Raw genomic sequence first — 57671 nt, 5'->3', positions numbered from 1 at the left:
CGTCGCGTAAGACCGTGATCCGGTCACACAGTTCAAAGATTTCTTCCATCCGGTGTGAGATATAGACGATCGAGACGCCTTGCGCCCGCAGTGCCGTCGCGACACTGAACAAGGCGCGGATTTCACGCTCCGTCAAGGCCGCTGTCGGTTCATCCATGATGATAACCTTCGCGTCCGTCATCAACGCTTTCGCGATCTCGATCATCTGTTGTTGTCCGACCGATAACGTCCGGGCGAGCTGATTGACATCCATGAAGACGTTCAGCTCCGCCAGCTCGCGTTCCGCAAGCCGTTTCATCTCTGCCTGCTTCAAGACACCGAACCGTGATTTCAGTTCCCGTCCGAGAAACAGGTTTTCCGTGACCGTTAAGTCGGGCAGAATGTTCAGTTCCTGGTGAATGAAGGCAATCCCCGCTTCTTCCGCGAGTTTCGGATTTTTATAATGTTGCCCGACTCCATCGACTTGAATCGTTCCTTCATCGGCTTTATGAACACCGGTCAGGATTTTCATCAGCGTCGATTTCCCCGCTCCGTTTTCACCCATCAAGGCATGAATCTCACCTGTCATAAGCGTAAAGTCGACACCCTTCAAGACGGGCACGGGACCAAACGCTTTTGTGATACCTGTCATCTCAATTTGCATCGTGCTTCCCCCTTAAAAAATGACGCCGGCGTGTAGGATGACGTTGGCATACGGTGTCGCTTCCCCCGTCCGGATGATGACTTTTGCCTGTTTCGTCAGTTCCTTGAATGCTTCATGCGAGACGTAGTCTTGCGGGACGTCGAGTTGAGTGATGACATCTAACGCAGCAACGTTCGTGTCTTTGATTTCCGTTGCCAAGGTCACCTGTTCGATTGCCATGTCACTCGCGACGATCCGGACGACATCGGCAAATGATGGTGTTCCGAGTTCGAGCGCTAAATCAATCCGCTTGACGCCGTCCGGAATCGGTAGACCGCAGTCGGCAATGACGACGGTATCCGTATGACCGAGATCCGTTAAGACCTTACTGATATGACTGTTTAAAATACCGTGTCGTTTCATACTTCAACCTCCATCTGTTCCCGTGTCGGCATGCCGCCTTGTGCGCCGAGTGCCCGGACAGACATGCCGGCTGCCTTGTTCGCAAAGCGAATCGCTTCTGTCAAGGGTCTTCCTTCCGTCAAAGCTACAGCGAGAGCCCCGTTGAACGTATCCCCGGCTCCCGTCGTATCGACGACCGTGGTTGCGATGGCAGGCACCGTCACGATGTCTTGACCGTCATAAAAACGTGCTCCGCGGCTACCTTCTGTGACAATCAATTTATTCGGATACTGGCTTAACCAATGTTCGAGTGACTGCTGTTGTCCGAAAATCAAGCCACATTCATGTTCGTTTGGTGTCAGGTAGGTCACGTCTTCGAGCAACTCGTCGTCAAGGACGATGGCTGGCGCCGGATTCAAAACGACGGGAATGCCGTGTGTCTTGCCGTAACGCGCCACCTGCTTGACGGTTGCCAGTGGAATTTCGAGCTGCAGTAAAATCATGTCCGCCTGACCAAGTAAGCTGTCGAGCTGGCTCTCGTCATAGACGACCGCCAAGTTCGCCGATTGGACGACGACGATTGAATTGTCGCCTTCCGCAAGCGTGATGTGTGCCGTTCCGGTCCGTTCATTCGCAATCGTCTGCAGATGCGTCGTCCCGACCTGTTCCGTCTCGAAGTTCTGACGGATCGCGACGCCGTTCGCATCATCGCCGATACACCCGACCATCTCGACGTTTCCGCCAAGCCGCGCGATCGCGACGGCCTGGTTCGCTCCCTTGCCTCCAGGTACGGTATGGAAGGCGGATCCGATGACCGTTTCTCCTGCTGACGGACGACGATCGCTTTCGACGACCAGGTCCATCGAGATACTGCCGACTACACTAATTTGTTTCATGACTGTTCACCCTTCCGCTTCGTCGTTTCTCGTTCGATGACTTCGACCATCAATTCATGATGGACGGCCGCAATCTCTTTTCCTTCAATCCGTTGAATCAATAACTTCGCCGCGAGTTCCCCCATCTGATAGATCGGTTGGGCAATCGTCGTCAACGGCGGGGAAATCATCTGCCCCAGTTCAATGCCGTCGTACCCGATGACCTGTAACTGCTCGGGAATCGCGATGCCTCGTTCTGCCGCGACTTGGATCGTCGCTGCGGCGATGACATCGTTTGCCGCAAAGATCCCATTACAGTCGTAATGATCAAATAAGTAATTGGCGGCTCCGAGTGCACCCTGAAAATGAAACGGTGACTCGATACTTGCGACAAGATGTTTCCCGGCGACTTCTTCAAATCCATCCCGGCGTTTTCGGATCGTCGGTAACTTTGACGGACCACTGATAACGACGAGCTCTGTTGCGCCATGCTCCAGTAGGAACTGGGCTGCCTTTTTCCCGCCGTCATAGCCGTTTGACGTGACGGTCGGGATCGCGCCTTGTAACACACGGTCAAGAGCGACGATCGGTACTTCGATCTCTTCATAGTTCGGATTGTTCGAATAGTTCGTCGTAATGATCAAGCCGTCGATATGCATCGCTTCGAGCGATTGAATATATTCCTGTTCTTTCTGAAACTGTTCATCCGTGTTACATAAAATCACCTGAAAACCATGTTGATGTGCCATATCTTCCACAGCTCGAGCGAGTTGTGGGAAAAACGGGTTCGTGATGTCCGGCACGATCAATCCGATCAATCCTGACCGTTTTTGAAACAACGACCGGGCAACCCGGTTCGGTCGGTAATCGAGCTGTTTAATCGCTTGCAGGACCGCCGTCCTTGCTTTTTCACTGACATATCCTTTTTCATTCATGACGCGTGATACCGTCGCCACGGAGACATTGGCCACTTTCGCTACTTCCCGGATGGTCGACATATTCGCCACCTCTTTCTTTTGATAACGCTTACAATATGTATCATATTGTGTAACCGGTTACACATCAATCCTTTTTGTTAAAATATATTTTATTTTTTTGTGAAATCGACAAAAAAGTCCGATCAAACGTCGTATGACAACGTTTTCCCGGACTTCTTCAGCTCTTCGGATGGCTTTTTTGGTACACCCGTCGACATAACGCAACAAGAAAAGCTATGATGGCGAGCGGTTCCAGTAAGTAAATCAATAGGAACGTAATATCGATGACGGCATCTTCCGGGTTATAACGCAGAATATAGATCGCTCCAGGCAGCAGCGCCGTCAGACCTGCGACTCCGAGAACCGTTCCAAGAATCATGCTTTGATACGAAAAGCGACTCGTAATCTGATAGAGACCGATAAAAAAGATCAGTTCCGTAAAGTAAATGATCCGTAATTGAATCTCATCGATTGTGGGGTCCATACCCAGAAATAAATAACGAAACAGCATGTCACTCCCCCCTTACTTCATTCTCTACCCGGATATCCGCTCTCTTAATGCAGAGATTCCAGTTTGTCTGCATATCCCATCTGACTTTAGGGAATAGCTTACCGTACTAGTACTTATAGAAAGTTGGGGTTTGGATGAAAGAAGATCACTCGATGAAAGTCGTCAGTTGTCTCAACGACTTTTTTCAACGAAACGAAGAACCACTCCAGGTCGATATCTTGCGTGGCCTTCCTCCCGTCGTCCTATTGTTGAAGGACGAAGCCAAACGTTCCTTCGCAGCGGAAGCGAACCTGCACGATGAATTACTCAGCGATATCAAACGTCTCGTTCAGGAATGTCTCGATCCGCAGACATTACGTGAACTCGATATCGATGTCGACTTACCCGAGTTCTTCGTCACGCGTGCTCCGCTCTATTCTGCCCATCATTACCTCGTTACGTTTATCGAGGATTGATCTCAAGGAGTGTAATTCCATTTTGATACTACGGGATTCGACGTTTAGTCGGGTCTCGTTTTTTTACGTTTGTCAAAAATCATTCATTCGCTCGCTTTTCTAGGGCGGAACGCGAGCCGCGGATTTCTTTCAGATCTCCGGATCTCGCCTGTCCCTAACGGAAGCGTTGCTTCCTTCTCCCTTAGAAGTCGAGCTATGAATGATTTTTTTGCTTTTCTATACAACTGTTATCACGCGTTTCACGCGACTCCTACAGGAAAAAGCGCAAGCCTGCTTGCGCTGTCAGAGACAAACAAGACCCGATTCCCTGCCTGACTGAGGTAGGGAAACTGGCTTGTGTCTCGCCTGAGGAAAGCGCGTGAAAAAAAGCGTGATTCCTAAAAAACCTATACGATTTACTATGCCGCCTCAGAAAAGCGGGCGAACGGCTAGTTTTGTCAATCAACACGCAACGCAAAAAAACAGCCCTCCGCCAAGCGGAAGACTGTCGACTCAATCCATAGATCGGGTAATTAATTTTCAACCTCAAGAATAGCCTCGATTTCTGCTTCGACCTCTTTATTCACCATCTGCGAACGTTTTTTTCTCAATTCAAGATCCATTTCTTGATCAATGAAAGTGTTCGTATGGTTGTCAAAACAACTGTAACAAATCGAATAAAAGTCTTTTTCCTCTGTCTTCAACGAATTAAATTCCCACGTATTCAGTTCCAAATAACTGACTTGGTTATTCGTTTCTTTTCCGCATATTTCACACGTCATTTTCATTATTCTCCCCTCGTCATGCATCGATCTTCGTTTTTGCTAATTGGCGATCCTTGATGCGTTTCAAACGTCCGTGATATTTCATGATGTTCGCTTGTGATTGTTTGGCCTCTTCGCTCGTAGGTTCCAAGTTGGCAATGTCCCAGTATTTCACGACGACATCTAATACCTGGTCAAAGTATTGGAGTGGTCCATAATTCGTATCGATCGCAATGGTTTTCATGCGCTCGGTAAAGTCCGGCATGATGGCACCCGGCATCGAGAAATTGATGATGACATCTTCAAAGAACACGATGAAGTTCGGATCGAGTTCAAGGTGGGCCTTCACTGTATCGCGGTAGAACGCATAATGAAGGGCTTCGTCTTTCGCTAAACGGCGAAGCAGTGTCGCTAAATCTTTATCGTGAGCCCCTGCTACCTTCGCTACGTTATTATAGAAAACAAGTGTCGCCAGTTCTTGCAGTGACGTGTAGGCCATGGTCGCTAAAGGATTCGTGAAGTCCGGGAACCAACCACTTTCAACGACGCGTCTTCTTAATTGATGCAATCGTGTCGGATTGACGTTTCGTGTCACGAGTAAATACGTTTCCAGTAAGCTCGAGTGCTGGTCTTCTTCCGCCGTCCACGTGCGGACGAAATCATTGATGACTTCCATCGAATTTTTAAAGGTGTAATCCAAATGTGACGTATACCAAGGTAAGTTCACTTCTGTCAGTAATGCGGTTTCTACTGCAACGATGACACCTTCCGGAAGCGTGACTTGACTCTCCTCCCAAGGAACCCGTTTAAACGACATCGCCTTGTCCCAGGGAATGAATTCGTGATAGCTCCAGTCAATATTGGCAGAGCGCTCCTTATGTAAGCGATACAGTTCTTTAATACGTGGTTCTAAGCGTATATCTAAATCTGAATTTAGCATGATCATTTCTCCTTTAGATGTTTTTTGAACCTTAACCCGTTCAAATGTATTTAAGCCTTATAATGATTGTACTTCAACTTATTTATAACTATAACATTTTAATGACCAGGTAGTAAAAAATAAGTATTCGTAAATTTGGTTTTTTAACGGTTGGAACTGAATGACGTTGGTATGATCGATCGAGACCGTCTGTTTCGAGTCATTTCTGATTTTAGATCGAACTCAAATTCCTTTAAAAAATCAATCATGAACATAAAAAAACCTCCTATTCGTGTGTATACATCACACATAAATAGGAGGTTTTAGCTGCAGTCCTTGTACGATTTAGTTCATGTTTCTGTCTTAAATAGCTCAGAATCACCAAACATATAGTGTACAACAAACTTTAGACCATCATTCTGTCGACTCAATCCATCAATTATTTGTTGAGGTTTTTGAGGTTGTAGAATGATTTGATTCCGTCGTAGACAGCAACATCTGAAAGCATGTCTTCGATGCGGAGAAGTTGGTTGTATTTCGCGATACGGTCTGTACGTGAAAGTGAACCTGTTTTGATTTGACCAGCGTTTGTCGCAACAGCGATGTCCGCGATCGTTGAATCTTCTGTTTCACCAGAACGGTGAGAAACGACTGCTGTGTAACCAGCTTTTTTCGCCATTTCGATTGCGTCGAATGTTTCAGTCAACGTACCGATTTGGTTCACTTTGATGAGGATCGAGTTCGCGATGCCTTTTTCGATACCTTCAGCAAGTTTCTCTGTGTTCGTTACGAACAAGTCATCCCCAACGAGTTGGACTTTGTGTCCGATACGATCTGTAAGAAGTTTGTGGCCATCCCAGTCGTTTTCGTCACAGCCATCTTCGATTGAGATGATTGGGTATTTGTCAACGAGTTGTGCGTAGAATTCAACAAGCTCTTCTGTTGAAAGGATTTTGCCTTCGCCAGCGAGGTTGTATTTTCCAGCTGCTTTGTCGTAGAACTCAGAAGAAGCAACGTCCATTGCAAGGTAAACATCTTCGCCTGCTTTGTAGCCAGCTTTTTCGATTGCTTCAAGGATAACTGTGATTGCTTCTTCGTTTGATTTCAAGTTTGGAGCGAATCCACCCTCGTCACCAACTGATGTGTTAAGACCCATTCCGCTAAGAACTGATTTCAACGCGTGGAAGATTTCAGCACCCATACGAAGTGCTTCTTTGAATGTTGGAGCTCCAACAGGCATGATCATGAACTCTTGGAAATCAACGTTGTTGTCTGCGTGTGATCCACCGTTGATGATGTTCATCATTGGAGTTGGCAATGTTTTCGCGTTGAATCCACCGAGGTATGTGTAAAGTGGAAGACCAAGCTCATCTGCAGCAGCACGTGCAGCAGCCATTGAGATACCAAGGATCGCGTTAGCGCCGAAGTTTCCTTTGTTTTTTGTACCGTCGAGGTCGATCATCTTTTTGTCGATTCCTGCTTGGTCGAAGACATCGTAACCGATGATTTCAGGTGCTAATTTTTCGTTGACGTTGTCAACTGCTTTTAAGACACCTTTACCGAGGTAACGTGATTTGTCGCCATCGCGAAGTTCAACTGCTTCGTGCTCACCAGTAGATGCGCCTGATGGGACGAGTGCGCGACCAAAGCCGCCGTCTTCTGTATATACTTCTACTTCTACCGTTGGGTTACCGCGTGAGTCAAGAATCTCGCGTGCATAAATCTCTGTAATCATTGACATTTAAATTCGCTCCTTTGTGTGTGGAAAAATTAGTTTTTACGTGTGAGGCAGAGAACAGGACGTTCCATCGACGGGATTATTTCTTTAATACGATGGATTGACCTGTCATTTCTGCCGGTTGGTCCGCATCCAACAGATAAAGCATCGTTGGTGCCAGATCCGCCAATGCACCGGTCAATGGCTCAAGGAGTTCGACGTCCTCGACTGTGACGATACATGGAACAGGTTCTGTCGTGTGCGCCGTCATCTTACTACCATCGGCATTCAGCACTTTGTCTGCATTCCCATGGTCCGCTGTGATGATGGCTGCGCCACCTTTACTGATGATCAAGTCAACGACTTTACCAAGACACTCATCGACGGCTTCGATTGCCTTGATTGTCGGCTCGAGCATACCGGAGTGACCGACCATATCAGGGTTCGCAAAGTTCAGCATGATGGCATCGTGTTTGTCCGAGTTGATCGCATCAATCAGTGCGTCCGTTACTTCGTAGACACTCATTTCTGGTTTCAAATCGTACGTCGCGACCTTTGGAGATGGGATCAAGATGCGATCCTCCCCTTCGTACGGCTCTTCACGTTGTCCGTTAAAGAAGAACGTGACGTGCGGATACTTTTCGGTTTCCGCAATCCGTAACTGGTGTAACCCTTGTTTCGACAATGTTTCACCAAGCGTGTTTTTGATGTCTTCTGGTGGGAAGACGATATCCGTATCAATCGCATCCGAATATTTCGTCATCGAGACGAGCAACAGGTTCTTCGGTGCGTTGTCCGGTAATGCAAAACCAGTGAAACCTGTTTTTTCTTTGTACGCCTTGGCGAGCTGAATCGCACGGTCCGGACGATAGTTGAAGAACATGATCGCATCATTGTCGTGGATCGGTGCTACTGGAGTACCGTCTTCCTGCACGACTACCGTTGGTTCAATGAACTCATCTGTTACGTCTGTTTTGTACGAAGCTTCGACCATTCCGATTGGATCGGTTGTTGTTGGACCCTCTGCGAACGTAATGACGTCATAGACTTTCTTGACGCGTTCCCAACGGTTATCGCGGTCCATCGCATAATAACGACCGGAGATACTCGCGAATTGTCCAACATTCAATTCGTCCATCTTCGCTTGTACGTCACGGAGGAAACCAGCACCCGACTGTGGATCACAGTCACGGCCGTCCGTGAACGCATGCAAGTAGACTTTTTTGATTTCGTGAAGTTTCGCGAACTCAAGCACTGCATACAAGTGATTGATATGACTGTGGATTCCACCATCAGAGACCAAACCGAAGATATGCAAAGCTGAACCGTATTTCTTCACGTGACCTGCCGCATCGTTCATCGCTTGACGCGAGAAGAACGAGCGATCCTTAATGGCATTGTTGATTCGGGATAGCGATTGATAGACGACGCGACCTGCCCCGATGTTCAGGTGACCCACTTCTGAGTTACCCATCTGACCGTCTGGCAAACCAACGTATGCACCTTTCGCATTCAACAACGTATGCGGGTATTGATTCCAGAAACGATCGAAGTTCGGTTTATTTGCCGCCGTAACGGCGTTTCCGAACTCCTCGTCACGCATACCGAAACCATCAAGGATGATCAGTGCGACTGGACGTTTTTTCATTTAAATCGCCTCCAACAGTTTGAGGAACGATCCTGTCTCGAGACTTGCGCCACCAACTAGAGCCCCGTCGATGTCAGGTTGAGCCATATATTCTTTGATGTTTTCCGGTTTAACGCTACCACCGTATTGGATACGGACCGCTTCAGCTGCTTCTGTACCGAATTCAGCCGCGACGACGTCACGAACGAATTTACAAGAATCTTGTGCATCTTGTTCTGTCGCTGATTTGCCTGTTCCGATTGCCCAGACAGGTTCGTATGCGACAACAAGATTTTTCACTTGATCGACTGTTAATCCTTTAAGGCTGTTTGCCGTTTGTTCACGGATGACTGACTCGAATTGACCGCCTTCGCGTTGTTCGAGTGTTTCACCGACACAAACGATTGGCACGAGACCGTGTTCGAATGCTTTTTTCGCTTTGCTGTTGATGAACGCATCTGTTTCACCAAAGTATTCACGGCGTTCTGAGTGACCGAGGATGACGTATGTCACGCCAAGATCTTTCAGCATGACCGGGCTGATTTCGCCTGTGTATGCGCCGCTTTCTTGGTCATACATGTTTTGAGCGCCGATTTTCAAGTCTGTTCCAGCTGCTGCTTCTGTCAAATGTGCAAGGAATACAGACGGTGCACAGACAGCCGCGTCGACTTTCGAAGAAGCGGGTACAGTTCCTTTGACTTCCTCAGCGAATGCGACAGCATCCTTGAGGCTAAGATTCATCTTCCAGTTACCTGCGATAATTGGTTTACGCATTAAAAACACTCCCTTGTGAACTTTAGATTACTTGTCGTTAAGCGCTTCGACACCTGGAAGAGCTTTTCCTTCCATGAACTCGAGGCTTGCGCCACCACCTGTTGAAATATGGCTCATTTTTTCAGCAAGGCCAAACTTCTCAGCTGCTGCTGCAGAGTCTCCCCCACCGATGATCGAGTATGCATCGCTGTCTGCTAACGCTTGAGCGACACCTTTTGTTCCGTTTGCATATTTATCAAGTTCGAAGACACCCATCGGTCCGTTCCAGACGACGAGTTTCGAGTTCTTGATCGCTTCTGCATAAATTTCAACGGTTTTCGGACCGATATCCAGTGACATGTGATCCGCTGGGATACTGTCGATATCGCGTGGTCCGACATATGTTTCTTCGCCGAATTCCTTCGTGATGATGCAGTCGACAGGCATTAAGAACTTCACGCCTTTATCTTCTGCTTTCTTCATGAATTCCTTCGCCTGTTCGATTTTGTCGACTTCAAGAAGTGACGTACCGACTTCATAACCTTGAGCTTTGAGGAATGTATAAGATAATCCTCCACCGATGATCAACGTGTCGACGATATCAAGCAGGTGATCGATGACGCCGATTTTATCCGCGACTTTCGAACCACCGATGATCGCTGTAAACGGACGGTCCGGATTCGAGAGTGCTTTACCGAGAACTTGAAGTTCTTTTTCAATCAACAATCCAGCTACAGCAGTCTCGACGTGGTGCGCGATTCCTTCTGTAGAAGCATGCGCACGGTGCGCTGCACCAAATGCGTCGTTGACGAAAATATCTGCAAGTTTCGCAAAACCTTCTGCGAGTTCAGGATCGTTTTTCGTTTCGCCTGGGTAGAAACGAACATTTTCAAGAACGATGACTTCGCCTTCTTCAAGCTTGCTGACCGCTTCTTCAGCGACCGGTCCGTATGCTTCTTCAACGAGCTTGATTTCTTTACCAAGTAATTCGCCGAGGCGTGCTACGACTGGTGCAAGTGAGAATTCAGGGTTCTTCTCGCCTTTTGGACGTCCCATGTGGCTTGCGAGGATGACTTTCGCTCCACCGTCAACCAAGTGTTTGATTGTCGGAAGGGCAGCACGGATCCGTGTGTCATCTGTGATCTTGCCGTCTTCTAACGGTACGTTGAAGTCCACACGTGTAAACACGCGTTTTCCTTTTACATCGATATCGCGAATTGATTTCTTATTCATACATTCGTCCTCCGTCTCATACGTATAGTGAGGGGCTAGTACGCCCCTCCAGACTTTTTTCCGCAATAAGAGCGGAGACTGGTATCGTTTCCGCTCTTATTCAATTGCTATTTAATTGCTCGAATTACTTAGCGATTTCTGCGAAGTGTTTGAGTGTGCGAATGAGCTGGCTAGTGTAAGACATTTCGTTGTCGTACCAAGCAACTGTTTTAACGAGTTGTTTGTCGCCGATTGTAACGACTTTCGTTTGTGTTGCATCGAAGAGTGATCCGTAAGAGATACCAACGATGTCAGAAGAAACGATTTCGTCTTCCGTGTAACCGTAAGATTCGTTAGCTGCTGCTTTCATTGCTGCGTTAACTTCTTCAACTGTTACTTTCTTCTCAAGAACTGTTGTGAGCTCAGTGAGTGAACCTGTAGCAACTGGTACACGTTGTGCAGATCCGTCAAGTTTACCTTGAAGTTCTGGAAGAACAAGACCGATTGCTTTAGCAGCACCAGTTGAGTTAGGAACGATGTTAGCTGCCGCTGCACGTGCACGACGGAAGTCACCTTTAGGGTGTGGAGCGTCGAGTGTGTTTTGGTCGCCTGTGTAAGCGTGGATCGTTGTCATGAGACCTTGAACGATTCCGTAGTTATCTTGAAGAACTTTTGCCATTGGCGCGAGACAGTTCGTAGTACATGAAGCACCAGAGATAACTGTTTCAGTTCCGTCAAGAATTTCGTGGTTCGTGTTGAAGACAACTGTTTTCATGTCGCCAGTAGCAGGTGCTGAGATAACGACTTTTTTAGCTCCAGCTTTCAAGTGAAGCTCAGCTTTTTCTTTGTCTGTGAAGAAACCAGTACATTCGAGAACGATGTCAACACCGAGCTCGCCCCATGGGAGTTCTTCTGGGTTGCGGTTAGCAAGTGTTTTGATTTCTTTACCGTTGACGAGGAAGTAACCATCGTGTACTTCGACTTCGCCGTCGAAACGACCTTGAGTCGTATCATATTTTAAGAGGTGTGCAAGCATTTTAGTGTCTGTAAGGTCGTTGATTGCGACTACTTCGATTCCGTCAAACTGAAGAATTTGACGAAGTGCCAAACGTCCGATACGTCCAAATCCATTAATACCAACTTTTACTGCCATGATAATTTTCCTCCTTTTAATGTAAAGCGAGTTATCTATTATTCAAAAGGGGGCTACCCTTTCAAAATCGTTGTTGCGGCCCCTTCATCCGTAATCAGGATGATGTTCGGGGACTGTTTGACATACGCATTGATCGCTTCTGCCTTGGAATGTCCTCCGGCGACGACAATGACGTGTTCGACTTGTTTCAAGTCGTCGAGTTGCAGACCAACCGTCTTCACCCGGTGCACGATTTTCCCGTCCCGATCGAAATAATAACCAAATGCTTCTGCCACTGCGTGTTCGGTTTCAAGCTGTTCCAGTAACTCGGTTGAAGCGCGACGACGTTTTGCCATCGTTTTTGCCTCACCAATTCCATGTACCACGATTGAGGCATCTCTAATCATTTGTAACACATTTTTTATGCTTGGCTCTTCCACCATCTTGACAAACGTTTCCGTGCTGACCATGTCCGGGATGTGCAATAAGTGATAATCACTTTGTGCACGGGACGCCATTCGTGAGCAGACCGTATTCGCTTGTAATTCAAGGGTTTCGCCTAGTCCACCACGTGCTGGCACAAATGTCATCGGACGGTTTTCCTTGTCGGGCGACATCATCGCCGCGACGGAAGCCATCGTCGTTCCTCCTGTGACGGCAATCGTGTTGTGTACAGATGAAGAAAGTTCTCGTTTCAAACGTGCGACTGTCGCACGTCCCATATCGCGTTGTACCCAAAATGTCTGATCCGAGTCACCCGGTACGATGACGACATCCCGTACGCCCAGTTTTTCTTTTAAAGCTTTCGCCATATCGGAAATCCCGGCCAGTTCTGCCATCACACTGTGCATACTCCGTAAGACGGTCCGTCCTTCGTCCGTTAAAGACATTCCTTGTGTTGCCACTTCGAGCAATCCTTGCTCTTTCAGGAAGTCTACTTCGCGCCGTAATACCCGCTCCGTCAAGCCAAGGCTTGTCGCGAGTGTACGTCGACCAATCGGTTGCATCAGCCGGACATAATGAAGTATGTCGTAACGTGTCTGCATTTCTTCAATCAGATCAGGCACGATTCGCTTTTGGATCTGCACTAACTGCCGAATCATGTATTTCCCGCTCCTCTCAAACTGCTGGACACTTTACGTCCCGCGTGTCGTATCTTGTCCCACTTGGTACATCCTCATCATAACAGCCATCGCACGAGGATTCAAGCCTCACCCTTCAACTTTTTTCAAGTAAGCGGTTTCTTATGGGCTCCGTCTCAAATTTGCCATAACTCCAAATTTCAGACTGATACATCACAACCGGAATTTCATATAAAAACCGTAAGCTGAGCGTTGCATCTTCATCGATGTTGATTTCTTGGTACGTCCACCCAGGAAATTCGTCGAGTACGAAATCAAGTAAGACGGCGGCTTCCTCACATAGCGTACATCCCGGACGTGAATACAATATTAAGGTCATGTGTTCTTTTGTTTGCATCAGTCATTCGCCTCTCGTCGCTTCGTGATGTCGGACCGGGTCAATTCAAGACCCGACCGGTATTTGGCAATCGTCCGTCGCGCGACTTGGATGCCTTCCACTTGAAGACGATCAGCGATCTGTTGATCCGACAATGGCGTGGTTGTTTCCTGAATCAGCTTCGCCATCCGCACCTTGATCAAAAAGCTGGATGTCCCGTCCTGCGTCTTCGATACAAAAAAGTTTTCCAACGCCAATGTCCCGTGGGCAGTCCGCACCGTTTTGTTGGCAATCGCTCGACCGATCGTCGAAGGATGGTATCCCGTTTGTTCGGCAACTTCCTTTTTTGTCAGTGGTTCCAGGTGAAGCTCACCTTCAAACCAGCGGACTTGTCGTTTCGTGACGACATCTAAAATCGCCTCTAGCGTCTTCCGTCGCCGTTCGTACGCACTTAAAAAGGATTTCGCTTCTTCAAGATCCGTCCAGGACGCATCGACCGGTATGTCATACCAGACAATTTGGATTTGACCATCAATCAGCTGTACTTCAGCTTCCGGTATCGTCACGACCGTTGCTGTCGGCAAGACCGGTCTTTTCGGCAACCGATTGATTCGTTGCTTCATTTGCTGTCGCTCCGTTAGATCCCTGATTCCCTCCAAGGCTTGCTTCAGCGACATCCCTTCTTGTAACTCGGTGACCAGATCAATCAGTTGGTCTTCTTCAGACTCGATGGCGTGCAACAATCGGCACTCCGTCTCTGAACGTGCCGCGATACCGGTTGGTTCACATTGTTGGAGCAGTTGCCGCGCCTGTCTGATGATCGACTCCTCGCTCGCAAGAAGAACCGCCAATTGTGCGTCTGTCGTTCTGAGTAGTCCATCCGTATCTAAGTACATGATGAGTTGTTCCGCCATATATCCTATTTCCTGTCTGACCGATTCTAAACGTATTTGCTTCAGAAGTTCATTCTCAAACGAGTCGATCCGATCCGCAACTTGCTCTAAATCCGGATGGATTGTTTTTCTTCCATTATGTTTCGTGTGCCTGGCACGACGGATGATTCGGTAAAGATGTTGCTCTAGTTCCGCGCGCGTCTCTTCTAAAACCGATAATTGAAACAACTGTGCTGCTGACATCACAAGACGCTGCGCTTGTTCTTGTCTCTGTTCCATCTGTTCATCTTCCCTTTCTCCGACTGGATGTGGTTCTGTTTCTATTATAATGTATGGGGATTAAATCAATCGTCCTTCAGCCTTTTACAAAAAAACAAGAAACTTCAGTTTCTAGTATTGCTTTCCTGAAAAAATGTCGGTATACTATTAATTGTTCAGTAAAAACATGCACCCGTAGCTCAGGGGATAGAGCACTGGTTTCCGGTACCAGGTGTCGGGAGTTCAAATCTCTCCGGGTGTACCATACTTGAATCTACAGGCAATGCCGTTCTCGGTGTTGCCTTTTTTCTATATCGGTATGTTTACGCGAAACGGTTTCAGGAAAAATACCTAGAAGTCGCATCGTATCTTTTGACCAATCCTGACCAAAGGATTATGATAAGAACAAGTCGAATATGAGCTACATACCTACTATAAGGAGGCAAAGACTATGTTAATTCCAACAGTCATCGAACAAACCAACCGCGGGGAACGTGCGTACGACATCTACTCACGTTTGCTCAAAGACCGGATCATCCTTCTCGGGAGCGCGATTGACGACAACGTCGCCAACTCAGTCGTTGCCCAGTTACTGTTCTTAGCAGCAGAAGATCCAGATAAAGAAATCTCGCTTTACATCAACAGCCCAGGTGGTTCAATCACAGCCGGTATGGCGATTTACGATACAATGAACTTCATCAAACCACAAGTTTCAACAATCTGCATCGGAATGGCTGCATCAATGGGTGCTTTCTTGCTTCAAGCAGGCGCTAAAGGAAAACGTTTTGCGCTTCCAAATGCTGAAATCATGATTCACCAACCACTCGGTGGCACACAAGGTCAAGCATCGGATATCAAAATCCACGCGGAACGGATCATCAAGATGCGTGAACACTTAAACAAAATCATGGCTACAAATACAGGACAACCACTTGAAGTCATCGAACGTGATACAGAACGTGATAACTTCATGTCTGCTCAATCAGCAGCTGACTACGGTTTAATCGACCGTGTCATGGAACGTGCATAAGCTTTCACCGAACCGTCTTCACTTCATGTGGAGGCGTTTTTTTTTAGTCAGTGTTCACATACCGGACTGAACTGATTTTGCCATACACTAAACAAAAGGACCTCAATCCCTTTTTTCTCCCTCAAGAAGGAAGTACGGGGACAGAGGTCCTTATTCATTAATCGATCATGTCTGTGATATCAGATACGATATCGTGGTTTTCACGAATCAGTGTGTAGATTCCGTTCGCATGTGGTGAAAGTTCTTCTTCTGCCTGTAATTGCTTCAGGAACAGGGAAGTCGCAAACGTCACGAGTGTACTTTTCGGAACACCGATCGTTTTTGCTTTTTTCGTAAGCAGTTCATCAAACTTCGCATCTACCGTCAGCGAAATACGTTTTTTGTCATTAGCCATTTCAAAAACTCCTTAATTCGAACATTTAGTTGCACCGACTATATATTATAGTAGACTATGGTTCATCTCGCAAGTTACTCCCTAAAGAGCCCCGGTCATGGATTCGCCGTTTCGGAGTTTATCCGCAATTTGATCAATCTTGCGCAATCGATGATTGATCCCGGACTTCGAGATGGCACCACTTTCGACCATCTCGCCTAACTCCTGTAACGTCACGTCTTGATGGGTCACACGTAAGATCGCAATTTCTCTAAGTTTGTCCGGTAAGACATCAAGCCCGACCGTCCGTTCTAAGAACTTGATGTTCTCGACCTGGCGTAACGCCGCACCCACCGTCTTGTTTAAATTCGCTGTCTCACAGTTGACGAGTCGGTTGACCGAATTGCGCATATCCTTCAAGATCCGGACATCTTCAAAACGTAACATCGAATAGGTCGCACCAATCAGCTTCAGGAAATCAGAGATCTTTTCACTTTCCTTGATGTAGAGGATATGCCCTTTTTTCCGTTCGATCGCTTTTGCATTCAAGTCAAACTGATTCGTCAAGCTGCGTAAGGCGGCATTGTGTTCTTCATACAGACTAAAGATTTCCAAGTGGTACGAAGACGTCGCCGGATTGTTTAGTGACCCGCCCGCTAAAAAGGCGCCCCGGAGATAAGCCCGGGCACGACGTTCATCGTGGAGAATCGAATCACTGATCGAGCGGATCATCGTAAACCCTTCTCCGAGAATACCGAGGTCTTGTAGAATCTTGTCCGCTTGTTGTTTGACGCGCACGATGTAGACGTTATTTTTCTTTAGACGCATTTTTTTCCGGACCAATAAATCGAGATGGACCGCGTAAGCACGTTTGAGCAACGAATAGATCCGGCGGGCAATCGACGCATTTTCCGTCGAGATATCAAGCGTCAGTCCACGTCCGAGACCAAACGAAATTGCGCCGTTCATCCGGGCGAGTGCAGCAAGCTCCGCCTTCATCTCGTGATCGGTCATCGTGATTTGTGTTAATTCTTTTTTGACTTCTGAAGCAAAACTCACGTCAGTTCCTCCTTCCCTTCGAATTGACGGACCCGTCGGATCGATAAGACTTTCCGCATGACAAGGCTTGCGACGGCATCCGAATCATGGCGGATGAAGTGATGGTTGTAGTCCACGATATCGTCCGCGAGCACTTCAATGCCGGCTTCTTCAAAACTTGTTTCATCGTAGGTCACCATATCCGCGTGATCCTTCTGGTATTTTCGTAAATAACTGACATCAATCGATTCGTTGTTGACGATGATCGTATCAATCACCCCTTTGCCGAGGAACCGTTCCAAGACGTTCAGGTGATCGTTAGCCGTAAAGGCCGTCGTCTCCCCAGGTTGTGTCATGACGTTGCAGATATAGACGACCGGGGCAAGCGCCTGCTTGATCGCATCACGAATCTCTTCGATCAAGACGTTCGGAATGACACTCGTGTAGAGGCTGCCGGGACCAAGGACGATGACATCGGCGTCAAGAATCGCCTGAATCGCTTCCGGGACCGGACGGACGTCTTCTTCTTCGAGAAAAATCCGATCGATGACCTTCCCGACTTTTGGAATCAAGGACTCCCCTTTGACGATTGTTCCGTCTTCAAACTCGGCACATAATGTAATCGTCCGTTCCGTTGCCGGATAAACTTTCCCTTCCGCATTCAGCAGTTGTCCCATGACACCAATCGCCTCGACAAACGAACCGTTACAGAGCTGCGTCGCTGCTGTCAGCATCAAGTTCCCGAGCGAGTGTCCGTGCAGACCTTCTCCTGTCTCAAAGCGGTATTGCATGATCCGGTCCATCAATGTCTCGGACTTCGACAGTGAGACGATGACGTTTCGGATATCGCCCGGCGGCAACATGTTGAATTCCGTCCGCAAACGGCCCGAGCTTCCGCCGTCGTCCGCGACGGTGACGATGGCCGTGATATCAAGCGGGTAATGTTTTAGTCCGCGCAAAAGAGTTGATAGGCCCGTTCCTCCGCCGATGGCGACGACTTTTCGTTCCCATTTCATTATTTTTCCTCCTTTGCATGCACATAATCCCGGTGGTTCGTCACGATATGGTATTGATTCTTAAATTCTTTACTGATCGCTTCGGCAAACGTGATCGACCGGTGTTTTCCGCCGGTACAACCGAGCGCCACGACGAGCTGTGATTTCCCTTCCCGCTCATACTGGGGAATCAGGAATTCGAGCATGTCGACGAGCTTTTTATAAAACAGCTTCGCTTCCGGCCATTGCATGACGTAGGACGAGACCTCAAGATCAAGACCCGTCTTCGGTCGGAGTTCCGGAATGTAAAACGGGTTCGGCAAGAAACGTAAGTCAAACACAAGATCGGCATCGAGTGGTAAACCATGTTTAAAGCCAAATGACATCACGTTGACGGTAAACGGGATTCGTTCCCCTTCCGTAAACTCTTTTAAAATCCGTTCTTTTAAGGCAAGCGGTTTAATGTCACTTGTATCCATCAGCAATTGTGCTTTATCGCGGAACCCTTCGAGCAGGGTCCGCTCCCGTTCGATTCCGATCAGCGGTGACGCGGTCGGGGCCAGCGGATGCGACCGGCGGGATTCTTTATACCGACGAACCAATACCTCATTGCGGGCGTCCAAATAAAGCATTCGGATTTGCAGGTTCGTTTTCTTCAAATCTTCATAAACGACAAAGAAACTATCGATGAAATCACGAGCCCGTGTATCGATGGCGACAGCGATTTTCGGACGCACCTGTCCAATCACTTCGATCAATTGTGGTAGTAACGTCGGCGGTAAATTGTCGACACAAAAGTAGCCTAAGTCTTCAAAACTATTCATCGCGACCGTTTTCCCGGCGCCACTCATTCCTGTAATGATGACCAGTTGCGGTTGATTCTCTTCCATCTCTTCGCCCTCCAGACAACAGTTCCGTGTGTATTTTTTACTCTGATTTCAGTATAACACAAAAAAAGAGCCAGCTTGATTGAAGTGCCCTCCAACCAAGCTGGTTCTTGAATTAGACTTGTGATGATTCCTGTAATTCCTCAAGCAAGGCTTCGATATAATGTTGCGCGTTTTGAGCCGCAATCGAACCATCATTCGTCGCTGTCACGACTTGACGTAATGTTTTCTCACGGACATCACCAGCAGCAAAAATGCCTTTGATGTTCGTTTCCATCGCTTCGTTCGTCACGACATATCCCTGATCATTCAAGATTCCGAGATCTTGGACATATCCTGTGATCGGGTTCATCCCGATGTAGATGAATACGCCGTCAATCGGATACGTTGTCGTCGCTGCCGTTTTTGTATTGATTAATTCGATGCCACCGACTTTGCCGTTATCTTCGTTAATCTGTTTGACCGTATGGTTCCAGATGAAGTCGATTTTCGGGTTGTCGAATGCCCGTTTTTGAAGGATTTTTTGTGCACGTAATTCTTCACGACGGTGAACGATCGTCACTTTTTTCGCGAACCGTGTCAAGTAGACCCCTTCTTCGACCGCTGAGTCGCCGCCACCGATGACGAACAGTTCTTTTTCTTTAAAGAACGCGCCGTCACAGACCGCACAGTACGAGACACCACGTCCGCCGAGTTCTTCTTCACCCGGGACGCCGATTTTCTTATACTGCGCCCCTGAAGCGATGATGATGGCGCGTGCGTAATAATCCTTATTGTGGGCATGAATCGTTTTATACGCCGGACCGTCTTCGATACTGCGTACGTCACCATACGCGTACTCCGCTCCGAATGCTTTTGAGTGGTCGAACATCTTTTGTGAAAGATCCGGTCCAAGAATGCTGTCGTATCCTGGATAGTTCTCGATATCTTCCGTGTTCGCCATCTGGCCGCCCGGAATACCGCGTTCGATCATCAAAGTCGATAAGTTTGCCCGTGATGCGTAAAGTGCTGCTGTCATACCAGCAGGACCGGCACCAATGATAATGACGTCATAAATTTTTTGATCAGTTCCTGTCATGATTCCACCCCATCTGTATTTTCGTTGTAATTTGAGTATAGGGGAGAAACGGACAAACGTCTAACACTTTGCCCGCGCCGGGTTCAAAAGTCGTTGATAGGAACGAATCACAGCCGCCACTTCGTCAAACGAGACATCAACTAAAGCCGCACAGTCCTCAATCAAAGTCCCTTCACGGACGTCATGAAACAGGTAAATCAACGCAGCAGCTGACGCCTCAATCGCGTCAAACGTCTCTCCGCTGAGGACGAGTCGCGCGAATCGTTCATAAAAGTCCCCTTCTAAACTCATCCGTTCTTCGTCCGAAACGTACCGTTCCGCTAGACGAATCGTCAATAACGCACGATGAATCCGGGCATCAACGATCAGTTTCTCCCCGTTCATCTCATGTAGAATCTGTTCTGTCAGCAATAAAACATCCGGATGATCCGTCACTTCCGGCATCATCGATAATGCCAGTTTCGCTTCCTCATCGTTCAGTTTACCAAGCAAAAGTGCCGTGAAAATCCGTGAGATGTCATCTTCCGTTTTCAACGCTTGAATCAACGCGGAACGGAACTGAAGGTTATGTCGGATATCATACGCTTCTTGTTCTTCTCGCATGCCTTGGGCTTCTTCTGATTGTAGGAAGGCAGCAGCTTCTTCGACATGTCCTGTCTTGAACGCTGAGATCGACAACCAGTGACCGAATAACGGGTCTCCCCGGTAACCACGACGTTCGAGTAACTTTAATTCTTCATACGCTAAATCATGACGACCGATGATTGCGAGCGTCGAAGCGACCTTGTAGCGGGTCTCGAGATTGACCGACCGGACGTGTTCGAGCTTCTGCGATAGACGGTGGGCTTCTTCGTCCTGTCCCATCTCATGTAACAAGACGAGCGTATTACAGAGGGCATGTAAGTTTCCCGGATTTCCATCAAGGACCTGTTCGAGTGAAGCAAACGCCCGGTCATTTTCACCCAGATAAAACTCGACGATGGCGAGGTTGTTGTAGGCTGGCCAAAACGTCGGATATTGGATGATCAAAGCTTCCAGTGTCTCTTGCGCCGCAAATAACATCCCTTTGTCGATTTGACGTTGTGCTTGAGCATGCAAACGAATCAATTCATCCTCATCGTCATCTTCCATCTCTTGTTCGAGATCGATCAGTTCCACGAGCGCGGCCGATGCCTCTGCGTGTTTTCCGTTCGGTGCACTAGATAAATATTCAAGCGCATAGTTTTTTGCCTCTTCGTATAAGGAGACGTGCGCGTAGTTATTCGCTAAATAAAATAATGATTCGGTATTTGACTTGTCGAGCGTCCGCACTTGTTTCAAGACATCATTCGCATGATTGATCTCGCCTGTCTCAAACAGGACACGTGCGTAACGTAAAAGATAACGGATATCGTCGGGCCGAAGCGTCGTGGCTTCATCGAGATGATATACCGCCTCTTCAAGTCTCCCTTCCCGGTGCGCTTTCCGTCCACGGAAATAAAAAAGTTCCGCTTGGCGCATAGTAATCGCAAAGGGGTCTGCTTTGTATTCAGTTAATTCCATCATGATTCAAGCCCCCATAGATCTAAATCTGGTTTCATAGTTGCAGAGACAAGAATAACCTATCTCGGAAACCGTTGCAACAGAAAAAACGCCGGGGTTTACGCCCAGCGTTTCGCATAAATCGATTCCAGTTCCTTGTAATTCTCCAAGCATTTTTGTACGAAAGCATCCGCTTCTGGATTTTGTCCGTTCAGACGCGCGACATCTTTGTCGTAAGCTTGACGTAAGCTCTCGGCATAGGTCGGAATCTCACCGTCGTACGCATAAACGACACTTGGTGCGACTGTCACTTTTTCGTGCGGGTGTAGGGCTGGACGAACATGGAAGAGCGGAACATCGACCTGGTTCGGATTGTGCAAGTCACCTTGGACCGGGTGTTTCTCAACCGCCAACACTTCCACGACCAACCCTTGTGGACGTTCTGCAAATAATCTTCCGAAATACTTTCCTGTTTTATACGTAAAGCGGATATAACTCATCTCGTTTCCTCCTCTTCTCACAGTTTCGTCACATTTCATGACGGCGGAGCGGCTGACTCGATACCCGTTCGCCTGGCAGGATATCCCGATGGACGACCGATCCGGCTCCGACCATCGCGCCATCTCCAATCGTCACCCCAGGTAAAATCGTGACGTTGGCTCCGATCAACACATCGTTTCCAATCGTGACGTTCCCGATCCGGTATTCCGTCGTTAAATATTCATGGCAGAGAATCGTCGTATTAAACCCGATGATCGTATTCGAGCCGATCGTGATCCGTTCCGGGAACATCGTGTCCGGCATGACCATCAACGCGAGTGCCGTCCGCTCCCCAATCTTCATTCGCAAGAACGTCCGGTAGAGACTATTCTTAAAACGAAGCGACGGGGAAAAACGACCGATCGTGATGATGAGGAAACACCACATGACTTTAAAAAACGACACCGTCCGGTACATGTGCCACAGCGGATTCGTCGTCCCGACGTGATAGCGGTCAGTTCGTCTTGGCATTCTCGGCCTCGATCCAGTCGCTTAAGTGTTCCATCGAGTCGATGATCACATCCGGTTGCAACGCTTCGAGGTACGGGCGTCCTTTGATGGCCCACCCGACGGCAACGGTTTTCAGTCCCGCATTTTTCCCGCCGTGGATGTCCGTATCGTTGTCCCCGACCATGATCGTTTCGTCTGGTGTTGCGCCAAGGAGTGCCATCGCTTTTTCGAACGGTTCGACGGCAGGCTTCTCTTCCGTCACGTCATCCGCTGCGATGATTGCGTCAAACAAATGCGTCAAACCAAACAGTTCGATTCCTTTTAAGGCGACACGCCGGCTTTTCGACGTCACGACCGCCATGTTGTAGCCCTCTTGTTTCAACCGACGTAATCCGTCGAGAACCCCCGGATATTCGAGCACCAGCGCGTCGTGCATCGCGATGTTGTAGCTGCGGTAAAAGGCGACCATCTCTTTCCACTGGTCCGCATTCATCTCGGAAAACGACTTCTCGAGGGTCGGTCCGATGAACGGAAGCAACTCTGCTTCCGTAAACGTCCGGTCCGGGTAGTAATAGTCGAGTGTATGTTCAAAACTTTTTAGGATGAGGGGGTTCGTATCAATCAACGTCCCGTCGAGATCAAATAAAATCGTTTGAATCATCGGCTCATTTCGCCTCCCGTTTTGTTCCGTCCAAGTAACGGACGGCATTTTTCCGAAGCACCATCATGACGACCCCAAAGACGATCAAGGCAATCGATACGATCTGGGCAGTCCGTAATCCATCGCCCATCATCAAACTATCAGTCCGTAAGCCTTCGATATAGAATCGACCAATCGAATACCAGACGAGATAACCGAGGAAGATATAACCCCGACGTGGATTCCATTTCATTCGCCAGACGATCAATAAAATGACACCGATGATATTCCAGATACTTTCATAGAGGAACGTCGGGATATAATAGACACCGTCGATGTACATCTGATTGACGATCCAGTCCGGTAAGTGCAACGTATCTTGCAGGAACGTCCATGTCGTTTCCCCACCGTGGGCTTCCTGATTAAAGAAGTTGCCCCAACGTCCGACGGCTTGGCCGAACAAGAGCGACGGCGCCAAGATATCCGCGATTTGCCAGAAGGAGATGTTTTTCTTCCGGGTATAAATCAATACCGTCAAGATCGCCCCGATGATCGCTCCATGAATCGCGATCCCCCCTTGGCGAATATTGATGATCTGATCGATGTTTTGACCGTAATAGTCCCATTCGAACGCCACGTAATAGATACGTGCACAAATGATGCTGATCGGAATTGCCCAGATGACGACATCAACCGCATACTCTTCATTAAAACCGATCCGTTTCGATTCGAAGATGGCAATCATCAGACCGACGACTGCTCCTAAGGCAATGACAATCCCGTACCAATAGATCGGGATCGGTCCCAGTTCAATCGCTACCCGGTCAAACGTTGGTTGGACACTCGCTAACGTTCCCATCAAAGACCACCGTTCCCCTCTTCAATCGCTTGCGCCAGACGCCCCGCAAACTCTTCTGCTGTATTGATGCCCATGTTTTTCAGACGATAGTTCATCGCCGCCACCTCAATGATGACAGCTAAGTTTCGCCCTGGACGGACCGGAATCGTCAAAAACGGAATTTCCGTATCGATGATTTGTAAGGTCTCTTGGTCAAGACCAATCCGGTCATACACTTTGGTTTGATCCCAAATTTCTAAATTACAGACGAGGCTGATTTTTTTATGCGAACGAACCGCACCGGCTCCAAATAACGTCATCACATCGATGATCCCGATTCCACGGATCTCAAGCAGATGCTGAATCAATTTCGGCGCTGTCCCGACGAGGATGCCATCACCCGTTTGACGGATTTCAACCGAGTCATCAGCAACGAGGCGATGGCCGCGCTTGACGAGTTCCAGTGCTGTTTCGGATTTACCGACACCACTCGCTCCCTTGATGAAGACGCCGACCCCATAAATGTCGACGAGTACACCATGCATCGCCGTCGTCGGTGCGAGTTCCGCCTCGAGGAAGTTGGTGATTTGAGATTCGACCGATGTCGTATGTCCCTTCGTCGTCAACAGCGGGACGTTCGTTTCGTCTGCTGCTTTGACGATTGCTTCCGGCACCTCGAATCCACGTGTGATCAAGATTCCCGGTGTCTCATCCGTACAAAGAACATTCGCTCGTTCGAGCTGTTCCTCATACGTCAAGTTATTGAAAAACGTCAATTCCGTTTTTCCGAGAATCTGGAGTCGTTCCGCTGGATAATACGCATAATAGCCGGCAAGAACGAGACCCGGTCGACAAAGATCAGCCGTCAGAATCGGGCGATGTAACCCCTCTTCTCCGGTGACGATTTTTAAATTAAATTGCTTTACGATTTCAGCTGTTCGCACTTTTGGTTGCACGCTCAATCAGCCCCTTTCACTTGAAGTATTGTACCATATTTTTACGAAAATCAAGGAATTCGATTAGAAGTGGGCAATCTTGGGAATGGATTATAGATAGTCTAAAAAGGAGGGATATTTATGATGGAATCATCAGGTAGCGGTATTGGTCTCATTATCATCTTTATTTTATTCGGAATTCTCGCCATCGTTGGTTTTGTGTATCTGATCATGGCACTGATCGATATGTGGAAAGCCTACTCACGCAACCAAGATCAAACCGCTTTATTGTTCTTCATCATTTCGATTATCGGGATCTTCATCAGCGGTTCGCTCATCTCACTTATTCTTGCCATCGTCTTTTATTGGAACCGGGCACGTCGGAAAAGTTGGATGGGCATCGGTTTGATCATCGCGTCGATCGTCCTGACAATCATCGGAATCATCGTGTTCATCCAATTCGGTTATGACATGAACAACTTCGAAAACATGAATTTCGATGATCCGATGATGGATCAGGATTACGATTATTAAGTTTCACCATATCAACGATGACTCCCTATCCTAAGTGATAGAGAGTTGTCGTTTTTTTGTCGAAGCCATCAAAAAAAATCCCTGCCTCCTTTTCATCAAAGGGACAGGGATTGGTTTAACTTAAAGAGCTTGTGGGCTTAAATGAACACCGTGCGTGACAGAAATCGTGCCCGTTTTCGTCTCGGCAGCGACTTCGATTTTCGGCGTCCGACCACGACCTGACAAGAAGTGCAACTTACGGTTCACAACTTCTTTTTGATCGCGAATCAATTCCATCTCATCGAGGTTACAGTTCAATCCACCAAAGTTCGTTTCCAGCTCCCCATAAATCTCAGCACCGTGCGGCAACATCAAGGCGATGCTTCCGGCTAGGGACGATGCTTGAATCTTCGCATCTTGAACGGTTTTCAATTCACAGCGGACATTTCCGTTCGCCGTCTTCAAGTCAGACCGTTCGAAAACACCCGTGGCGATGACTTGACCGTTGGCCGTTTTTGCTTTCAGTGACTTGATTTCTGATTCTTCGATTTCAATCGAACCGTTCGCTGTCGACGTCTTGACTTCGTCACTGAACAGATCGCGGACAAGAATCCGTCCGTTTGCTGTCATTAATTGGACCGACGTCGCATCCAGTGATGACAACGTGATTTCCCCGTTTAGCGTTTGGAGAACCAATGACTCATAATGACGGCGTGGAATCTTCAGATGAATCGTCGCCCGGACACGTTTGTCCTTGAGACGAATCGATAGCGTGTTGGCAGAGACAGAATGTTGAAGAGAAGCTTGAAGTTGCTCGAGCGCCTGCTCTTCATTGACTTGGCGAAGCGGACGACCGGTCACAGTCAGTTCACATTCTTCGAGATCCCCCGGCTCAATGATGGCATTGGCATTAAAGAGGTCCAGATGAATCGTCTCACCGCTGAATGGGAATTGTTTGACGTAGGTGACGTTTGGTCCAGAGGTTTGATTAAGTGACAAATCACTTTCCTTGATCCGGTTGACGAGTCCGTCAAATGCCGACATGACTTTCGACGTCAGTGAATCGACCGTATAATGATCGACCCGGTCGTAGTGTTCCGGTTCATCCACGTACTTGTGTTCACTCGCTGTCGACTGATGCTCGTTAATCGCTTCGAGTCGTTCCAGCTTGTCAAGTGCTTCATCAATCGTCAGCTTTCCTTCTTTCACTTGTTCAAGTATCAGTTGGCGCATATCTTGCTTCATCAATATTCCCTCCTCTGATCTGACACGCGGTAATCGGTCCTGCATACTTACTACTTTCGTTCTACTTCCCTTACTTCCCTTTTTACGATTCTTGAATCAAAAAAGTTTCACGATTCGATTCGTGCCGCGTCCCGTTCCAAGACTGGAGCCAGGTAGTGACCCGTATACGATTCCTTGACGGCCGCGATTTCTTCCGGTGTTCCGGTCGCAACGATCTTCCCGCCACCGTCGCCACCTTCCGGACCGAGATCAATCAGGTAGTCGGCCGTCTTGATGACATCAAGGTTGTGTTCGATGACGAGGACGGTGTCACCGTTATCCACTAGACGCTGTAAGACTTTCAGTAAACGGGCGATATCGTGGACGTGTAAACCTGTTGTCGGTTCATCGAGAATATAAATCGTTTTCCCGGTCGACCGTTTGTGAAGCTCAGACGCCAGTTTGACCCGTTGTGCTTCCCCGCCGGATAATTCCGTCGCCGGTTGTCCAAGGCGCATATACGTCAGTCCGACATCGGCGATCGTTTGGAGCTTGCGGCTGATTTTCGGAATCTTATCAAAAAATTCCAAGGCATCTTCGACCGTCATTTCAAGGACGTCGGCAATCGTCTTGCCTTTATATTTCACTTCGAGTGTCTCACGGTTGTACCGTTTCCCATGACAAATTTCACACGGAACGTAAACATCGGGTAAGAAATGCATCTCGATTTTGATGATTCCGTCACCACGGCACGCTTCACAGCGTCCACCTTTGATGTTGAAGCTGAAGCGCCCTTTTTTGTAACCGCGGAGCTTCGCTTCGTTCGTCGAAGCAAAGACATCACGGATATCGTCGAAGACGCCGGTATACGTCGCTGGATTCGAGCGTGGTGTCCGACCGATCGGCGACTGATCGATGTCGATGACTTTATCGATTTGATCCAGCCCGGAAATCCCTTTATGGGCACCTGGTTTTTCTTTCGCCCGGTTCATTTCATGAGCGATCGTTTTATAAAGAATCTCATTGATCAACGTCGATTTCCCGGATCCTGAGACACCCGTGACAGCGACGAACAAACCAAGCGGAATGTCGACATCGACATTTTTCAGGTTGTTTTCCGACGCTTTGTGAATCTGTAGTGCCCGACCATCCGGTTGTTTTCGTTCTGTCGGGACAGGAATGAATTTTTTCCCCGACAAGTATTGGCCTGTCAAGGAGTTGGGATCTTGCATCAGTTCTTCCGGACGTCCGGCTGCCGTGACGAACCCACCGTGGTCCCCTGCACCTGGTCCGATATCGATCAGGTAATCGGCCGCCATCATCGTGTCCTCATCGTGTTCGACGACAATCAACGTGTTTCCGAGGTCACGCATCGTCTTCAGCGTATTGATCAGACGGTTATTGTCGCGTTGATGCAAACCAATCGATGGCTCATCCAAGACGTACAGGACCCCCGTCAGACGGGAACCGATTTGTGTCGCCAGACGAATCCGTTGCGCTTCGCCGCCAGACAACGTCCCGGCAGCACGTGAAATCGTCAAGTAATCCAACCCGACGTTTTCAAGGAACGAAGACCGTTCATGAATCTCCCGCACAATCATCTTCGAAATCGTCTGATCCTTCTCGGACAATTTGTCCGGCAACTCTTCGAACCAGACGACCGCTTGTTTGACGGACATCTTCGTCACGTCTCCGATATGAATACCGGACACCTTGACGGCAAGTGACTCGCGTTTCAAACGGTGCCCTTTACAGGTCGGACATGCCGCTTTCGCCATGTAACCTTCCATCTGTTCCCGGATATAGTCCGATGACGTCTCTTTGAACCGGCGTTGTAGATTGTTTAAGACCCCTTCAAAGAACAACGACGTATTGCGGACCATGCCGAAGTCATTTTCATAACGGAATTGAATTTCTTCCTTGCTGCTTCCGTTCAATAGGATATCACGGTGTTCTTCCGACAACTGTTCGAACGGTGTATCCATATCGATCTTGAAGTGACTGCAGACAGCTGCAAGCAACTGGGGATAATATTGTGAACTAGTCGGTTCCCAGGCAATGATTACCCCTTCGTTGAGCGATTTATCTGGATGTGGCACGACGAGATCGACATCGACTTCCAGTTTCGTTCCGAGTCCGTCACATGACGTACAGGCACCAAACGGTGAGTTGAACGAGAACATCCGTGGTTCGAGTTCCCCGATCGAGAACCCGCAAATCGGGCAGGCGTGATGCTCACTGAATAACAATTCCTTGCCATCCATCGTATCAACGATGACCCGACCGTCAGCGAGACGTAACGCCGTTTCGAGTGAATCGGCAAGACGGGCTTCGACGTCCGGTCGAACGACGACCCGGTCGACGACAACTTCGATCGAGTGTTTTTTATTTTTTTCGAGTTCAATCTCGTCCGTCAAATCGATCGTTTCTCCATCGACCCGGACACGAACGAACCCTTCTTTTTTTAAGTCTTCGAACACTTTGACGTGGGCACCCTTCCGACCCGAAATGATCGGTGCAAGAATTTGGAGACGGCTCCGTTCCGGCAGTTCCATCACTTGGTCGACCATTTGACTGATCGTCTGGCTCGAAATCTCGATGCCGTGATTCGGACAGATCGGTTTCCCGATCCGGGCATATAGCAGACGCAGATAATCGTAAATCTCCGTCACCGTTCCGACCGTCGAGCGTGGATTCTTACTCTTCGTCTTTTGGTCGATCGAAATCGCCGGGCTTAACCCTTCGATTGCATCGACATCCGGTTTATCCATCTGTCCAAGAAATTGCCGGGCGTAAGCGGAGAGACTTTCGACATATCGCCGCTGCCCTTCTGCATAAATCGTATCAAACGCGAGTGACGATTTTCCGGAACCGGATAAACCCGTCAGGACGACGAGCTGATCACGCGGGATTTCGACATCGATATTTTGTAAGTTATTGACGCGAGCGCCCTTGATAATGATTTTGTTCTTTTTTTCTGCCACCTTAGGCACCTGCTTTCAATTCTAAGATCAGATCACGCAATTCTGCTGCTCGTTCAAACTGCATGTCTTTTGCTGCTTGACGCATCTCTTGGTCCAGTTGTTCGAGCAACGTCTCGCGTTCTGGTTTTTTCAGCTTATTGAATTTCTCCAGTTTTTCCATCGTGTCATCACTTTCAATCGTCGTACTGATGACACCGCGGACGTCTTTTTGAATCGTCTTCGGGGTGATGCCATGTTCTTTATTAAAGGCGAGCTGAATGTTTCGCCGCCGTTCCGTTTCACCCATCGCCCGTTGCATCGAGTCGGTGATCTTATCGGCAAACAGGATGACATGCCCTTCCGAGTTCCGTGCTGCTCGTCCAATCGTCTGAATCAGTGACCGTTCCGACCGTAGGAACCCTTCTTTATCGGCATCGAGGATCGTCACGAGCGAGACTTCCGGAATGTCGAGTCCTTCTCGCAACAAGTTGATGCCGACGAGAACATCGTATTTCCCAAGCCGCAAGTCCCGAATGATTTCGATCCGTTCGAGTGTCTTGATTTCGGAGTGCATATAGTTGACTTTGACACCATGTTCTTTCAGATAATCCGTTAAGTCCTCTGACATCTTTTTCGTCAATGTCGTCACGAGGACCCGTTCATTTTTTGCGACCCGTTCCCGAATATTATCCATCAAGTAGTCGATTTGACCCGTGATCGGATGAATTTCAATCGTCGGATCGACAAGTCCCGTCGGACGGATGATCTGTTCGACCATCTCTTTTGTATGTTCGATTTCGTAAGGTCCCGGTGTCGCCGAAATATAGATCGCTTGACTGACCTTCTCTTCAAACTCTTCAAAACGTAGCGGACGGTTATCTTTTGCTGAGGGCAGACGGAAACCATGTTCGACGAGCACTTGCTTCCGTGCCTGATCCCCATTGTACATACCACGGATTTGCGGCAAGGTGACGTGTGATTCATCAGCAATCAGTAAAAAATCCTTCGGGAAATAATCAATCAACGTGTATGGTGTCGATCCAGGTGGCATCAAGTTCAAATGACGGGAATAGTTTTCAATCCCGGAACAGTAGCCCATCTCGCGCATCATCTCAAGATCGTAGTTCGTCCGTTGTTCGAGCCGCTGGGCTTCAAGCAACATCCCGTCTTCGCGCATCTTCGCGAGTTGCGTCTCGAGTTCCGCCTCAATATTCGTGATTGCTTTTTGGAGACGGGTATCCCCCGTCACGAAGTGGGATGCCGGGAAAATCGAGATATGTTCCCGGTCAGCAATGATTTCGCCCGTCAAGGGATCCATGTCCCGAATCCGTTCGATCTCATCGCCAAAAAATTCAACCCGGACACACTGTTCGTCACGCGATGCCGGGAAAATCTCAACGACGTCCCCGCGGACACGAAACCGCCCCCGTTGGAAATCGATATCGTTCCGTTCATATTGAATGTCGATCAAGCGGCGTAACATTTCATTACGCCCCATCTCGTTGCCGACACGAAGCGACAAGACATGGTTGTTGTACTCTTCCGGATTACCAAGACCATAGATACAAGACACCGACGCGACGATTAATACGTCTTCCCGCTCAAATAGTGAGGACGTCGCCGAGTGACGGAGTTTATCGATCTCATCATTGATCGAGGAATCCTTTTCAATGAACGTATCCGTCGATGGGACGTATGCTTCCGGCTGGTAATAATCATAAAAACTGACGAAATATTCGACGGCGTTATTTGGGAAGAACTCTTTGAACTCCGAATAAAGCTGACCGGCCAGCGTCTTATTGTGCGCCAGGACCAATGTTGGTTTTTTGATCTCGTTGATGACATTCGAGACGGTGAACGTTTTCCCTGTTCCCGTCGCTCCAAGTAACGTCTGATGGCGTTCACCATTTTTGACACCTGCAATTAGTTTTTCGATTGCCGTCGGTTGGTCGCCACCGGGCTCAAACGGTGATACTAACTCAAAATCCATCGTATTCTTCCCCCTCATCCAGTAAAAAAATCTATTTTTATTGTATCACTTTACGAACAAACATTCGATTATGAAGTACTCTTTTTAGAAGTTACCCGTTTTTCGCCAAAAGAAAAAGTCCAGCTGGTTAGCTGAACTGTTTTCGTCTGCAGATTCTGATCTCGATCATTGAAGCATCCGGATTTTCGTCCGTTTGTTCCCCGGCTCACTGACGAATACGATTCCGAGATCATGATGATCCTGTTCGTAAAAGGCACGCTGGGCAAAACGGACGTCTCCGTTATGATTCATCACTTCAAGACGGAGATACGGTTTATGTCGTTGAATCGCTTCATAAAATGCCTTCTCTGATTCGACGAACTCCCCATTGACTTTATAAATCGCTTCCCCCGGGACAAGACCCATCTCGGACGCCGGTTTTTCCGGAAGTGTTCCGAGGATGACGACACCCCGTTTTCCGTTGAGGAACACTGGCGTCTGCGAACGGTTCCAGCGTTTCGTCCGCTGATGGAGCACGATATGGACGAGGAGCAAGACAGGTAAGCCGTACAGCCAAGCGGCTTGTCCGGTCAGAAAGGCACCTAATGCAAGAACGACCGCTAACAAGAAGCTGATCAGACGCCCTTGAACAAGCGGGCGCATCAATTGTGCCGGCAATTGACCCGTAAAGAGGAAACTGAATCCGATCGGCAGGAAGACGACCACTGGAACGAACTCCGGAAACGTCCACTGCGGAATCCACTGTTCGAGACTACTGCCCGGAACGAGGACGACAAGCGGAATCAGCCACAATTTATTGGACGCCAGCCCACCGATATAACGGCCCCGTTTCGACAGGACAAGTGACGGTGATAAGTTTTTCTCCCCGCGCCAGACGAGTAACATCAGTTCGGCCGCCAGTGACAAAGCAGCAAGCAGCAACCAATGCGTCACGCTGACCTCACTCAGACCATCGATTCGGTCGTCGGCCACGAACCAGGTCAGACCCGCCAAGACCACGAGCGGCCAAAGCGGTAAATTAAACCGGACGACTCCTGTTAGTAAGATCAGGAATGTCAGAACGGTAAATGCCATCAGAAATTCTGACGAAACCGTCAGCTTGAGACTGAGACTGATGACGGATAAGACGAGACCGACCACTAGTCCCGGGACAAGCGTTTCGAATACATCGGTCCGCTTGCTCCGGGTACGTGACCGAAACAGATTCCGTTCGCGTTTGACACGCCGCATACTGAGTAAAAAACTGACCAGAATTGCTAACCATAAGATCGGACTAACGAAGAAACTAATCGCTGTCCAACCGATTCCATCGAGTAATTCCACGCCCATTCAGACCTCTTTCTGTGAGTTATTGCGCAGCGACTTCAAGCGCCTTGATCCGTTGTACATCATTTTTTTGATCTTCGAGTTTCTTCAGCAGACGTGTTTCCATCTCAGCTGCCGTCACTGGATCGATGTTTCCTGTCGCGTCCAGCTTCGCATCCTTCTGCAAGCGCTCGACGGCCTGCTTCATCGTATCGCCGAAATATCCTTTCTGTCCTTTTGGATCAAAGCCGATTGCTTCGAGGACCAGATGGGCATTTTCAACAGGTTTTCCATAATCACCGCTCGCTAACGTCTTGTCATCCGTCAAAATCTTCGTCACGTTGAAGTAATCCGGTTGTTTGACTTCAACGGTCGGTTTGACACCTTTTTTATGAATCCAGTTCCCGTCCGGCGTCAGCCATTTGTTCGTCGTCAATTTTAGGTCGCTGCCGTCTTTTAAGTCATAGGCACTCTGGACGATCCCTTTTCCGAACGATTTCGTCCCAACGACTTCTGCACCGGCGCCCTCTTTCAGACCGGCTGCGAGAATTTCAGACGCAGAGGCCGAACCACTATCTTCGAGGACAACGATCTTATACGGTTTCTTCTCTTCCGCTTTCCCGAATTCCTGCGTCCGTTCGCCTTTGTTGTCTTCCACTTGGAAGATCGGTGTCTCTTTCGGAATGAACGGTGCGATCATTTGCGAGACTGCCGTCAGCAAGCCACCTGGATTACCGCGGACATCAATCACCAGACCATCGATGTTTTTTTCCTCGAGTGCTGCCAGTTGTTTCTCGAATTCATCTGCTGTCGGATCAGAAAACTGGGTGACTTGCAGGACACCAATCGTTTTCCCATCGACTTGTTCCGTCTCGGAATACACCGTCTCGATCGGAATCGTATCGCGGACGATCGTGATCTTCATCGGATCTTGTCCACCCCGTTGAATCGTCAAGACGACTTTTGTTCCTTTTTCGCCCCGGATCTTCTTGACCGCTTGATCCGTTTTTTGTCCTTTGGTCGTTTTCCCGTCGATTTCTAAGATGATGTCCCCCGGTTTGATGCCCGCCTTTTCAGCCGGTGAGCCCTTGATCGGTGAGACGATGACGATCGTTTCTCCCTTTTGTTCAAGCGTCGCCCCGATTCCTTCGAACGAAGATGACAGATTCGTATTAAATGACGCCGTTTCCGACTCATCCATGTACACCGAATAGGGATCCTCGAGCACTTCCGTCATTCCTGTCAGTGCACCTTCGAGCAATTCCTGATCCGTCACGTCCTCCAGATAATTTTGTGAAATCATCTGCCGGACTTGATCAATCTTTTTCCAATCGCCTGTAGATTGTGATGAAGAACTTGTCGCCACTGTATCCGTTCCACCTGTCGCTAACATCCCGACAGCACCTGCGCCAAGACCCAAGCCAAACGTACTGACCGCTATGACGGCCGTTGTCGATTTTTTCACGCGTGATTCCTCGTTTCTGGTGTAAACCTGCTATTTTTTTCAGTATAGCAAAAAAAGATAGGTTCCCCTATCTTTTCGTTGGTCGCTCTCTTTACCTTATAAGATATACGGTGCCGGATCGACGGCATTTGGTTGTCCGACTGCCCATTCTCCGCGATGGATCTCAAAATGAAGGTGGGGACCTGTGGACCAACCGGTCGAACCAAGTTTTCCGACGATTTCTCCCGGCATGACCGTTTGACCCGCCTTCACGGAGACGGCGTCCAGATGGCCGTAGACAGTCGTCCAGACTTTCCCCTCCATCAGGTGCGTAATCATGACGACATTGCCGTACCCGGTCGCACTGCCGGACCGGAGGACGATCCCCCCCGCTGCTGCTTTGATCGGCGTCCCTTTCGCATTGACGAGATCGAGGCCGGTATGCCGTTCTGACTTCCCGGTCAACGGATTGTTTCGGGGACCAAACGGAGACGAGACATACCCGGTCACAGGCAATAAAAAGGGTTTCGCGACCGTTTCAGCCGTATCGGTTGGTGCGCGATCCATTGTCGGTTGCTCGGTCACAGGTTCCGCCGCTGGTTCCGGACGCGAATCCGTCGTTTGTTGTTTCTGCGCTGCTTCCTGCTTGGCTTGTCGTTTTTCTTCCGCAGCTGCACGGGTTGCTTCTTCCGCTGCTTGTCGAGCGGCTTCGGCACGTTCCTTCGCTTCTTGCTGTGCCCGTAATTCCGCTTGACGCAATGCCTCTAACTCTTGACTAATCAGCCGTTTCTGATCCGCTAAGATTGCTGCTTCTTCTGCTTTTGAGAACTGCTCCTGTTGCAACTGTTTGACCTGACGATTCAGTTGGACGACTAACGTCCGTTTGATGTCCGACTCGGCGATGATGCGTGTCTGCAAGATCAATAACTTTCGTTGTTCTTTTTTTAATTGACCGAGCACGAGTTCTTGCTCCGACCGTTGTTCCGTCAATTGTTTGACGTTCGTTTGGTACGTCTGTAAGATGCCATCATCCTGTTTGATGATTTCACTGACAGTACTGAACCGCGAGATCAAATCCCCGAAATCTTTGGCATCGAGCAACACTTCGATGTATTTGACATCACCGTCCCGTTGCACCGAACGCAGACGATCCCCGATCAACCGTTCCTGTGTCCGGAGCTTGGACTCGGTCTGACTGACAGCGCGTGTGACGATATCCAGTTCTTGTTTAGCGACAGAAACAGCCGCTTGTTGATCCGCAATCTTACTCGCTAAATCATCCAAACGGCTGTTGACTTCATCGAGGAGCGCTTGTGCTTCCTTGCGCTCCTGTTTCGTCAAGACTAACTTCTCCGATGTCTGATTCTGTGATCGTTCCGTCTCTTGCAGACGGGACTCGACCTCCTGTTGTTCCTTCAACAAATCTCCCTTGGACGTTGCGTGAACGGATACACTTGAACCAATTAATGCCAAGCTTAGGACGGCAGAACAGAATCGGACCTTCATGAGAAGCATCTCTCCTCTATCTTTTATTTGATTGTCATCATTAAATATTAAATCTTCAAGAATCGACCGAGTGACGTCGTTGATCCCCAAACACCAATAAAGGCGCCTAACGCCAGTAAAATGACGGAGACTTGGACAGACAGTTCGCCTGGTGGGATCAGTGTGAAGATGGACGCGTTCAGCGAAACGAGTTGTGGTTGCAGGGCGTTATACGTCACTTCGTACCCGAAGTAGACGACGGCAATCGGAATCAATGCCCCGAGAACACCCATCAATAATCCTTCGATGAAGAACGGTGCACGGATGAAGCCGTTTTTCGCACCAACGAGTCGCATGATCTCAATTTCGCGACGACGTGAGAAAATCGTCACCTTGATCGTATTCGAAATCAGGAACATCGCCATGAATGTCAAACCGACAATCAGGATGATTCCACCGATCCGAACCCCTTCAAGGAAATTGAACATCTTTTCAACATAATCTTCCCCATATTCGACACTATCTATATTTTCCATTTTTTTGACGATAGTTGCAATAGTTTCTGTCTCATTTGGTGAAGTCGCTTTGACGATATAGCGGTCGTGGAGCGGATTATCCTTCTCGACTGACTGATACGCCTGTGACCCTTCGCCAAGCTGTTCCTTGAAGCGGTCCAGTTCATCTTCTTTTGAGCTATAACGGACAGATTCGACACCCGGCATCTGCTCTAATTTTTTCCCAACTGCATCGATTTTTGCTTGATCGGATTCACGTTCGACGAACACTTGGATTTCGACGTCTTTTTCGACGTTATCGGAAATCTTGTTAACGTTAAACATGACCATTGCAAAAATTCCTACTAGTAATAAGGTCACGGTAACAGCACTGACGGAAGCAAATGTCATCCAGCCGTTTCGGACGAGACCTTTTGCCCCTTCCCGTAAATGACGGAATCCATTAAACTTCATAGCCGTACATTCCTTTCTCTTCGTCTCGGACGATTTTTCCACCGTCAATCGCTAACACACGATGACGCATCTTATTGACGATATCCCGGTTGTGGGTCGCCATCACGACCGTTGTCCCACGGCGATAAATCTCTTCGAATACTTCCATGATCTCCCATGCGGTATCCGGGTCAAGGTTTCCGGTCGGCTCGTCGGCGATGACGAGTGCCGGGCGGTTGACGATGGCTCTCGCGATCGAGATCCGTTGTTGTTCTCCACCGGATAATTCATCAGGATAGTTCCGTTCCTTGTGCTTTAACTTAACGAGATCGAGGACCTCAAGCACTTTTTTGCGGATTTGCGATCGATCTTCCCCGACGACTTCAAGGGCAAACGCAACATTTTCATAAACCGTCAGTGACGGGAGTAGTTTAAAGTCTTGGAAGATGACGCCGATTTGGCGACGGAGTTCGGGGATTTGGCGGTTTTTGAGCTTACCGACTTCAATTCCTTTAAATAAAAATGAACCGCTTGTTGGTCGTTCTTCGCGGTACATCATTTTCATGAATGTCGATTTCCCGGCACCGGACGGACCGACGATATAAACAAATTCACCTTGATTGATCGTCAGATTGACTTCACGAAGTGCCGTGACACCGTTCGGATAAATTTTACTGACTTGTTGCATCTTGATCACTTGCTTCACATCCTTACTTGATTACTGATGCTGACACTCCCACTACTAAAGGAGTGGGGTTCTAACGTACGAGGGTTTCCAACGCTACTCGAAAGCAACGGAGACTCACCTTTTTCCTTTAGACTTTCACCATCCAACCCCTCAGTGGGGTTTAGCGATGGCATAGGACGCATGCCAACATCCTGTTTTACTTTCACTAGATCATACCGAGTTTTTTACAACGGTTGATTTCAATGTCGTGCTTCTTTAGAAACGTATCAAAACGAGTGGCACATTTTTCTTCGTCGTAAGTCTCTAAATCATCATTGATGTTCATAATTAAGAAGGCAGCGTACAAGTCCCGCTGGACTTTGATCCCGTTGAGATTATTCCAACGTTCAGATAGTTTCTTTTTTTTGAAGGTTTTGTCGAGATGGTTGTACTGACTGGCTTTCGCCAAATGGGTCTTGATCTTGATTAAAGCTTTTCTGTTGTATGCTAGCTTTCGGTTGATGATGTCCAGTAGCATAGCGGGTGCTCGGTTGGCAATCGATTTACCAAATCGCTTCTTCTTGTTGAACCTTCCGGTTCGCGCGTTGACGGTTGTTTCTTTGGCCCGCCTTGCCAGACTAGAGAAACGCATCGACTCGACATATACGTTGTCACCTAATGCAATAATTTCGTTCGCCAGACATTCGTGTTGGTACTTTCGCACCGCTGCTTGTTTGCGGTGGATTTCCCTAAGCTTTCCTTGGTAAGACGCGTAGTGGTTGGAGTGGACCCACTTTTTACGAGGAACAGCATGGGCAGTGCCGTCCGCATGGAAGTGGGTTGGGTTCATCGCCCGACGGGAACGGTCCATCTTTCTGAGTAATCGCCGTTTCTCGTCTTCCATACGCTGGACCCGATCGGCCAATACGACCAGTTTTACTTTTTCGGCACTGACAATCGCGATCGTGCTGGGACCAATATCCAGCCCCACATCACCGCAACCGGCGGTTCGTTTGAATTGACCTGTTTCCTTGTTCCGTTTTGAAGGCGGTGATCCTTTGAATACGATCTGGACATAAAACTTGTAGGTCCGACGCACCCACTTCCGGATGATCCGGCAATACGCGATATCGTTCGTGAAGGCTTCCACTTCATAAACATTGTTCGGTTCGATCAACGCCTGAAGGGATAACCCATTCCACAGCAAACGACCGTCTTTGAAGCGGATGCCCGCCTGGTTCGTTTTGCCTTCAAATGAGTTGAACTCCCCGAACTTCTTGAAGTGGATTCGATTCCCGTTGCCGTAGAGCAACTTGTCGAATCCTTTCCACAGTTGGGTGGCGATTTTTTGAGAAGTGTTGGAGTCGATGTGTCGTTTGAAGTGGTGCTGCATGGGCTTCACATCTTTATGAAACGCATACTCCGAAAGCCGATATTCCTTGCACAATGCTTTAAGGATTTTACCAGCTTCCTTTTTATTGGATCGGTACAGGACGATGGCTTGCCGATAACGTTTTGTCTTGATCATTTCCTTGTATCGCTTGAGGGTCACATTGGCCAGACAATTGAAGATTCCACGCCCGACTTCAAAACGGGTATGCAGTACATCTTGTTCAAAGACCTCTGCTTTCAACGGGAACTCGACGGTGAAATGTGCCAATGGACTTCCTCCTTTGGTTTGATCTAAGACCGTTTATAAGATCATTGAAACGTGTTTTCTGAGAAAGAGCAAGCCATTCCTCTCACCACTGAAGCAGTGAGATTTCTGACCTTAAATTCTGTAATCAGATAGGTCTTAAAACCTACCGATTCCAATTATAACAGGCAAAAAAATTTAAGCACATTACAATCAAATGTCATTTCCGACCGTTTTACAGGAAAAAAGGGACCAGATCTGATGAACACATATCATGTTCGTCATCTCTAGCCCCATATTATCACATAATTATTTTTTTTCAGCTAACCAGTCAGCGACGGCAACAATTTCTTTATCGTCTTTCAGGATACCCGCAGGCATCTGCCCTTTACCGTTTTTGATGATTTTTTGAATCTCTTCTGACGAGTATTTTGAACCGACTTTCGTTAAGTTCGGTCCTACATTTCCTTCTAAGTTATTCCCGTGACAAGAAGCACAGTTGTTGGCGAAGATTTTTTCCGCGTCGACCGCTGTTTCTGTCTTCGACGAATCATCACTCATCGTCGATTCATCCTTCGATGTATCTGATGAACTGGAGTCATCACTGCCACATGCACCAAGTACAAGCGTCGCGCCGAGTCCGGCTGCGAGTAAAAGATTTTTAAGTTTCATCCGTATGTCCCCCTTAAGAAGTACCAAATCACATCGTTATCTATTAGAGTATAACCGTTATTGGTCTTTCTTAAGCGTGATTTCACAAAAATTTCACTCTTTTCGAACAATTACGGCACATTTCGATACCGTTTATCGTCGGAAAAACCAAGCCCCAGTACTTCATGGGCCTCACTGACAACAAGGAAGGCCTGCGGATCGATGTGTTTGACGATTTCTTTGAGTGTCGTGATCTCACCTTGGCGGACGACGACCATCAGCATCGGTTTCCTCGTCCTAGTGAAGGCACCGGCTGCCTCGATTTCCGTCGCTCCCCGGTCAAGCGTCTGGAAAATCTCCTTAACGAGCGCTTCACGTTGGTCCGAAATGATATAAGCCAGTTTGTCGTTCGTGATCCCGAGCTGGACGATATCGATCATCTTAATCGTGATGAACAGGGCAACAAGCGCATACAAGCCGATTTCAAGTGAAAAGATGATCGCGGCACTGATGACGATCGTTCCGTCGAGCAGGGCGATACAGAGATGGAGCGGTAATTTCGTAAAACGGTGAAGAATCTGAGCAATCAGATCCATTCCCCCGGTCGACGCCCGTGCTTTAAAGATCAAACCGAGTCCGATCCCGACCCCGGCTCCACCGAAGATCGCAGCGAGCATCGGGTTCATCGTCGCGGCCGGAACATCAAACCGTTCATATACCAGGATGACGACCGGTAAAAAGATTGAGCCGACAAGCGATTTGACGCCAAACCCCATCCCGAGAATCATCCAACCGATCGCAAGGAGGACGATGTTGGCGATCAATTGAAACAATCCCGGTGAAATTCCGAACAAATCGTTCAAGACGATCGACAGACCACTGACGCCTCCGGACGCTAATTGATTCGGCGCCAAAAATAAACTGAAGGCACTGGCGACGAATAAAGAACCGAGTAATAAATAGATATAGTCGCGGACGACTTCCTGACGTGTTGATGTCATAACGTTACATTTCCCCTTACATAAGTTCTACAACCCGTGTTTCATTTTAGCGGAAAAGACGGGTAACGACTAGAAGGGCTGACCAACTCGCAGTGGTCCTCTTATACCGTGCTAAAGGGTTTGGAATAACGAACAATGCCTTGAATTCCTTTTAAGGCTTGTCGCTCAAGCGGCATGATCAGGAAAAAATCAGCTGGAACCGGGAACGGGGCTTCGATTCCGTAATCAACAGCTCGTTCGAAACCAAATTGCGGATAATAACTGTCATGACCGAGGACGACGATGTGCAACTCCCCGGCTTCCCGTGCCTCTTCGATCACTTGGCGGATCAGTTCGGAACCGATTCCTTTACGTTGCCAGACGGGTTTGACCCCGACTGGCGCTAAGGCAAGTGACGGGATGTCCTCGATATAAATCCGACTCAGCAAGACATGTCCGACGATCTCTCCTGTATCCGTCACGGCAACGCGGCTGTAATGGGGGAATGATTCCTCGTCTTCGCGTAATGCCTCGACGAGATTTGCTTCCGCCGCTTGTCCGAATGCCGCTTGATGGACGATGCGAATTGCGGCAGCATCCTTGAATTTTTCTGTACGGATTTGCATACCTGTCTCCTCCTCCAATTCGTTGAAAAAACCGCCGACACGAAGGTCGACGGTCTGTTGACTTACATATTCATTAAGCGCAGGTAAGCATCGATGAAGCCCATGATGTCTCCATCCATCGCCCCTTGCGTGTTCCCGACTTCGTAGTTCGTCCGGTGATCCTTGACCATGCTGTATGGGTGGAAGACGTACGAACGAATCTGGCTTCCCCAAGCGATGTCTGATTTTTCGCCGCGGATTTCGTCGAGTTTCTTTTGTTTCTCTTCGATTTCACGTTGGTAGAGTTTCGCTTTCAACATCTTCATTGCCGCTTCACGGTTCTTGATCTGTGACCGTTCCTGTTGACACGACACGACGACATTCGTCGGGATATGGGTAATCCGAACGGCAGAGTCCGTCGTATTGATGTGCTGTCCACCGGCACCAGACGCCCGGTACGTATCGACGCGTAAGTCTTCCGTCCGGATATCGATATCGATGTCATCGTTGAATTCCGGCATGACGTCACACGATACGAATGATGTATGGCGGCGGCCTGACGAGTCAAACGGCGAGATCCGAACGAGACGGTGAATTCCTTTTTCCGCTTTTAAGTACCCATAGGCATTGTGCCCTTGGATACGGAGTGTGACCGATTTGACACCGGCCTCGTCACCGGGCTGATAGTCCATCGTTTCGACTTTCCAGCCTTGTTTGTCGCAGAAACGTTGGTACATCCGGAGTAACATCGACGCCCAGTCTTGCGACTCGGTTCCGCCTGCTCCCGGGTGTAATTCAAGAATCGCGTTGTTTGCGTCATATTCGCCGTTCAACAAGATTTGTAACTCAAACTCGTCAAACTTCCGTTTGATGTCACCCAGTTCGGATTCAAGGTCTTCTTGCAACTCGACATCCGGCTCTTCTTTGATCAATTCATACGTCAAGACGATGTTTTCGTGACCATCTGCGAGGTGTTGGTATTTATCGACCATCGCTTTCAGTCCGTTTGATTCATCGATGACTTTTTGTGCTGACTCCTGATTGTTCCAGAAGTCCGGGTACGTCATCTCGTTTTCGAGTTCTTCGATCCGCGAGATTTTGTTCTCAAGGTCGAGTGATGCCTTGTATTCATCGAGTTTCTTTTCCATCCACTCGGCAGTATTGCGTATTTCTGCTAATTCCATTGTGTTCCACCTTCTCTTTCCGTCAAAAGAGGCAGGAATCTCCCGCCTCTTTCAGCCGTTTCGTCACTTATGCCTGACGGCCGTGACAGTTCTTATATTTTTTGCCGGATCCGCACCAACATGGGTCGTTACGTCCGATTTGTTCATTTGGGTTTTTGCGGACCGGTGCTTTTTTGACGACCTTGTCCTCTTTCCCGGAAACCGCGACTTCGTCTTTGACGACTTTTTCACGTTTCAAGTTCGGATCAAGATCCGCCCGCAGGACAAACTGTGTCACTTCTTCCGCGATTGCTGCGTTCATCGTATCAAACATCATCGAACCTTCCGACTGATACTCACGGAGCGGATCGTTCTGACCGTAGGCGCGTAAATGAATCCCTTCACGCAACTGGTCCATCTGATCGATATGGTTCATCCAGTGTTGATCGACGGCACGGAGGACGATGACTTTTTCGAACTCGTCAAACGCTTCAGCCGGTACTTCCGAGCGTTTGTGCTCGTAGTGGGCGAAGGCACGTTCCTGTAAGAGTTCGATGATTTCTTCGCGTTCTTTTCCGAACAGATCCTGCTCGGATACTTTTTCTTCGATTGCAAGCGTCTGGTTGGCCCATTCTGCTAGCGCCCCGATGCTCCACTCTTCCGGAACGAACTCGACTGGTGTGTACAGATGGACACCCGCTTCAATCGTCTGGATCATCATCGGACGGACGATGTCTGAGACTGACTGTGCATCAAGAATTGCTGCCCGGTCGGCGTACATGACTTTCCGTTGATCGGCCATGACGTTGTCGTATCCGAGAACTTGTTTCCGGGCGTCGAAGTTATTGCCTTCGACGCGTTTTTGAGCGGATTCGACGGCACGTGAGACCATCCGGCTTTCAATCGGTTGCGAATCATCCATTCCGAGACGATCCATCATCGACTGCAACGAATCCGATCCGAAACGGCGCATCAATTCATCTTCGAGCGACAGATAGAATTGTGACGCACCCGGATCGCCTTGACGTCCGGCCCGACCACGCAACTGATTATCGATCCGGCGTGATTCGTGACGCTCCGTTCCGAGGATGTAGAGACCACCCTTTTCGATGACGCCTTGTCCGAGCTTGATGTCGGTACCACGACCGGCCATGTTCGTTGCGATCGTCACCGCATTCGGCTGTCCTGCGTTCTCAATGATTTCCGCTTCCCGCGCGTGGTTCTTCGCGTTCAAGACTTCGTGACGGATGCCGCGTTTCTTGAGAATGCTGCTGAGTAATTCTGACGTCTCGACGGCAACCGTCCCGACGAGAACCGGTTGTCCTTCGCGGTGGGCGCGTTCGATTTCGTCCGCGACCGCAGCAAACTTCCCGTTCATCGTCTTAAAGATCAAGTCCGGCTGATCGTCCCGGACGATTGGTTTGTTTGTCGGTACCGGTACGACGTGCATGTTGTAGATATTGCGGAACTCTTCTTCCTCGGTTTTCGCTGTCCCGGTCATACCGGCCAGCTTCGTGTACATCCGGAAGAAGTTTTGGTACGTGATCGTCGCAAGTGTCATCGACTCACGCTGAATTTCAACGCCTTCTTTTGCTTCGATGGCTTGGTGAAGCCCTTCTGAGTAGCGGCGCCCTTCCATGACACGACCGGTGAATTGGTCGATGATCATGACTTCGTCTTCGCGAATCATGTAATCGACGTCACGGTGCATGACCGAGTTCGCCCGAAGCGCAAGGCTCAAGTGGTGGTTCAAGGCGATATGTTCAAGCGCAAACAAGTTATCGATGCCAAAGTATTTTTCTGCCCGGTCAATTCCTTGTTCCGTCAACAAAACACTTTTCGTTTTGATGTCAACCGTATAGTCTTCATCTGCCTTCATCATCTTCGCAAACATATCCGCCTGCGAATAGAGTGCCGTTGATTTTTCAGCGGATCCCGAGATGATCAGTGGCGTCCGCGCTTCATCGACGAGGATCGAGTCGACTTCATCGACGACAGCAAAATAAAGCGGACGTTGCACACGGTCTTCTTTATACAGGACCATGTTGTCACGCAAGTAATCGAAACCAAACTCGTTGTTCGTTCCGTACGTGATGTCGCAGCTGTACGCCGCTTGTTTTTCCTGACGTGACATGCTTGATAGGTTCAAGCCGACCGACAGTCCGAGTGCCGCATAAAGCGGCTCCATGATGTCACGGTCACGTTTCGCCAGGTATTCGTTGACCGTGATGACGTGAACACCGTTGCCTGCGAGGGCATTCAAGTAGACGGGAAGTGTCGCAACAAGCGTTTTCCCTTCCCCTGTTTTCATTTCAGCGATATCGCCGTTATGCAGGACGTATCCACCGATTAATTGCACACGATAATGACGCATGCCTAAGACACGTGTCGACACTTCACGACAAACAGCGAACGCTTCCGGTAAGATATCATCGAGCTCTTCTCCATTCTCAAGACGTGTCCGGAATTCGACCGCTTTTCCTTCTAATTCCTGATCCGATAAGGCAGCGACTTGTGCCTCAAATGATTCAACGGCATCTGCCGCTTTTTCTGCTTTTTTCAGCACACGTTTTGTCGGTGCGAATAACTCTTTTAGAAAATTAGCCATGCCTTACAGTCCCCTTACTTCGAGCGATTCTTTAAACGAACAGAATTCCGAGATTTTTCCTTTATCAAGTGTACCGAATACGCCGTCAAATTTCAACAAGCGGACCGACTGCCTCACTTGAAATCCAACTTTAGTCTGAGACACGTTCTACGAACAAACAGTTTTTTAGCATACCAAAAGGGGACTCACTCCGTAGAGTAAGTCCCCTGTAGATTCATTATTCTGGTTCAATCAAGCCATAACGGCCATCTTTTCGACGGTAGACGACGTTCGTATTACCCGTTTCTGCGTCTGAGAAGACGAAGAACGTGTGACCGAGCATATCCATCTGAAGAATCGCTTCTTCTGTATCCATCGGTTTGAGTGTGAAACGTTTTGTCCGAACAAGTTCGAGTTCCGCTTCATCCTCTTCGTAGACAGGTGCATCTGCCTCCGGTCCCTCGAGCGTTTTGAAGTACTCCCCAATACCGCCTTCTTTGGCGCGGCCTCTCCGGTTGATCTTCGTTTTGTGTTTCCGGATTTGGCGTTCGAGCTTATCGACGACGAGGTCGATCGCTGCGTACATGTCGCCATTGACATCCTCTGCACGAAGCAAAAGATTTGGCATTGGAATCGTCACTTCGACTTTTTGTTTCTCATTGTTGACCTTGAGATTGACATAAGCCGTCTGCGCTTCCGTAGGAGTTGTAAAATAACGAGTTAACTTTTCAAGCTTTTTCTCGACGTAATCCTTGAGAGCATCTGTGACGTCCAAGTTTTCACCGCGAATGTTGTAGATCATGTAAACTCCTCCTTAAGTAACCGGTTGAACCTATGAATTCGTCATCCCTCCAGTCGTTTCCTTCTGAAGATTCCAAATTCTTTTGGTTCGTAATTATTATACCACGATAAGCTAGACAAGGAAATGAAAACGATACCATTCTGTCGAATATTTCCCTTGAAACTTAGCGTACTATAATAGTTGTTGCATGTTGATATTAGCGTATATACCCTTAACAAATTGAGATGAAACAAAAAAACCGCTTTTAGGGGATTCCTAAAAACGGTGGTGGCTGCTAGCGGGATTACAGTTTCGAAACGTTCGACGCTTGAGGACCACGATCGCCTTCGACGATTTCAAACTCGACTTCTTCGCCTTCTTCTAGTGATTTATAACCTTCTGCTTGAATCGCTGAGAAGTGGACAAAAACGTCTTTTGCGTCTGATGTCTCAATGAAACCGTAACCCTTTTCAGCATTAAACCATTTGACTTTACCTTGTTCCATTCGAATTCACGTTCCCTTCGCAAACTAGGATTGCGAGAGCAAGCTCTCTACCGTCTATACTAACAAAAGAAACAATTATTGACAATTAAAAATTCTGATTAATTTGAATTCAATATTAATTAAAACGCCATACCGCCATCTATTGCTCTATTTTTCAAAAATTACATTGTCATTACAGGTGTAGTATTGTATTATATCGTTAGTAATTACCTATTTTATCCATTGTCCTATCTAAGGAGGATGCAGTCGAATGCGACCATTCCATAATGACGAAAAGTATCGAATCACGAAACGGACCGTTGCGATTTTACCGTGCTATGACATGATGAAACAATCCATCATCGTCTTAGAAGACGGGTCAACGATCATGACACCGCTTCGTCCGTATCAACTTCTGCAATTATCCTGCAGGCAGTACAACAGTTCCATCGAGGAACGGATCGTCACCGCTAAACGTGTCGCTTCCGTGAAAGGAAAAGTTCCGGTCGTCATCGAACCGACACTTGGCCTTGTCTTTTTCCCTACCAAATCACCAAAACGTGATGATTGCGAGTGGTATGCCTGGAGTCACATGTCCGAAGTCATCGAGGAAGACGGACAGACTAAACTTAAAACTCGTAACGGCATGATCCTTCCCGTAAACGCCTCTCCTTACATCGTCCGCAACCAAATGAAAGCAACCGGCGAGCTGATGGCTCGTTACCAGCAATTGAACGCGATGACATTAGAGGACCGCTTTAATGCAATCAAATCGTAAAAAAAATGGGTTGGGCGATGAATTCGCTCAATCCTTTTTTGTTTGTGCCGATATATAATAAGATGAAGAATTTATCACGAAAGGAGGTTCATCGATGAATATCCAGATGAATCCAACCAGTCCGACCCGTTCGACCACACCGAGTCCCTTGTCTGAAACAAAAACCTACAGCGGAACCGTCCTTGAAAAGACCGGTCCGAACACGGCCCTTGTCCAAGTCGGTCGTGAAAAGGTCGAGATGACCTTCACGGGTGAAGTCCCGGAAGGCACCTTTCAATTCAAGGTCAAAGGACAGACGACGGAAGGGTATCTGATCGAACAAATCACGGATCAACCGGAAGTCTCGACGACCGGACCGGCCAAAACCGATTCGTCTGGTGTCGATGCGACCTTACTCGACGAACTCTCACCAGAACTGAAACAAGCCGTCGCCCGGCTGCTCGCGACCGGTCAACTGCCGCAGACGCCGGAAACAGTCGCCCGGCTCGTCGCTGCGCTGCAAGGGACGTATAAGGACTTAGTCCTCCAGCTCGTGACGCGGCCGTCTGACAGTGCCTTACCGGCAGAGGCAGACGTCTTGATCGCACAACTACTCGCGACAACCGATTCCTTGGTCGACGTCTTACCGGAGCGGCAGGCGGTCCTCGATAAACCGACGCTCAGCAACGTCATCGCCCTTGACGTCGCCCGTGTGACGTTACCGACACGTACTGAGATTGATCAGGCAACCCCCGTTGCCTTAAGACAAATCGCAAATCATGTACCGGCAGATCTACAACCGGACATCATCGCCCGGATCGATCGGGGTGAACTGACGCAGGTCCGGGAACAGTTGCGCCCGTATTTCCCGAGTGAACGCCCCGTTCTCGTGGAACGACCGGCACCAAGCAAACTTGACCAGTTGACGGCCGTCATCACGCAAGCCCAACAACCGAGCACCGAGAAAGTCGCTCCGCTCGCCACACCCGTGCGGTCGAACTTGACTGTCATCGCCGAAGTGACACCAAGGCTCGCTGAAGTGACCAATGACTTCCGGAGCCAACAACGAACGATTATCTCGCAACTGCGTCAGATCGAACCGCTGATCGAGGAACGCCCGCTCCAGATGGCACAAGTCATCGAAAGTACAGCGAACCGCCTGCGCCAGACGTTCCAACAGACGGACGCGATGTTACATACGAGCATGCGTGATGAAAAACAACTGATTCAATTGTTATCAAAACTCGAACGGGGAACGCAACTGGCGTTGCTCGGACGCGGCGCAGAAGCCAAAGCCGTCGTCCAGGACGTCCGGGTAGCCCTTGAAGCCTTCCGCTTTGCTCCGGCAAACGTCCGGACGGCGTACTTGCCGGAACTGAACACGATGCCGCGTCCCGTCGTTAATACATCGCAGACACCAAATCAAGCAGCACCACCGCAACGCCCGATTCCGTATGAAGCGGGACAAAACAGTCCCCGTGTCTTACAGGAGACGGTCCAAAAGACGCTTCAATTGCAGACGGCGGAACTAAAACTTGCGACGCCTGCCGCAAACCCGGAAGCGGCGAAACTCCAGACATTCCTGACGACGCAGCAACAAGTCAATAAACCGGACACCAATCAGCAACTCCAACAAATCTTGCTCGCGCTCCCCGTCCAACTCGTCGAAGGAACGGCCGGACTGCACGTCCACTTACAAAACAAACGACCGGATGAAGTGATCGACTGGGAAAACAACACGTTGTACGTCCAGCTTGAGACACCACGTCTCGGTGATATCGGTGTCCGCGTCGAGACGGTCAACCGGAAGATGCAGATTACGATTGAAAATGATTTCCCGTTACTGGAACGATTAGCGACGCCGTTTCTCGAACGGACGACGGAAGCCTTACAATCGACCGGTTATCAAGACGTCAGAATTCGCTTCGATGCTTTTACGAAAGATCAGATGACACCAGAAACCGTCAAACCGGACGAGACCCCGACCGGCTATGATTACCGGATTTAAGGAGGAGCCATGTATCAGAAAATTGATTTAAAACACCGTAAATCAGCGGCCGTCCTCCGGTACGATGAAGCGTCCGGCAATGCGCCGATCGTCGTCGCCCGGGCAACCGGTGCCGCAGCGGACCGGATCTTACAGGAAGCCCGCGCAAGCGGCGTCGCGATCGAACAGGATACATCGCTGCTCGGTCACCTGCTCGATCTCGATCTCGGCACGGCGATTCCACCGCAACTGTACGACGTGATGGCGGAACTCTTACTGTTGATTGAAGAACTGGATCACGCGAAAGGACGGGACCTATGACAGAACAAGAATTGTATCAGATGACACCCCAGCAATTGACGGAGACGATGTTAAAAGGTCTAGTCTTTCAATATGAACAAGCGATATTCGCCCGTGACGAACGACGGTTTGACGCCGTCAACACCCGTCTGCAAAAAGCCTACCAACTGCTTGAAAAACTACAAGCGGGCTTACACGACGACGGCGGCATCATCACGGCACAACTGGACCAACTCTACTACTACTTAGCCGAACAGACGTTACAGGCGTATCTTGAGCCAGCGCGCTTGGAAGAATTGTTACAACTGACGGAAGAATTGTTGATCACCTGGCAAGCTGCCAGTGTCAAGAAAGACCGTCCGCTCGTCCGGGCGGCACACCATGAGCGTTATGAAGGGATGGACTATTAAATGCGGATTTCAAATAATGTACAGGCCCTGAAAGCCTACCGAAACTTAAGTGCCAATCAGATGAACGTCAAGACGACGATGGATAAACTGTCGAGTGGTCAAAAAATCAACCGCGGAGCTGATGACGCGGCGGGTCTTGCCATCTCTGAAAAGATGCGGAACCGTCTCAAAGCACTCGATAAAGCGGAACAAAACGTTCTTGACGGGATCTCGATGGTCCAAACGGTCGAAGGTGGACTCAGTGAAACGCATAACCTGTTACAACGGATGCGCGAACTGGCTGTCCAGGCCGGTAATGGGACGCTTGCGACAGAAGACCGGACCGCGATTCAGGAAGAAATCAATCAGCTGACGAATGAAGTCTCACGGATTGCCGAAACGACGCAGTTCAACGGCAAAAAACTGTTAACAGGTGACTTCAGCACAGAGGATAATGCTGTCTTCATCCAGACGAATGCCGGTGCGAACGAAGGCATTGCCTTGACGATTGATGATATGCGGGCGCTGAACATCGGAATCAGTACGACCGTCAAACCGAATACCGACGCCAAGGCACTGGATTATCCAAGCGTGAATGCAACACCGGAATACGCGCTCAGCGTCATGACGAGCAGCGACGCCGATCAAGCCATCAGCCGTTACACACAAGCGATCGATACGATTTCCCAGCAACGGGCAAAACTTGGAGCGATCCAAAACCGGTTCGAAGCAACATCGTCCGTCCTCAGTGTCAGTAAAGAAAACCTGACGGCGTCCGAGTCACGCATTCGCGATACTGATATGGCGCGTGAGATGATGGAGTATGCGAAGTACAATATCCTCAATCAATCCGGAATGGCGATGATTGCCCAAGCGAATGCCTTACCGCAAGGCGTCTTACAACTACTCAACTAATCAAAGGAGGAATCACCGATGGACATCCGGCGCATCCAAGAAACAAGCCGCCTGCAGACACCGAAGACCGGACCGCGTGACGTCGAAGCGTCGACGACGTTTTCGGCCTTGATACAAGATAAGCGTGAACATAAAGGCTACGAACGCCTCCAACAAAAGTTGATGCTCGTCGAAGAGCACGGCCAGTTGCTGGCAGAAAGCCAGACGATTGAACATCTCGAAGCTTATAAAGAAAAAATCAAGGACTTCCTAAAAGATGCCCTCGATCAATCACAACAACTCGAAGAAAAACGTGGTTTCAACCGCCGTGGCCGAACAAAAATCTACAAGGTCGTCGAACAGGTCGATGCGAAACTGCTGCAACTGACCGACAACGTCATTTCCGGCGAATCCCGCCGCTTTGAGATTTTGGATCAAATCGGGGAAATCAAAGGAATGCTCGTCAACGTTTTTGTCTAAATTCATCTTGAGGAGTTTGTTTAATGCCTGACCTGTATGCCAAAAAATGCCGTTGTCCCTATTGTCTGAAAGAAACGGAGACACAACGCGTCTTGAGCCGCCATATTCGTACTGATCGAACCGACTTTGATGGTTTTATCCATTATCAAGGTCCGAATGTCTATTATTATGAACCCATTCAATGTCACCAGTGCCATTTCATTTTTCATGAGTCTTTTGAAAAACTGCGTCCCGATGTACGGGACACACTGACTGAAGTGTTGCCTCTGCTTCCGGTTTTACCGTTTGCAGCAACAGAACGCTCGACCAAACAAGCACTTCATCTCTATAAATTTTGTTTGTATATGGCCCAAGTCACGCTACAAAAAGAAAGCATTCAAGCGATGCTCGGCGTTCGTATTTCCTGGATGTACCGTTTACTGGAAAATACCGAGCAAGAACTGACATGGATCGGACGATCCGTCAAAAAATACGAAACCATCTACTTAGAGTACACGGACGCAGTCCGTACGGGCATTCCTCACGATGTCTTACTTTTACGGATCAGTGATTTGTATGCAACGCTAGCCGATACAGATAACGCCAAACAATGGTACAGTCTCATTTTCCAAAGTAAAACGGTTTCCGATCGAATTAAAAAGGAAGCCCGCGAGCACTGGGAATTGTACCGCGAACAACATACCATTTAATTTCCTCCCCTGTTTGTCTTTGATCTGCTGGACGAAACAGGGGTTTTCTCTCTTGTTGACGAAACAGAAGAAGCAGGATGCTTTTTAGAAAGGAGGCGAACGCATGACACGGACATATGCTATCAGTCTGTATTTGCTGGTGCTCTATCCCGTCTTGTTTTTGACATTTAATCCGTCTGTGACGCCAATCATCGCCGGGGTCAGTACGTTGATTGGCTTAAGCTACTGCGCTTGGTCCGCATATGGTCAGTTTCTCAAACCCCGTCCGCACCATCCGTATCGATTGATCGGCCACGCGATTCTTTTGTTTTGGCTCGGCATTGTTCTCAACGTTGTCTTGGCACTGTTACCAAGCCGTTTCCATCCTGTCTGGTCGGATGCACTGGCAAACGTGACGTTGACGCTGTTCTTACTCTTGACCGCTCTAACACTGGTCCGCTTAATCGACTGGTCATCATTCCGCCAAAACCGCTTGCTTTATCTCGATGGCTTTATTTTATTCGGCATGTCGCTCGTCTTTGGGTATGTGATGATTTTACAGTACGTCCCTGACTTTGCCCGGACTACCGTCGAATTGATTGCGATGACGATCTACGCACTTTGTTTCATGGCACTGATTTTATTTTTCATGATTCTCTATACGACCGGCTTACGCGGTGCACCGCAACATCGGATTCTGATTCAGGCCGTTGCCTTATTTTGTTTCACGAACTTCGGCTATTATACGTTTCTGATCCGTGATCAACTCGACATCGCAGCGTTTTTTTTACCGCTCTATCCGCTCAGCTTGTTTGGGCTGATTCGCTATTTTCGGCAAGTCCCACCATCAATCACATACATATACACCTTGTCACGGCCGTATTTACCGTATGTCAGTCTGGTGCTTTTACTCGTCTGGATCTCGTTTTTCAAAGTGCCGAACATCGTCTATGTCTTGGCGATCACCCTGCTCTTTTCGTTATTTTTGATCCGGCAATATTTTTCAGAACGCCTCAATCAGCAGTTGCTCGCGGAACATGAAGTCGTCCAGCTTGATCTCGCAAAACGCGTCAAGGAAAAGACCGCACTCCTGGAACTAAGAAAAGAAGAATACCGGCGCCTGTTTCTTGATCATCCGGAACCGATTCTGCAGGTCAATCGAACGGGCACCCTCCAGACGATGAATCCGGCAGCGATCCGGCGATTCGGTCGACAACTATCAGAACGGCTGTCACACCAACTCCGACAGGAAGTCGTGCGTTTAGAGACGAGTCGCAAGTTGCTGTTACAAGATGATTCCCTCACGTATGACACGACGTTGATTCCGGTACCGGATCAGGATTACGTCTACGTTCTGTTAGCCGATATCACGGAGACACTCGAACAACAACAGTGGCTCGAAGGGCTGGGGTATCATGACGTCTTGACCCGGTTGCCGAATCGTCGTTATTTCGAAAATTTCCTGCAAGAACGACTGACGCAGATTACAGCCGGTTCGTTACTGTTCATTGATCTTGACGGTTTCAAACAAATCAACGACTCGTATGGGCATAACGCCGGTGATTATGTTCTGCAAGAAACAGCGAATCGCCTCCGGCTCCATTTGCGTGACGACGAGGTCGCGGCCCGGCTTGGGGGTGACGAGTTTATCGTCTTCCTGCCGCGCTCGAAAGCAGACACGATTCTTTACACCGAGGAACTGATCGCTCAGCTGAATCAACCGTTTTTGTTCCATGACAGCGCGATGTCCGTCACACCATCGATCGGGATTGCCCGCTATCCGGATGATGGGGCGACGACAAGCCTGCTCCTGATTCGGGCGGACGAAGCGATGTACAGCGTCAAACAACATGAAAAAAATGCGTATCGGTTTAAATGAAAAGAGGACGTTCCGTAATGGAAGGTCCTCTTGTTCGTCATAATGACTCACGTCGATATTTTTCTTCTTCATACGCATCCGGTAAATCAGAAATCGGACGTTCTGCTTCTTCCCAGGATTCCGACTCGACATCCGGTTCGATGAACTGATCGTACGAGCCGTCAGATCGATAAAATGGTTTGACGACTTTTCGTTTTTTTTCTTCACGTTTTGTCACGCGAGATCCCTCCCTAGGCATAGAAAGTTACTGACGAGAATCAAAATACGGTGAAAAACTGCCTTCGACTTCTTCGTACGGGTCGATATACGATTTCCGACTTGTTTTCGTCTGACGGAGTTGACTGATTTGTACCCCTAATTTAGCGGTTTCTGACGATAATTTCAAGTCGATTTTTTGACTGTCGGCAACAAGCTCCTGAATGACGGCCTGATTCGCACCAGCCAGTAAGTTCGAATGCGCTGCGATAAACGCTTCGCGTTCGTTCAACAAGTTTTGGATCTTCAGCAACCATTCGTCATACACGTCTTCTTCCGGCGTTTGCTCCAGCAGTTCAATCAGATGTTTTGTCTTCAGACGGAGCGGGTCAAGCGGACTCATCGTTGACGTGCGAGCTTCATCGCTTCTTTCCACGTCTCACGAAACTCTTCCGAAAAACCGATCACTTCGTCGATTGCGACAATATCATTTTTGACGTTAGCATCAATCAGACGACTTTGCATATAGTCATACAAGTTATTTAAGTCTTTTGACAAGGAAATCGACTGGTTGAGCGTCAGCTGGAGTTCGAGGATAATTGCCTGCGCTTTTTGAATGTTCGTGTTTTTTTGTTCAATCAATCCTTGTTCGATTGCACGCTTGGCGAGCATGGAGAACTTGATTAGTCCTTCATACAACATCAACGTTAAGTCTTGTGGTAAAGCGGTTGTAACAGAGTTCGTTTGGTACGTTGCGTATGGGTTCGCCATCTGAAGTCCTCCTCATTGTCCTAAGTATGAAGAAAGTGTCGCCGACTGGCTGTTCGCTTGGCTCATCGCCTGTTCCATCGCTGCAAAACGACGATAGTAAGCATTCTCTTTGCTAGTTAATTTATCTGCCCACGTCATCATACTCTTATCAAGATCGGCGAGGGATTTTCCGAGTCGATATGTCGTCGAGACGGAACCATCAAGTCCTGCGACCTTCGAAATTTTATCTCGCATCGTCGTCGCGAATCCTTGGATTTGGCGAACAAATCCGTCAAGTCCAGCTGTACCCGGAATTGGATTTCCTTGAGCATCTTTCGCCGGTTCCGGTGCATCGGTCGTAAATAGTTTATAAACGCCTTCCGGTTGTTCCTCAAGCATTTTCTTCAGTTTTGTTTCATCCAGCTTTAACTTTCCTCCATCGCGGAAATCACTTGTTGAGGTGATACCGATTTGCGACATATAATTCAGTTCAATCGCTTTTGAGTCAGCTGTGTATGAGTAACCTGTGTCGATTTTTGCAGAAATCGCACTCCGGAACGAGTTCATTCCGTCGCGCAGGAAGCTATCGTTTTTAAGAACACCACTGATAGCTTTCTCTTCCCATTTCTTGACTTCGTCTTCACTTAATTCCTTTCGTTGCGCATCCGTCAACGGTTGGAAATCACGATACTTTTCTTCCCGAACTTTTTTATTCATCTTATCAATCATCTCGTTATACTTATCGACAAACTTCTTAATCGAATCAAAGTTCGCTTGTGTATCAAGTTTTGTATTAATCGTTGTGGCTGTTGTTGACGTCCCGTTTAACGTAATCGTCAAACCATTTTGTACGAAAGTGTTCGTTTTCTGTTCCAGTTCCGTTCCACCAATGCTGTAAATCGCATTTTTTCCTGCGACCGCTGTCTTAACGGGTTCCGCACCAACAACCGGCGTATTTTTATCCGCCCACGAAATTTCGTTAGATGAAGCGAGCTCACCGGTATTCTGGCGTGTTAGAACCAGTTTCCCTGTGATGTCATTGAAGACAGCGCTTAGACCGAGTGATTTATCATTGTTGATTTTCGACACAAGATCACCAATCGTTGCTGTCCCATCAAACTTCATTGTGACTGGTGTGCCTGTCGTTCCGTCCGCCTGATAGGTCGCTAATTCCAGTTCCATGTTACCAGAACCATCTTTTGCGACCAGACCACTAGAATTGAGTTTCGTTTGACTGGAAATAGCTCCTGTAACTGATGCATGACGTGAAATGACAAGTGACGAAGCCGATGCAAGTTGCGTCACGCTATCAATTGTCACACTCCCTGCTGTCGCTGCCGGACTAGCTGTCACAACGACTTTTGACGCGTCCGAACTTGTTGCCGTCTTCGCTGTATAATTTTTTGATAACAACATATCACTTGCAGCTGTTCGTAAATCGAGTAAACCTCGGTTCATTTCCCGATAGGCATCACGTTGCCATGTCAACGTTTGTTTCTTTTGTGAAAGACGATCCACCGGCGCCCGTTCTGCCTGCATCAATTGCTTGATCATCGTTTCTGTATCAATCCCGCTTGCGAGACCACTAAGGCGTATCCCTGCCATCTAATCAGTCCTTTCTGTTAAATCCGTTTATCGATCAGTTGATTAAATTCCATGAAGGCTGCAAAAAAATCGAGTTCTTTTTTACTTGGTATTTCTTGTAAAACGTGGTTATTCGTATCGACGACTTGAATATAAAATTCATTGAGTTTTTCATGTTTGACAAACTTCAAGCCCGTTCGTTGCGCTTCGAGCTGGACATTTGCCTTTTCAATGGCGGTTTCAAGCTTTGTGATATGTTGCGGTGTCGGCAGAATAACGATTCCATCCTGTGCCAAGTCCTCTTGGTTCGCTTCGACAAAGACATTTCGTGTTGCTTCGTAAGGTAAAACATTTTCAGGCAGGTGAAGCCGGATTTCCGTATTGATGGAATTCATGGACAAACACTCCTTTTTCTTCTCTATGTAGTATATCGGTTTGGACCATTCTTTTTATTAGTTTTATTTTAAAGTTTAGAAAATCGGGAATAAAAGAACATACGTTCTTTTATTGGAAGGAGTTTCATTAATATGTTGATTGATACATTATCAAAAGCTCAACAAGCTGTCTTATTGGCAAGTATTTTAGCAGATGGCGAGATTACAAAATGTTACCCGAATTCTCGTCGAAAAAATAATAGTTACCGGGAACACTTTGGTGAAACACAACGATTTTATCGAGAATGGAAACAACGGCAACTTCCTGATCTTTGGTATATCCGTCAAAATAATCTTGTCTCTAAATCATTGCCACTAATGACCGAACTGTATCACTATTTTTATCCACAGCATAAAAAGGTAATTCCATTTGAACTGCTCTCGCGTTGTGCGCATCCGTTATTTTTATTGACGCTTTATTTAGATGACGGTTCACTTATGATTTCTAAACGCACGAATCAAAACAATCTGTTGTATGTCACACCTTCCATCGCCCTTTATCAAAATTAGACGAGAATACTCCCACTTCTAAACGTTCAGGGCGAAGGCCAAGTGCAAGTAGGAGATGAATCGTCTTCGGGCAAGGCGTGTCTTGCGACACGTCAATTGTCCGACACTCTTGGTTTGAAAACAATTAAAATCAGGAATAAAAAAAGAGTCATGTTCTTTGAAAACTGAAGATATAGGGTTGTGACAGGAAGTTCGTCTGTCACGTAAAATCTTCAACGTTCACCCTGCGGATGACCGAAGTAGCGAAAACCAAGCAGAGTAGGCATCCGCATAAAAGAAACGGACAAGATCAACGTTTAACCGTCGGGACGACGGGGTTAGCCTGATAAATTTTTGACCGCTAGGTTGAATAACTCAGGAATCCTCCACCTCTTAGCGAAGCATAGGTGGAGGTAGTTCAACTACAGTCGTTTTCAAAAGAAGACTTGATTCCTTTTTGTAATTGGTTAAATCAGACATTCCATCTCAACTTTCGTCTATCACAAACATCCAACGGTTGCGGTTATTTCTTGAAAACGACTCGTGTCACAGATACGCTCA

General features: G+C 48.3%; 58 protein-coding genes, 1 tRNA gene and 1 pseudogene (1 of these 60 only partly in view). 13 read left to right on the top strand and 47 right to left on the bottom strand.

The window, feature by feature from the left end:
• The 5 genes from KNQ13_RS03175 to KNQ13_RS03155 form a co-directional block, all read right to left on the bottom strand.
• Positions 1-643 carry the 5' portion of a sugar ABC transporter ATP-binding protein gene (locus KNQ13_RS03175; RefSeq protein WP_209547972.1) on the bottom strand. Its footprint begins 836 nt before the window's first position, so 643 of the gene's 1479 nt are visible here — the first part of the coding sequence; the start codon lies at positions 641-643; its stop codon lies off the left edge, out of view.
• Between the two features lie 12 nt (positions 644-655).
• Positions 656-1045, bottom strand: a complete 390-nt coding sequence (rbsD, locus tag KNQ13_RS03170) for a D-ribose pyranase (RefSeq protein ID WP_209547971.1) — start codon at positions 1043-1045, stop codon at positions 656-658.
• Positions 1042-1920, bottom strand: a complete 879-nt coding sequence (gene rbsK / locus KNQ13_RS03165) for a ribokinase (RefSeq protein ID WP_209547970.1) — start codon at positions 1918-1920, stop codon at positions 1042-1044. The genes rbsD and rbsK overlap by 4 nt, the downstream gene beginning before the upstream one ends.
• Positions 1917-2897, bottom strand: coding sequence for a LacI family DNA-binding transcriptional regulator (locus KNQ13_RS03160; protein WP_026830107.1), 981 nt, complete (start codon positions 2895-2897; stop codon positions 1917-1919). The genes rbsK and KNQ13_RS03160 overlap by 4 nt, the downstream gene beginning before the upstream one ends.
• Positions 2898-3054: 157 nt before the next feature.
• A complete protein-coding gene (locus tag KNQ13_RS03155; RefSeq protein WP_209547969.1) occupies positions 3055-3387 on the bottom strand; it encodes a hypothetical protein in 333 nt (110 codons plus the stop codon).
• A gap of 134 nt (positions 3388-3521) precedes the next feature.
• On the opposite strand from KNQ13_RS03155, the gene KNQ13_RS03150 reads away from it, so the two are divergent.
• Positions 3522-3842 carry a hypothetical protein gene (locus tag KNQ13_RS03150; RefSeq protein WP_071498796.1) on the top strand — a complete coding sequence of 107 codons (321 nt, stop codon included), beginning with the start codon at positions 3522-3524 and terminating at the stop codon, positions 3840-3842.
• A 512-nt stretch (positions 3843-4354) separates the two neighbouring features.
• Here the strand turns inward: KNQ13_RS03150 and KNQ13_RS03145 are convergent.
• The 10 genes from KNQ13_RS03145 to KNQ13_RS03100 form a co-directional block, all read right to left on the bottom strand.
• Positions 4355-4609: a hypothetical protein gene (locus tag KNQ13_RS03145; protein WP_209547968.1), complete on the bottom strand. Its 255-nt coding sequence runs from the start codon at positions 4607-4609 to the stop codon at positions 4355-4357.
• 13 nt (positions 4610-4622) lie between these two features.
• Positions 4623-5525 (bottom strand): acyl-ACP desaturase, encoded by a 903-nt coding sequence (locus KNQ13_RS03140; protein WP_209547967.1) that lies wholly within the window; start codon positions 5523-5525, stop codon positions 4623-4625.
• Between the two features lie 418 nt (positions 5526-5943).
• Positions 5944-7245 (bottom strand): phosphopyruvate hydratase, encoded by a 1302-nt coding sequence (gene eno, locus KNQ13_RS03135; RefSeq protein WP_209547966.1) that lies wholly within the window; start codon positions 7243-7245, stop codon positions 5944-5946.
• Between the two features lie 76 nt (positions 7246-7321).
• Positions 7322-8869: a 2,3-bisphosphoglycerate-independent phosphoglycerate mutase gene (gpmI, locus tag KNQ13_RS03130; protein WP_209547965.1), complete on the bottom strand. Its 1548-nt coding sequence runs from the start codon at positions 8867-8869 to the stop codon at positions 7322-7324.
• Positions 8870-9622: a triose-phosphate isomerase gene (tpiA, locus tag KNQ13_RS03125; RefSeq protein ID WP_014971162.1), complete on the bottom strand. Its 753-nt coding sequence runs from the start codon at positions 9620-9622 to the stop codon at positions 8870-8872.
• A 27-nt stretch (positions 9623-9649) separates the two neighbouring features.
• The gene (locus tag KNQ13_RS03120; protein WP_209547964.1) at positions 9650-10834 is read right to left on the bottom strand and encodes a phosphoglycerate kinase; all 1185 of its coding nucleotides are present in this window, start codon (positions 10832-10834) and stop codon (positions 9650-9652) included.
• 124 nt (positions 10835-10958) lie between these two features.
• Entirely contained in the window at positions 10959-11966 is a 1008-nt protein-coding gene (gene gap / locus KNQ13_RS03115) for a type I glyceraldehyde-3-phosphate dehydrogenase (RefSeq protein ID WP_026830110.1), read from the bottom strand.
• Positions 11967-12019: 53 nt separating this feature from the next.
• Entirely contained in the window at positions 12020-13048 is a 1029-nt protein-coding gene (locus KNQ13_RS03110; RefSeq protein WP_014971165.1) for a sugar-binding transcriptional regulator, read from the bottom strand.
• 115 nt (positions 13049-13163) lie between these two features.
• Positions 13164-13424: a glutaredoxin family protein gene (locus tag KNQ13_RS03105; RefSeq protein WP_209547963.1), complete on the bottom strand. Its 261-nt coding sequence runs from the start codon at positions 13422-13424 to the stop codon at positions 13164-13166.
• Complete coding sequence (locus KNQ13_RS03100; protein ID WP_209547962.1) at positions 13424-14575, bottom strand: RNA polymerase factor sigma-54; 1152 nt, start codon at positions 14573-14575, stop codon at positions 13424-13426. Before KNQ13_RS03100 ends, KNQ13_RS03105 begins: the two co-directional genes overlap by 1 nt.
• Before the next feature lie 168 nt (positions 14576-14743).
• Between KNQ13_RS03100 and KNQ13_RS03095 the strand changes: the two genes are divergently transcribed.
• Positions 14744-14819: transfer RNA gene (locus tag KNQ13_RS03095), tRNA-Arg, on the top strand.
• A gap of 183 nt (positions 14820-15002) precedes the next feature.
• Positions 15003-15584, top strand: a pseudogene (gene clpP / locus KNQ13_RS03090) (ATP-dependent Clp endopeptidase proteolytic subunit ClpP); the annotation flags it as partial.
• A 157-nt stretch (positions 15585-15741) separates the two neighbouring features.
• On the opposite strand, the gene KNQ13_RS03085 reads toward clpP, so the two are convergent.
• The 11 genes from KNQ13_RS03085 to hprK form a co-directional block, all read right to left on the bottom strand.
• On the bottom strand, positions 15742-15978 hold the full coding sequence (locus KNQ13_RS03085) for a hypothetical protein (RefSeq protein ID WP_014971169.1): 237 nt from the start codon (positions 15976-15978) through the stop codon (positions 15742-15744).
• Positions 15979-16059: 81 nt separating this feature from the next.
• Entirely contained in the window at positions 16060-17016 is a 957-nt protein-coding gene (whiA, locus tag KNQ13_RS03080; RefSeq protein ID WP_071498783.1) for a DNA-binding protein WhiA, read from the bottom strand.
• The gene (locus KNQ13_RS03075; protein ID WP_026830114.1) at positions 17013-18011 is read right to left on the bottom strand and encodes a gluconeogenesis factor YvcK family protein; all 999 of its coding nucleotides are present in this window, start codon (positions 18009-18011) and stop codon (positions 17013-17015) included. Before KNQ13_RS03075 ends, whiA begins: the two co-directional genes overlap by 4 nt.
• The gene (rapZ, locus tag KNQ13_RS03070) at positions 18011-18880 is read right to left on the bottom strand and encodes an RNase adapter RapZ (protein ID WP_209547961.1); all 870 of its coding nucleotides are present in this window, start codon (positions 18878-18880) and stop codon (positions 18011-18013) included. Before rapZ ends, KNQ13_RS03075 begins: the two co-directional genes overlap by 1 nt.
• A gap of 112 nt (positions 18881-18992) precedes the next feature.
• Complete coding sequence (gene trxB, locus KNQ13_RS03065; protein ID WP_014971173.1) at positions 18993-19955, bottom strand: thioredoxin-disulfide reductase; 963 nt, start codon at positions 19953-19955, stop codon at positions 18993-18995.
• A 60-nt stretch (positions 19956-20015) separates the two neighbouring features.
• Positions 20016-21500 carry a tetratricopeptide repeat protein gene (locus KNQ13_RS03060; RefSeq protein WP_071498781.1) on the bottom strand — a complete coding sequence of 495 codons (1485 nt, stop codon included), beginning with the start codon at positions 21498-21500 and terminating at the stop codon, positions 20016-20018.
• Positions 21501-21595: 95 nt separating this feature from the next.
• Positions 21596-21976, bottom strand: a complete 381-nt coding sequence (gene kapB, locus KNQ13_RS03055) for a sporulation phosphorelay system protein KapB (protein WP_209547960.1) — start codon at positions 21974-21976, stop codon at positions 21596-21598.
• Positions 21977-22004: 28 nt separating this feature from the next.
• Entirely contained in the window at positions 22005-22487 is a 483-nt protein-coding gene (locus KNQ13_RS03050; protein WP_071498780.1) for an acyltransferase, read from the bottom strand.
• Positions 22471-23127: a pyrophosphatase PpaX gene (gene ppaX, locus KNQ13_RS03045; RefSeq protein ID WP_209547959.1), complete on the bottom strand. Its 657-nt coding sequence runs from the start codon at positions 23125-23127 to the stop codon at positions 22471-22473. The genes KNQ13_RS03050 and ppaX overlap by 17 nt, the downstream gene beginning before the upstream one ends.
• Before the next feature lie 4 nt (positions 23128-23131).
• Positions 23132-23965, bottom strand: a complete 834-nt coding sequence (gene lgt, locus KNQ13_RS03040; RefSeq protein WP_209547978.1) for a prolipoprotein diacylglyceryl transferase — start codon at positions 23963-23965, stop codon at positions 23132-23134.
• A complete protein-coding gene (gene hprK, locus KNQ13_RS03035; RefSeq protein WP_014971178.1) occupies positions 23965-24900 on the bottom strand; it encodes an HPr(Ser) kinase/phosphatase in 936 nt (311 codons plus the stop codon). Before hprK ends, lgt begins: the two co-directional genes overlap by 1 nt.
• Positions 24901-25020: 120 nt before the next feature.
• Between hprK and KNQ13_RS03030 the strand changes: the two genes are divergently transcribed.
• On the top strand, positions 25021-25413 hold the full coding sequence (locus tag KNQ13_RS03030; protein ID WP_071498776.1) for a hypothetical protein: 393 nt from the start codon (positions 25021-25023) through the stop codon (positions 25411-25413).
• A 120-nt stretch (positions 25414-25533) separates the two neighbouring features.
• Here the strand turns inward: KNQ13_RS03030 and KNQ13_RS03025 are convergent, their stop codons facing one another.
• The 16 genes from KNQ13_RS03025 to KNQ13_RS02950 all read right to left on the bottom strand — a co-directional run bounded on the left by KNQ13_RS03025 (position 25534) and on the right by KNQ13_RS02950 (position 46325).
• The gene (locus KNQ13_RS03025; RefSeq protein WP_071498775.1) at positions 25534-26637 is read right to left on the bottom strand and encodes a DUF4097 family beta strand repeat-containing protein; all 1104 of its coding nucleotides are present in this window, start codon (positions 26635-26637) and stop codon (positions 25534-25536) included.
• A 107-nt stretch (positions 26638-26744) separates the two neighbouring features.
• On the bottom strand, positions 26745-29600 hold the full coding sequence (gene uvrA / locus KNQ13_RS03020) for an excinuclease ABC subunit UvrA (RefSeq protein ID WP_209547958.1): 2856 nt from the start codon (positions 29598-29600) through the stop codon (positions 26745-26747).
• Between the two features lies 1 nt (position 29601).
• Positions 29602-31569, bottom strand: a complete 1968-nt coding sequence (uvrB, locus tag KNQ13_RS03015) for an excinuclease ABC subunit UvrB (RefSeq protein ID WP_071498773.1) — start codon at positions 31567-31569, stop codon at positions 29602-29604.
• A 165-nt stretch (positions 31570-31734) separates the two neighbouring features.
• Positions 31735-32898 carry a PDZ domain-containing protein gene (locus KNQ13_RS03010; RefSeq protein WP_209547957.1) on the bottom strand — a complete coding sequence of 388 codons (1164 nt, stop codon included), beginning with the start codon at positions 32896-32898 and terminating at the stop codon, positions 31735-31737.
• A 19-nt stretch (positions 32899-32917) separates the two neighbouring features.
• Positions 32918-34339, bottom strand: a complete 1422-nt coding sequence (locus tag KNQ13_RS03005; protein ID WP_209547956.1) for a S41 family peptidase — start codon at positions 34337-34339, stop codon at positions 32918-32920.
• A 96-nt stretch (positions 34340-34435) separates the two neighbouring features.
• The gene (locus KNQ13_RS03000; RefSeq protein ID WP_209547955.1) at positions 34436-35824 is read right to left on the bottom strand and encodes a M23 family metallopeptidase; all 1389 of its coding nucleotides are present in this window, start codon (positions 35822-35824) and stop codon (positions 34436-34438) included.
• A 47-nt stretch (positions 35825-35871) separates the two neighbouring features.
• Complete coding sequence (ftsX, locus tag KNQ13_RS02995; protein WP_209547954.1) at positions 35872-36771, bottom strand: permease-like cell division protein FtsX; 900 nt, start codon at positions 36769-36771, stop codon at positions 35872-35874.
• On the bottom strand, positions 36761-37447 hold the full coding sequence (gene ftsE, locus KNQ13_RS02990; RefSeq protein ID WP_209547953.1) for a cell division ATP-binding protein FtsE: 687 nt from the start codon (positions 37445-37447) through the stop codon (positions 36761-36763). Before ftsE ends, ftsX begins: the two co-directional genes overlap by 11 nt.
• A gap of 196 nt (positions 37448-37643) precedes the next feature.
• Complete coding sequence (locus tag KNQ13_RS02985; protein ID WP_209547952.1) at positions 37644-39077, bottom strand: transposase; 1434 nt, start codon at positions 39075-39077, stop codon at positions 37644-37646.
• A 285-nt stretch (positions 39078-39362) separates the two neighbouring features.
• The gene (cccB, locus tag KNQ13_RS02980; RefSeq protein WP_071498767.1) at positions 39363-39725 is read right to left on the bottom strand and encodes a cytochrome c551; all 363 of its coding nucleotides are present in this window, start codon (positions 39723-39725) and stop codon (positions 39363-39365) included.
• 110 nt (positions 39726-39835) lie between these two features.
• On the bottom strand, positions 39836-40705 hold the full coding sequence (locus KNQ13_RS02975; protein ID WP_209547951.1) for a YitT family protein: 870 nt from the start codon (positions 40703-40705) through the stop codon (positions 39836-39838).
• 101 nt (positions 40706-40806) lie between these two features.
• Positions 40807-41310, bottom strand: coding sequence for a GNAT family N-acetyltransferase (locus tag KNQ13_RS02970; RefSeq protein WP_209547950.1), 504 nt, complete (start codon positions 41308-41310; stop codon positions 40807-40809).
• Positions 41311-41372: 62 nt separating this feature from the next.
• Positions 41373-42473, bottom strand: a complete 1101-nt coding sequence (gene prfB, locus KNQ13_RS02965) for a peptide chain release factor 2 (protein ID WP_014971191.1) — start codon at positions 42471-42473, stop codon at positions 41373-41375.
• 67 nt (positions 42474-42540) lie between these two features.
• On the bottom strand, positions 42541-45060 hold the full coding sequence (gene secA, locus KNQ13_RS02960; RefSeq protein ID WP_071498764.1) for a preprotein translocase subunit SecA: 2520 nt from the start codon (positions 45058-45060) through the stop codon (positions 42541-42543).
• A 217-nt stretch (positions 45061-45277) separates the two neighbouring features.
• Positions 45278-45841 (bottom strand): ribosome hibernation-promoting factor, HPF/YfiA family, encoded by a 564-nt coding sequence (gene hpf, locus KNQ13_RS02955; RefSeq protein WP_014971194.1) that lies wholly within the window; start codon positions 45839-45841, stop codon positions 45278-45280.
• A 283-nt stretch (positions 45842-46124) separates the two neighbouring features.
• On the bottom strand, positions 46125-46325 hold the full coding sequence (locus KNQ13_RS02950) for a cold-shock protein (protein WP_014971195.1): 201 nt from the start codon (positions 46323-46325) through the stop codon (positions 46125-46127).
• Positions 46326-46575: 250 nt separating this feature from the next.
• Here KNQ13_RS02950 and KNQ13_RS02945 point away from each other — a divergent pair, with 250 nt between their 5' ends.
• From KNQ13_RS02945 to KNQ13_RS02910, 8 genes are all read left to right on the top strand, one after another.
• Entirely contained in the window at positions 46576-47082 is a 507-nt protein-coding gene (locus tag KNQ13_RS02945; RefSeq protein ID WP_026827557.1) for a competence protein ComK, read from the top strand.
• A 94-nt stretch (positions 47083-47176) separates the two neighbouring features.
• Positions 47177-49069 carry a hypothetical protein gene (locus KNQ13_RS02940; RefSeq protein WP_209547949.1) on the top strand — a complete coding sequence of 631 codons (1893 nt, stop codon included), beginning with the start codon at positions 47177-47179 and terminating at the stop codon, positions 49067-49069.
• Positions 49070-49078: 9 nt separating this feature from the next.
• Positions 49079-49369, top strand: coding sequence for an EscU/YscU/HrcU family type III secretion system export apparatus switch protein (locus KNQ13_RS02935; protein WP_071498762.1), 291 nt, complete (start codon positions 49079-49081; stop codon positions 49367-49369).
• A complete protein-coding gene (locus KNQ13_RS02930; protein WP_209547948.1) occupies positions 49366-49758 on the top strand; it encodes a flagellar export chaperone FliS in 393 nt (130 codons plus the stop codon). The genes KNQ13_RS02935 and KNQ13_RS02930 overlap by 4 nt, the downstream gene beginning before the upstream one ends.
• On the top strand, positions 49759-50652 hold the full coding sequence (locus tag KNQ13_RS02925) for a flagellin N-terminal helical domain-containing protein (protein WP_209547947.1): 894 nt from the start codon (positions 49759-49761) through the stop codon (positions 50650-50652).
• An 18-nt stretch (positions 50653-50670) separates the two neighbouring features.
• Entirely contained in the window at positions 50671-51111 is a 441-nt protein-coding gene (locus KNQ13_RS02920; RefSeq protein WP_209547946.1) for a YaaR family protein, read from the top strand.
• A gap of 23 nt (positions 51112-51134) precedes the next feature.
• Positions 51135-51800 carry a DUF2225 domain-containing protein gene (locus tag KNQ13_RS02915; RefSeq protein ID WP_209547945.1) on the top strand — a complete coding sequence of 222 codons (666 nt, stop codon included), beginning with the start codon at positions 51135-51137 and terminating at the stop codon, positions 51798-51800.
• A 103-nt stretch (positions 51801-51903) separates the two neighbouring features.
• Complete coding sequence (locus tag KNQ13_RS02910; protein ID WP_209547944.1) at positions 51904-53658, top strand: diguanylate cyclase domain-containing protein; 1755 nt, start codon at positions 51904-51906, stop codon at positions 53656-53658.
• Between the two features lie 37 nt (positions 53659-53695).
• Here the strand turns inward: KNQ13_RS02910 and KNQ13_RS02905 are convergent, their stop codons facing one another.
• From KNQ13_RS02905 to KNQ13_RS02885, 5 genes are read right to left on the bottom strand one after another with little or no spacing between them, the layout of a single operon-like run.
• On the bottom strand, positions 53696-53875 hold the full coding sequence (locus KNQ13_RS02905) for a hypothetical protein (RefSeq protein ID WP_071498757.1): 180 nt from the start codon (positions 53873-53875) through the stop codon (positions 53696-53698).
• A 27-nt stretch (positions 53876-53902) separates the two neighbouring features.
• Entirely contained in the window at positions 53903-54289 is a 387-nt protein-coding gene (locus tag KNQ13_RS02900; RefSeq protein ID WP_261974189.1) for a hypothetical protein, read from the bottom strand.
• On the bottom strand, positions 54253-54624 hold the full coding sequence (gene fliS, locus KNQ13_RS02895) for a flagellar export chaperone FliS (RefSeq protein ID WP_071498755.1): 372 nt from the start codon (positions 54622-54624) through the stop codon (positions 54253-54255). The genes KNQ13_RS02900 and fliS overlap by 37 nt, the downstream gene beginning before the upstream one ends.
• A gap of 12 nt (positions 54625-54636) precedes the next feature.
• Positions 54637-56208: a flagellar filament capping protein FliD gene (gene fliD / locus KNQ13_RS02890; RefSeq protein WP_209547943.1), complete on the bottom strand. Its 1572-nt coding sequence runs from the start codon at positions 56206-56208 to the stop codon at positions 54637-54639.
• A 17-nt stretch (positions 56209-56225) separates the two neighbouring features.
• A complete protein-coding gene (locus KNQ13_RS02885) occupies positions 56226-56582 on the bottom strand; it encodes a flagellar protein FlaG (RefSeq protein WP_209547942.1) in 357 nt (118 codons plus the stop codon).
• 132 nt (positions 56583-56714) lie between these two features.
• Between KNQ13_RS02885 and KNQ13_RS02880 the strand changes: the two genes are divergently transcribed.
• Entirely contained in the window at positions 56715-57131 is a 417-nt protein-coding gene (locus KNQ13_RS02880; RefSeq protein WP_251027304.1) for a hypothetical protein, read from the top strand.
• The last annotated feature ends 540 nt before the right edge of the window (positions 57132-57671 follow it).

The organism is Exiguobacterium sp. s128, from assembly GCF_018618815.1.
GTDB lineage: Bacteria > Bacillota > Bacilli > Exiguobacteriales > Exiguobacteriaceae > Exiguobacterium_A > Exiguobacterium_A antarcticum.
This window is presented reverse-complemented; position numbering and strand designations above follow the sequence as displayed.

Coding starts and splice junctions, on each gene's coding strand:
- rbsD (WP_209547971.1), bottom strand. CDS start 1,045: ATGAAACGACACGGTATTTTAAACAGTCATATCAGTAAGGTCTTAACG.
- rbsK (WP_209547970.1), bottom strand. CDS start 1,920: ATGAAACAAATTAGTGTAGTCGGCAGTATCTCGATGGACCTGGTCGTC.
- KNQ13_RS03160 (WP_026830107.1), bottom strand. CDS start 2,897: ATGTCGACCATCCGGGAAGTAGCGAAAGTGGCCAATGTCTCCGTGGCG.
- KNQ13_RS03155 (WP_209547969.1), bottom strand. CDS start 3,387: ATGCTGTTTCGTTATTTATTTCTGGGTATGGACCCCACAATCGATGAG.
- KNQ13_RS03150 (WP_071498796.1), top strand. CDS start 3,522: ATGAAAGAAGATCACTCGATGAAAGTCGTCAGTTGTCTCAACGACTTT.
- KNQ13_RS03145 (WP_209547968.1), bottom strand. CDS start 4,609: ATGAAAATGACGTGTGAAATATGCGGAAAAGAAACGAATAACCAAGTC.
- KNQ13_RS03140 (WP_209547967.1), bottom strand. CDS start 5,525: ATGCTAAATTCAGATTTAGATATACGCTTAGAACCACGTATTAAAGAA.
- eno (WP_209547966.1), bottom strand. CDS start 7,245: ATGTCAATGATTACAGAGATTTATGCACGCGAGATTCTTGACTCACGC.
- gpmI (WP_209547965.1), bottom strand. CDS start 8,869: ATGAAAAAACGTCCAGTCGCACTGATCATCCTTGATGGTTTCGGTATG.
- tpiA (WP_014971162.1), bottom strand. CDS start 9,622: ATGCGTAAACCAATTATCGCAGGTAACTGGAAGATGAATCTTAGCCTC.
- KNQ13_RS03120 (WP_209547964.1), bottom strand. CDS start 10,834: ATGAATAAGAAATCAATTCGCGATATCGATGTAAAAGGAAAACGCGTG.
- gap (WP_026830110.1), bottom strand. CDS start 11,966: ATGGCAGTAAAAGTTGGTATTAATGGATTTGGACGTATCGGACGTTTG.
- KNQ13_RS03110 (WP_014971165.1), bottom strand. CDS start 13,048: ATGATTCGGCAGTTAGTGCAGATCCAAAAGCGAATCGTGCCTGATCTG.
- KNQ13_RS03105 (WP_209547963.1), bottom strand. CDS start 13,424: ATGCAAACAAAAGAACACATGACCTTAATATTGTATTCACGTCCGGGA.
- KNQ13_RS03100 (WP_209547962.1), bottom strand. CDS start 14,575: ATGGAACAGAGACAAGAACAAGCGCAGCGTCTTGTGATGTCAGCAGCA.
- KNQ13_RS03085 (WP_014971169.1), bottom strand. CDS start 15,978: ATGGCTAATGACAAAAAACGTATTTCGCTGACGGTAGATGCGAAGTTT.
- KNQ13_RS03075 (WP_026830114.1), bottom strand. CDS start 18,011: ATGAAATGGGAACGAAAAGTCGTCGCCATCGGCGGAGGAACGGGCCTA.
- rapZ (WP_209547961.1), bottom strand. CDS start 18,880: ATGGAAGAGAATCAACCGCAACTGGTCATCATTACAGGAATGAGTGGC.
- trxB (WP_014971173.1), bottom strand. CDS start 19,955: ATGACAGGAACTGATCAAAAAATTTATGACGTCATTATCATTGGTGCC.
- KNQ13_RS03060 (WP_071498781.1), bottom strand. CDS start 21,500: ATGATGGAATTAACTGAATACAAAGCAGACCCCTTTGCGATTACTATG.
- kapB (WP_209547960.1), bottom strand. CDS start 21,976: ATGAGTTATATCCGCTTTACGTATAAAACAGGAAAGTATTTCGGAAGA.
- KNQ13_RS03050 (WP_071498780.1), bottom strand. CDS start 22,487: ATGCCAAGACGAACTGACCGCTATCACGTCGGGACGACGAATCCGCTG.
- ppaX (WP_209547959.1), bottom strand. CDS start 23,127: ATGATTCAAACGATTTTATTTGATCTCGACGGGACGTTGATTGATACG.
- lgt (WP_209547978.1), bottom strand. CDS start 23,965: ATGGGAACGTTAGCGAGTGTCCAACCAACGTTTGACCGGGTAGCGATT.
- KNQ13_RS03030 (WP_071498776.1), top strand. CDS start 25,021: ATGATGGAATCATCAGGTAGCGGTATTGGTCTCATTATCATCTTTATT.
- KNQ13_RS03025 (WP_071498775.1), bottom strand. CDS start 26,637: ATGAAGCAAGATATGCGCCAACTGATACTTGAACAAGTGAAAGAAGGA.
- uvrB (WP_071498773.1), bottom strand. CDS start 31,569: ATGGATTTTGAGTTAGTATCACCGTTTGAGCCCGGTGGCGACCAACCG.
- KNQ13_RS03010 (WP_209547957.1), bottom strand. CDS start 32,898: ATGGGCGTGGAATTACTCGATGGAATCGGTTGGACAGCGATTAGTTTC.
- KNQ13_RS03000 (WP_209547955.1), bottom strand. CDS start 35,824: ATGAAGGTCCGATTCTGTTCTGCCGTCCTAAGCTTGGCATTAATTGGT.
- ftsX (WP_209547954.1), bottom strand. CDS start 36,771: ATGAAGTTTAATGGATTCCGTCATTTACGGGAAGGGGCAAAAGGTCTC.
- cccB (WP_071498767.1), bottom strand. CDS start 39,725: ATGAAACTTAAAAATCTTTTACTCGCAGCCGGACTCGGCGCGACGCTT.
- KNQ13_RS02975 (WP_209547951.1), bottom strand. CDS start 40,705: ATGACATCAACACGTCAGGAAGTCGTCCGCGACTATATCTATTTATTA.
- KNQ13_RS02970 (WP_209547950.1), bottom strand. CDS start 41,310: ATGCAAATCCGTACAGAAAAATTCAAGGATGCTGCCGCAATTCGCATC.
- prfB (WP_014971191.1), bottom strand. CDS start 42,473: ATGGAATTAGCAGAAATACGCAATACTGCCGAGTGGATGGAAAAGAAA.
- secA (WP_071498764.1), bottom strand. CDS start 45,060: ATGGCTAATTTTCTAAAAGAGTTATTCGCACCGACAAAACGTGTGCTG.
- hpf (WP_014971194.1), bottom strand. CDS start 45,841: ATGATCTACAACATTCGCGGTGAAAACTTGGACGTCACAGATGCTCTC.
- KNQ13_RS02950 (WP_014971195.1), bottom strand. CDS start 46,325: ATGGAACAAGGTAAAGTCAAATGGTTTAATGCTGAAAAGGGTTACGGT.
- KNQ13_RS02945 (WP_026827557.1), top strand. CDS start 46,576: ATGCGACCATTCCATAATGACGAAAAGTATCGAATCACGAAACGGACC.
- KNQ13_RS02940 (WP_209547949.1), top strand. CDS start 47,177: ATGAATATCCAGATGAATCCAACCAGTCCGACCCGTTCGACCACACCG.
- KNQ13_RS02935 (WP_071498762.1), top strand. CDS start 49,079: ATGTATCAGAAAATTGATTTAAAACACCGTAAATCAGCGGCCGTCCTC.
- KNQ13_RS02930 (WP_209547948.1), top strand. CDS start 49,366: ATGACAGAACAAGAATTGTATCAGATGACACCCCAGCAATTGACGGAG.
- KNQ13_RS02925 (WP_209547947.1), top strand. CDS start 49,759: ATGCGGATTTCAAATAATGTACAGGCCCTGAAAGCCTACCGAAACTTA.
- KNQ13_RS02920 (WP_209547946.1), top strand. CDS start 50,671: ATGGACATCCGGCGCATCCAAGAAACAAGCCGCCTGCAGACACCGAAG.
- KNQ13_RS02915 (WP_209547945.1), top strand. CDS start 51,135: ATGCCTGACCTGTATGCCAAAAAATGCCGTTGTCCCTATTGTCTGAAA.
- KNQ13_RS02910 (WP_209547944.1), top strand. CDS start 51,904: ATGACACGGACATATGCTATCAGTCTGTATTTGCTGGTGCTCTATCCC.
- fliS (WP_071498755.1), bottom strand. CDS start 54,624: ATGGCGAACCCATACGCAACGTACCAAACGAACTCTGTTACAACCGCT.
- fliD (WP_209547943.1), bottom strand. CDS start 56,208: ATGGCAGGGATACGCCTTAGTGGTCTCGCAAGCGGGATTGATACAGAA.
- KNQ13_RS02885 (WP_209547942.1), bottom strand. CDS start 56,582: ATGAATTCCATCAATACGGAAATCCGGCTTCACCTGCCTGAAAATGTT.
- KNQ13_RS02880 (WP_251027304.1), top strand. CDS start 56,715: ATGTTGATTGATACATTATCAAAAGCTCAACAAGCTGTCTTATTGGCA.